The organism is Mesorhizobium sp. M1A.T.Ca.IN.004.03.1.1 (assembly GCF_003997555.1).
In the GTDB taxonomy this organism is placed as follows: Bacteria; Pseudomonadota; Alphaproteobacteria; order Rhizobiales; family Rhizobiaceae; genus Mesorhizobium.
Genome location: NZ_RZTV01000006.1, coordinates 1 through 56,998 on the forward strand (window position 1 = coordinate 1; position 56,998 = coordinate 56,998).

Consider the following 56,998-nt stretch of genomic DNA (forward strand, 5'->3'; position numbering starts at 1 on the left):
TTCACCATGAGCCTGTTCATCGGCCTGCTCGCCTTCGCCAATGACGCGGCCCTTCAGGACGCGGTAAAGGTCGGCATACTCGCCGGCTCGCTGATCGCCGCGCTGGTCGGCGCGGCGGTGCTGCTGATGGCGCCAGCGACGGGTGGGGCGGAAGAGGATGTGGAGTAGGCCAGACCGCAACGCCCCGTTCCTCTCCCCGCCTTCGGGGGGGGCGAGGACATGGGTGCTATTCACTCTCGCCATCCAGCGCCGGCACCGCCACGCCGGCAAGCTCCGCCGCCAAGAGCCGCGCCGCGCCGGCGCGGGCGATCCTGAGCATCAATGCCTTGCGCGTCGCGGCCGCGATGCGGTGCTCCGGCGCCTCGCGCAAGATCTCCGCGCCATAGCCGTCGGAGAGGATGAAGCCGCATTCCTCCGGAAAGATTTCCGCGGGCACGCCGGGATGGGTGGCGAAGAAGAAGCGGTCGGCATGCAGCCGGTAGTCCGGCCATTTGCGATCGACGCGAAAATCCTCGATCGAGGATTTGATCTCGATGATCCAGATGTCGCCCTGCCGGGTCAGCGCGACAAGATCGGCCCGCCGGCCGGTGGCCAGGGATAGCTCTGGCAGCACATGCGCGCCCATTTGGGTCAGCAGACGCTGCACGCCGCGCCGCACCAGCATGGCGCGCTCCGACTGGCGGCCGTCGATCAGCGGGTTGAGGGGAATCGCGGAAACGATAGGCATGGCAGGCACCATGCCAGATTTTGTTCACGGTTTGAACACGATTATTAAAGGGCGATTGTATATTTGACAGACCCAGACGCACAATTAATTCGGGAACCGAATTGGGTTCCGGTATGTTGACCACTATCGCCGGTAACGACCCAACGGACATCGGCGGCTGAGAGACAGCGATCTAGCGCTCCCGTCTGCATAAGACCGGAGCCACGCTATGTCTCCCAACAATCCCCATCGCGCGCTTTATTCCAATCAGGACAGCATTCTAATCGCCAGATCGAGAGAGTATATCGAACGCTCACGACGGCGGCTCATAGAAACCGAACCGTTGCTCGATCCTCACCGGATGCGTCACCCCACACAGGATCGGGATATCGCCAGCATCCTGCGCGGCACTTGGTGGAAGTCTTATGATGACGACCAAGGGGCTAGCGAGGCTTCTTTCCCGCTTTCTCGTCGTGCTTAGGCGGCGGCGGGGACTTTGCCACTTTCTTAATCGCCGCGTTCAACGGCTCTTCGGAATCGACGGTTTCAATCTCCCGCGCCAGTTCGCGGAACTTCTCAACTTGACTCTTTTCAGCGGGTTTGCCTGACATTGCGCACCTTTGCTTTATTGACGAGAGTGGTAGCCCGCCCAAACCCTGCCGCGTGGGCAATAGGCCCTATTTTGTCACAGCCGGTCTTATCATGCATGAGGCCCAATGGCATGGCATTGCAGACGAAGTGCGCAGGATAAAGACCAAATATGGCGTCACAGGCGAAATCAAATGGCGCTATTTCGGCCCAGATAACACGGACCCGGGCAACTCCGTCGCCCACCTAACGAGGGCGAAAGGCGCGGGCGGTTATATATTTCACAGACCACCGCAACACTTGAGAGTGTTGCTACCCTGCTGCATCCGCAGTATGAACCCCAAAAAAATCCTAAGCCGAACGCAATCAGCGTTACAGGCCAATCGGTGATCGCCCAAGTAATGCCGATGATTGACGCTTCATTGTAGAGCGCCTCATCCAGCCTCCCCCAGATCCCCTTCGAAGATGAGCAGCACGCGGTTCGACGCCTGCAGCGCAAACCGCTTCGCTTCCTCGTAAGCCGGGTCGTCATAGCAGGCCTTGGCAGCTTCCAATGACGGGAATTGGACGACGATCACCCGACCGGCATCGCGCGCCTCCACCAGCAGGGGCGGCACTTTCGAAGGATTGCTGCGTGCCTGATACTTCTCGCCGATGGGCTTCCAAAGCCTGGCGTATTCGGCTTGCGCTTCCTGATCCGAAATCTCGGTGCCGACGATGAGCCAGTATCCCTTCACGGGTGGAGCACTCCTGCCGAGGATTTGTTTCTGGCTCAAGAGCTAAGATAGAGATCGGATACTTGTCTAGCTCCGGTCGGCGACTTCACGCCGCCCCCGCCATGTCATCCAAAATCGGGCAGTCCGGCCGGTCGTCGCCGTGGCAGGCGTGGATCAGCTTCTGTAGCGTCGCGCGCATCGACTGCAGTTCGCGCACCTTTTCCTCGATCGCCCTGACATGGGCGCTGGCGATTTCGCGCACGTCATGGCTGGCGCGGTCGCGGTCCTGATAAAGCGCCATCAGCTGCCTGCAATCATCGATTGAAAAGCCGAGGTTGCGGGCGCGGCGCAAGAAGGCCAGCCGGTGCACGTCGTCGCGCGAGTAGTCGCGGTAGCCGTTTTCGGCCCGCGCCGGCAGGATCAGGCCGATCTCCTCATAGTAGCGGATGGTCTTGGCCGGCAGGCCGGAACGCTCGGCGGCATCACCGACATTCATGGCGCTCTCCTGTCTCCGGCAGCCTTTCCGGCTGCCCCGTTGATTTTACTTCACAATCCTGGGACCCCTGTTGCCGAAATGCCGCAGTTCGGCACTTACCAGCAGGGAAGGTCATGCATATAGGCAGTGCACGCTTGGCAAGCAAAAGAAATGCCAGCATGAATGATGGTGAGAAAGCGGCCGACTCGTGCCGCTGATAAAAGGCGGGGCGTCGGACCTATTCATGCGCTTGAAGTCGTTTGCAATCGTCGCCGCCCTTGCGCTGTCGACCGCGATCAGCGGGTGCAGCACCATTGGCGGGCAAATCTTCACCAACAACTATGGCGCGATGACCGATGCCGGCTATCAGCTGCCGCGCATCCCGATCGAGAAGGTTCCGGCCCGCTTCCGCCGGCAGGAAGTGCGCTACGACACTCCCGAGAAGCCCGGCACCATCATCGTCGACACCCAGAACAAGTTCCTCTACTTCGTCGAGGGTGACGGCATGGCCATGCGCTACGGCATCGGGGTCGGCCGCGAGGGCTTCGAGTGGCACGGCACCGCCCATATCGCGCTGAAGCGCGAATGGCCGACCTGGACGCCGCCGGCGCCGATGATCAAGCGCCAGCCCGAACTCGCCAAATTCGCGGGCGGCATGGAGCCGGGCCTGAAGAACCCGCTCGGCGCGCGCGCCATGTATCTGTTCAACAAGGGCGGCGACATGGGCTACCGCCTGCATGGCAGCCCGGAGTGGTTCTCCATCGGCAAGGCGATGTCGTCGGGCTGCATCCGCCTGATGAACCAGGACATTATCGATCTCTACGACCGCACTTCGGTCGGCGCCAAGGTCATCGTGATGTGATCACGATGGCCGCGGACAAAAGCTTGCGTGCGCGGACCGTCTAGGCAACAACAAGACGTCCAAAGACAGAAAACCGGGCTGTTGGGGCCCGGTTTTTTGTTTTTGCGGTTGGAGAAAATTCACTCCGCCGAGAAGCTCAGAAACCGCAACAGGCGGCCGGCGGAGCAGAATTATCAGGCGACCTGCTCGACCTGCTGCACTTCCGGAACAAAATGCCGAAGCAGGTTCTGAATGCCGTGCTTCAGCGTCGCCGTCGATGACGGGCAACCGGCACAGGCACCCTTCATGTGCAGGAACACGGTGCCGTTCTCGAAGCCGCGGAAGGTGATGTCGCCACCATCCTGCGCGACCGCCGGGCGCACCCGGGTGTCGAGCAGCTCCTTGATGGTCAGCACCAGCTCCTCATCCGCCTTGTCGTAGAACTCGCCGGCCTGGCCGGCATCGTTGGCCGGGGCCGCCGAAGCCATGACCGGCGCGCCGGACATGAAATGCTCCATGATGGCGCCGAGGATCGCCGGCTTCAGGTGCTGCCAGTCGGGACCGTCCTTGGTCACGGTGATGAAGTCGTAGCCGAAGAAGACGCCGGTGACGCCGGGGATCTCGAACAGCCGGCCGGCCAGCGGCGAAGCCTGCGCGGCGCCTTCGGCGTCGCGGAAGTCGGCGGTGCCGTCGCGCAGCACTTCCTTGCCGGGCAGGAATTTCAGCGTCGCCGGGTTCGGCGTCGATTCGGTCTGGATGAACATGGATATCTCCAGGCCCTTCCGGGCCGATAGTTTGGAATAGTTCTAAATAGGCTCTATCGGCTGGACATTCAAGCGAAACGCGTCGCCCGAACGGCTGGCTGGCGGAATGTTTTTGCCCCGGCGGAGCGCTTCGCCACGGCAAGCCTATCCTCCGACTTCCACGCTGAGTTGTCCACTCGTCTTCTGGATGTTCACCTCGGCGCCGTCCGCCGTGCGCATGAATTCGAGGTCGGCGCTTGCCTCGCCGACCCGCAGCCCGCGAAGCTCGATGCGGCTGACGAAATCGGGCAGTCGCGGCCGCACGATCCGCAGCCTGTTTGCGAAGGCGTCGGGCTCCAGGCCGAGGCAGGTGGTCACCAGGAACGGCACCGCGCCCGCTGCCCATGCCTGCGGGTGGCAGGCCACGGGATAGTGCACCGGCACCTGGAAATCGTTGCGCTGAAAGCCCGCCATCGCCTCCGGCAGCCGGTGATGGCGGAAGTGCATCGCCGCTTCGACAATGGCGGTGAAGGTCCTCAGCGCCGCGCCGTCCTCGCCATACCGCCGGCAGCCGGCCGCCAGCAGCGCATTGTCATGCGGCCAGACGGTGCCGAGATGATATCCGACGGGATTGTAGCGCCGCTCCGCGCTCGAGAGCGTGCGCACGCCCCAGCCGTTGAACATGTCGTCCTGCATCAGCCGCCGCACGGTTCGGCGGCCCTTGCCCCGATCCGCGATACCGGTCCACAGCGCATGGCCCGGGTTGGAGGAAACGACCGCGACCGGGCGGCCGCGCGCCTCGAGCGCCAGCGCGAAAGTGTCCAGGTCCTCGCACCAGAAGTCGCGGTTGAACCGTGTCCGAAGCTTTTCGGCCTCGCCGCGAACCTGCCTGGCGCTGTTGCGCTCGCCAATGCGTTCGTAGAGATCGGCGATGGCATGCTTGGCCGCAAACACATAGCCCTGCATCTCGACCAGCGCGATCGGCGGCCTGGCGATGCTGCCGTCGGTCCTGACGATCGCGTCGGCCGAATCCTTCCACCCCTGGTTGACGAGACCGCTTTCCGAGATGGTCCGGTATTTGACATAGCCTTCGCCATGCCCGTCTCCGGCCTTGGCGATCCAGCCCAAGGCCTTTTCCACCGGCTCCCGCAGTTCGCGGAAGAGCCCCACGTCGCCTGTCCACGCGGCATAGCGGCCGAGAAGCAGCAGGAAGAGCGGGGTCGCGTCGACCGTGCAGTAGAATCTGGCATGTGGGACATTGCCCGCGCGAGCGAGCTCGCCGACGCGCAGCTCATGCAGTATCTTGCCGGGCTGCTCCTCTCGCCATCGATCCGTTCGACGTCCCTGATAGCCGGCTAGAAGGCGCAGCGTCTGGGCGGCGATCTCCGGCTGGAAGGCGAGCATCTCGAGCGCGACGATCAGGCTGTCGCGTCCAAACAGCGCGACGTACCACGGCACGCCGGCTGCGAAATACTCCCTGTTGCCAAGATCCGACCTGAGCACCGCGAGATCGCGCAGCGAACGGTCCATGATGCTGTTGAGCAGCAGGCTGTCGCTGTCGAACTTCGTGTGTTGCTCCAGCCATTTTTCAGTATCCGCCTGAACCGTCCCGGCAAAGCCCTCGAGAGCAAACGCCGGGTGCTGGCTCATTTGCTCGGCCTCCGGCTCTTCCGACAGTTCCCTCAATTCTATGGTGATGGCGATGGTGCGCCTTTCTCCTGGCGAAACATCGAACTGGAACTCGGCCGCGGTTCTGTGCATGGCATCGGGTGCCGGCAAGAAACCGATTGTTGCCGTTCTGCGAACGTGGTCGGCGCCGTGATAGACAAAGTGGAGGCTGCCGTCGCGCCAGGCAGGCCGCTCGCACCTGCCGAGGTTCTTCGGCACCAGTCCGCGCACATTGAAAATGTCCTCGAAGCCGGCGCCGAAGTGCAGGGTCAGCGGAAAGCCATGCGGCTCGTTGCCGAAATTCTGGATGGTCAGAACCTCTCGCACACATGTTTGCTCCGCATCGAGAATGCGCTCCCAGCGGATGCCGAGCTCGTCCTTGGGGATCAGTCGCCCCCCATCGCAATGCAGGTCGGGATTGGCCAGTTCGAAAAGCGCGGCGTAACCTCTTTGCGCGGTCGAGGCCAACACGATCGGCGGCAAACCGCCCAGCGTCATCTCATAGCCGCCGAGGAAACGGCAGTCGTGGAAATAGAGCCCGAAGCCGTGCTCGCCTTTCACCGGTATCTGGGCGTCGGGAGCGAGGATATAGTAGAGATCGAGATTCTTGACCGTAATCGCGCCGGCGATGCTGTCCACCATGGCCGGGTGCCCCTTGGCGAGCACGCGGTGCCTGCGCTCCTGCTGCGCATCAGGCGTCTGCCGGGCTTTTTGCTGTGATCGCGCTGCCTGCGAGCGCGGCTGCACCGGTGATCCAGTCCCAGCGTTTCGCGGCTTTGACGTGCCGCTACGCCCTGCTTTCCGGGTTGATTCGTCCACCGGCGCTCCTTTGGAATGGCGTTTCCGTGACCATTCCAAATGGCGCGCCGCCGACACGGGCCAAGGGCTATGGGCTGGTTGATAACATCGATGTGTATCTGCGGATCGGCGACGTTCCAATCGGGCAGGAGGGGCCTTCCCAATTCAGGCCAGGCTCTCGATTTCCTCGTCGGAGAGGTTCTGCGGCACCACGGTAACCGGGATGGGGAAGGCGGCGCCCCGGCCGGCCACCGCACTCACCAGTGGCCCCGGACCTTCCTTGCCGGCGCCGGCCGCCAGCACCAGGATGGCGATGTCCTGGTCTTCCTCGATGAGCTTGTGGATTTCCTCGGTCGGCTTGCCTTCGCGCACCACCAGTTCCGGCTCGATGCCGACCTTCTGGCGCACCTTGCTGGCATAGGTGTCGAGCGCCGCGCGCGCGGTCGCGTTGGCTTCCTCGCGCATGATCTTCTCAACCCCCAGCCAATGCTGGAAATCGTCCGGCTCGATCACGTAGAGCAGGACCAGCACGCCGCTGGTGCTCTGTGCGCGCGTCGATGCGTAGGCGACCGCGCGCTCGCATTCCGGCGTATCGTCGATGATCGCCAGGAATTTGCGGCGATGTCCGGCTTCACGGCTGAGGCGTTTGGAAACCATGTCTGTCCGCTCGGTATCAATTCGGCCGCAATCTGCCACCGCCACGGACCGGCGGCAAGCCGCCGGCCGGTATGGCGATCCCAGTCAACCAGCGAGGACCGATCAGTCCTGCAACAGGCCGATGATGTCGCGCACCGTCTTCATCGTGCCTTCGGCGATCGCGCGGGCGCGCTCGCCGCCGTCCTTGAGCACGGCGTCGACATGGGCGCGGTCGCCCTCGATGCGGCGCATCTCCGAGGCGATCGGCGCGAGCTTTTCGACCGCAAGGTCGGCCAGCGCCGGCTTGAACACGGAAAACTGCTGGCCGCCATATTCCTTCAGCACGTCGGCTTTGGAAATTTCGGCGAGGCCGGCATAGATGCCGACCAGGTTTTCGGCTTCCGGCCGGCTTTCCAGCCCGCCGACTTCACTCGGCAAGGCCTCCGGATCGGTCTTGGCCTTGCGGATCTTCTTCGAGATTGTGTCGGCATCGTCGGTGAGGTTGATGCGCGACAGGTCCGACGGGTCCGACTTCGACATCTTCTTCGAGCCGTCGCGCAGGCTCATGATGCGCGCCGCAGGACCGCCGATCACCGGTTCGGTGATCGGGAAGTAGCCGTTCACCGTCTCTTCGCCGACCTGCATCTCGACGCCGACGCCGAGCGCCGCGATCTTTTCCGAGAAGTCGTTGTTGAATTTTTGCGCGATGTCGCGGGTCAATTCCAGATGCTGCTTCTGGTCCTCGCCCACGGGCACATGGGTGGCGCGGTAGAGCAGGATGTCGGCGGCCATCAGGCTCGGATAGGCGAGCAGGCCGAGCGAGGCGTTCTCGCGGTCCTTGCCGGCTTTGTCCTTGAACTGCGTCATCCGGTACATCCAGCCGATGCGCGCCACGCAGTTGAAGATCCAGGCCAACTCGGCGTGCTGGATGACTCGCGATTGGTTGAAGACGATGTGCTTCTTGGGGTCGATGCCCGATGCCAGGAAGGCGGCGGTGATCGAGCGCGTCTGGTCGCCAAGGTCCTGGTGCACGAGCTGCGCCGTCAGCGAATGCAGGTCGACGACGCAATAAATGCAGTCGGACTGTTCCTGGAGGGCGACGAATTTTTTGATGGCGCCGAGATAGTTGCCGAGATGCAAATTGCCGGTCGGCTGGACGCCCGAGAAGACGAGGGGCTTGAAGGCGGACATGATTTCCTCATGGCTTGTGGAGGGCCGTATACGCATGATTCCAAAAAGTTGCAGACTTTTTGGAGCCAATCATGCGGCTGGAAACCGCGCGCGGCGAAAGTCTTGCGACGGCGGGCTTATGGACGAAGGCGAATGCGGGATCAAGACCGGTGTTGCTGAAAGCCAGCTCGAGTTATTCATCCAAGCCGGTGTTCGATTTCCGCGGCGCAGATTTCCCCGTGCCGCGCTTCACGTTCCGACGGATCATGCCGAAATCGGCGCCGCCGGTGCCGAAGGCGGTGATGAAGTAGAGCGCCGCACCCCCGCCGACAAGCGCGAGCAGCGTCGTCGCCTTGATCACCAGCGGCGAGCCGGGTCCGAGCCTTGCCGCGAAATAGTGCTCGGCGAAATAGAGCGCGACCGCCATCACAACAGCCGACAGCACCAGCCGGGGAATGCGCTTCAAGAGCGGTATGTCACGACCCCAGTGGCCGCGCTTTATCAACATGCCGAGCAGCAAAGCCGCGTTGACCCAGCCGGCGACGGCCGAGGCGACGGCGATGCCCGGCGCGCCCATCGAAGGAAACAAGCTCAGCGCGGTGGCGACGTTCACGCCGACGGAGATGGCGGCGAAGATCATCGGCGTGCGCGTGTCCTCGCGCGCGAAATAGCCGGGCGTGAAGGCCTTGATCAGCACGAAGGCCGGCAGGCCGAGGCCGAAGATCGCCAGGATCGAGGCGACGATCGGCGTCGAATGGTTGGCGGCGAAGGCGCCGCGCTCATAGACCAGTCGCACGATCGGCTCCGACATCACCCAAAGCGCCGCGGCCGCCGGCAAGGTCATGAACAGCGTGAATTCGACCGAGCGGTTCTGCAAATTGGCCGCCTCGATCAGATTGCCCGATTTCAAAGCCCGCGACAGCTCCGGCAGCAGCACGATCGCCACCGCGACGCCGACGACGCCGAGCGGCAGCTGGTAGATGCGATCGGCATAGGCGAGCGATGACACGGCGCTGTTCTGCCCGGAGGCAATCGCCGTGCCGATCAGCTGGTTGATTTGGGTGATGCCACCGGTAATAGCGGCCGGCAGCGCCAGGATCAGGAGCCGCTTGACGTTCGGCGTCATCTTGGGCCGGCGGAAGCCGATCGAGATGCCGGCATGGCGCACCGCTACCCAGACGATGGCGAGCTGCACGATGCCCGCCGCCAGCACGCCCCAGGACAGGCCGAAGCCGACATCATGCGCGTCGAGCCCATGATACCAGGCATAGGCGAGCACGCTGATCAGGATGATGTTGAGGAAAGCGGGGGCGATCGCTGCGGCGAAATAGCGGCGCAGCGAGTTCAGCATGCCGGCCATCATGGCGCCGAGCGACATGCAGATCAGATAGGGGAACATGATCGTCGCCAGCCGGACGGTCGTCTCGAACTTGCCCGGAATGTCGGCAAAGCCCGGCGCCACCAGGTAGCGGACGATCAGCGGCATCGCCAGTTCCATGGCGATGGTGAGCGCCAGAAGCGCCGAGAACAGCACGCCGAACACTTCCTCCGAGAAGCGCTTTGCGCCGTCGGTGCCGTGCGTTTCGATCTCCTTGGCGAACAGCGGCACGAAGGCGGCGTTGAAGGCGCCTTCGGCGAACAGCCGGCGGAAGGTGTTGGGAAACTGGAAGGCGGCGTTGAAGGCGTCGGCGACCGGTCCGGTGCCGAGGGCCGCCGCCATCAGCATCTCGCGGCCGAAACCCAGCGCGCGGCTCATCAGCGTGCCGGAGGCGACGGTGGCGAATTTTTTGACAAGGCTCATGCGGAGGATGACTGCCTGCGGAATTGCGTCAAATGGATGGTGATGATCACTCGGCGGCCGCCGCCTTGGCCTTGCCGTTGCGTTCGGGCGCGTTGCCTTCGAGTGTGTCGATCAGCCGCTTGTGGATCGTGGCCGTGCGCGTCGGGCTGTCGATCTTCTGGCCGGTAAGGTCGGTGACATAGAAGGTGTCGATGACCTTTTCGCCGAAGGTGGTGATGTGGGCCGAGGCGATATCGAGCGATAGGTCCGACAGCGCGCCGGTGACCTCTGAGAGCAGGCCGGGCCGGTCCAGCCCCTCGATTTCGATCACGGAAAAACGGTTCGACAGCGTGTTGCGGATCTCGGCGCGCGGCGGAATGCGGAAGGCCTTGGCGCCGCGCTTCGGCTTGGCGCGCTTCTCGATCATCTCGGGCAGCCAGCTCTTGCCGGACAGCACGTCCTCGATCAGCTTGCCGACGCGTTCGGCCCGCCGCCGCTCGTCCTCGTCGCGATCGAATTCTCTGGAGATCAAAATGGTGTCCAGCGCCCGCCCGTCAGAGGTGGTGAAGATCTGCGCATCGACGATGTTGCCGCCGGCCGCGGCACAGGCGCCAGCGATCACCGACAGCAGGCGCGGATGGTCCGGCGCCAGCACGGTGATCTCGGTTACCGCTTCGAACTCATGCGTCTTCACAATGGTGGCGAGCTTCCTGCCGGCCACATCCGCCTCGCGGACGAATTCGGCGTGGCGCAACTGGTCGGGCAGGTCGACTGTCAGCAGATAGTTTTCGTAGTGCTGGGCGACATAGCGCTTGCGCTCCTTCGCCGGCCATGCGGAAAGCGCCTCGGCCAGCCGCTCGCGCGCGGCGGAGGTGCGCTCGGCGCGCGACACTTCGGAGAAGCCCCCGGTCAAGAGCAACTCGGTCTCGAAATAGAGCGTGCGCAGCAATTGTCCCTTCCAGCCGTTCCACACGCCGGGTCCGACGCCCCGAATGTCGCAGACGGTCAGGATCAGAAGCAGCTTCAGCCGCTCCACCGATTGCACGATCGAGGCAAAATCCTCGATCGTCTTGCGGTCGTTGAGGTCGCGCGTCTGCGCCGTCATCGACATCACGAGATGGTTTTCGACCAGCCAGGCGACGGTCTCGGTGTCGGCGGCCGACAGCCCCATATGCGGACAGATGCGCCGCGCGATCCTGGCGCCGGCCTCCGAATGGTCCTCCGGCCGGCCCTTGGCGATGTCGTGCAGGAGCACCGCGACATAGAGCGCCTCGCGGCTTTTCTTCAACCCCGGCATCAGCGAGTGCGACAGCGGATGCACCTTGGCGCCGTCGCCGCGCTCGATCTCGGCCAACACGCCAATGCAGCGGATGAGATGCTCGTCCACCGTATAATGGTGGTACATCGAGAACTGCATCATGGCGACGATCTTGCCGAAGTCGGGGATCAGCTTGCCGAGCAGCCCCGCCTCGTTCATGCGCCTGAGGTTGAGCTCGGCATTGCGGTCCGAGGTCAGGATATCGAGGAACAACCGGTTGGCCTCCTCGTCGCGCCTGAGCGACTTGTTGGCCAGGCCGAGCGACCGGGTAAGCAGCTTCAGCGCGTCGGGGTGGAACTCCAGCCCGTGCTTGTCGGCGAACCAGAACAGCCGAAGCAGGTTGACCGGATCGCGTTCGAACACGCTGTCGTCGGCAATGTTGATGCGGTGGTTGTCGACAATGAAATCGGACGTGCCGGCAAGCTTGCGCTTGCGCCGCGAGAAGGTGAGGAAGATGCGGTTGAAGCCGGGCACATGCTTGGCCTGCTCTTCCTCGAGCGCGGCGCAGAAGATGCGGGTGAGATCCCCGACATCCTTGGCGACCAGGAAGTAGTGCTTCATGAAGCGCTCGACAGCCGACAGCCCGGGATGCGTCGTATAGCCCAGCCGCTCGGCGATCTCGCGCTGGATGTCGAAATGCAGCCGCTCTTCCGCCTTGCCGGTGAGGAAATGCATATGGCAGCGCACCGCCCACAGGAAGTCCTCGGCCTTCTGGAATTCGCGATACTCGGCTTCGGTGAAGACGCCTTTCTCGACCAGTTCCTGGCCGGTACGCACGCGATAGAAGTATTTGCCGATCCAGAACAGCGTCTGCAGATCGCGCAGACCGCCCTTGCCGTCCTTGACATTGGGCTCGACGAGATAGCGGCTCTCGCCCGCCTTGGCGTGGCGCTCGTCGCGTTCGGCGAGCTTGGCCTGCACATATTCGGGTCCGGTGGTGCGCACCACTTCGTGGTCGAAGCGGGTAAGCAGTTCGTCGTAGAGCTTGCGTTCGCCCCACAGGAAGCGCGCTTCCAGTATCGAGGTGCGGATGGTGATGTCGGTGCGCGAGAGCCTCAGACACTCTTCGATGTTGCGGGTGGCGTGGCCGACCTTCAGCCCCATGTCCCACAGCATGTAGAGCATGTATTCGACGATCTGCTCGCCCCACGGCGTCTGCTTGTAAGGGAGCAGGAACAACAGGTCGATGTCGGAGCCCGGCGCCAGCGTGCCGCGGCCGTAGCCGCCGACCGCGACGACCGCCATGCGCTCGGCGGCGGAGCGGTTCTTGACCTGGTAAACGTGGGTGGCCGCGAAATCGTAAAGCGCCCGGATCAGCTCGTCCATCAGATGCGACAGCCGCTCGGCGCAGGCATGGCCGCCGCCATCCTGCTTCAGCATCGCCTCGGCGATCGTTCGCCCTTCCGCGAGCTTGCCCTTGAGCAGTTGGAGAACCGCTGTGCGGGCAGCCTTGCCGGAGCCGTCGCCTGCGCTCGGCGCCGTCAGCGCAGTCATGTCGCGGCGCAAAGCGTCGCCATTGATGATTTCGTCGAGTTTGAGGGAGATCTTGGCCATTCGGCGGCGTCTATAGCGCGTTTTCTTCGCGCTGTGTATGGGGCGTGCGACAGGCCGAATTCCATCACGCGGAAGGTGCGTTCGACGCTCAGCCGATCAACTTTATAGACTAAAAAATCGAAACTGACCCTTGACCTTCCAGTTACTGGAAGGACTACCTCCGCCTCAATCCGAGAGTTCCGAGGCATTTGCTTAATGACCCATTCCGACCATAACCATCATCATGCGCACGGCGCATCCTGCTGTTCGGGGAAGAATGCTCGGCCTGCGACCGAAGCGGTGATTCGCGACCCCGTCTGCGGCATGGCGGTCGACCCGGCGGCCGGCAAGCCGGCGGCCGAGCATGGCGGCAGGACCTTTCATTTCTGCAGCGAGCGCTGCCGCACGAAGTTCCAGGCCGAGCCGGACAAATATCTGACGGCCACCGATCCCGTCTGCGGCATGAATGTCGACCGCGCTAGCGCCAGGCATTTTGTCCGACACGAGGGGCAGGGTTTCTATTTCTGTTCGGCCGGATGCAAGGACAAGTTCGAAGCCGAGCCGGCAAAGTATCCTGCCGGCCGGCCTGCGCCGCAGCCGATGCCTAAGGGCACGCAATACACCTGTCCGATGCATCCCGAGATCATCCGCGACAGGCCCGGCTCCTGCCCGATCTGCGGCATGGCGCTGGAGCCGATGGGCGTGCCCTCCGGCGACGAAGGCCCGAATCCGGAGCTTGTCGATTTCACCCGCCGCTTCCGGGTCAGCGCCGTGCTTTCGCTGCCGCTTCTGATCATCGCAATGGCGCCGATGCTCGGCGTCAGCTTCGAAAGCTTCGTCGACGGCCGCACGAAGACATGGGCAGAGCTGGCGCTGGCGAGCCCGGTGGTGCTGTGGGCGGCGTTCCCGTTCTTCCATCGTGGCTGGGCATCGCTGCTCAACCGCAGTCCCAACATGTGGACGCTGATTTCGCTCGGCGTCGGCGCTGCCTATCTCTTCAGCCTTGTCGCGACGCTGTTCCCGGATGTCTTCCCGCACCAGTTTCGCGGCCATGATGGCAGCGTGCCGGTTTATTTCGAGGCGGCCGCGGTCATCGTCTCGCTGGTGTTCCTCGGCCAGGTGCTGGAACTACGCGCCCGCGAGCGCACGGGCTCGGCCATTCGCGCCTTGCTCGACCTTGCCCCAGAGACGGCGCGCCTGATCGGCGCCGACGGGTCCGAGAAGGACGTGCCGCTCGACAGCGTCAAGACCGGGGACAGGCTCCGTATCCGTCCCGGTGATGCCGTGCCGGTCGACGGCATTGTGCTCGAGGGGCGCTCGGCCATCGAGGAATCGATGATCACTGGCGAGCCGCTGCCGATCGAGAAGTCGGAGGGCGATTCGCTCACCGGCGGCACGCTCAACAAGAACGGCTCCCTCATCATGCGTGCCGAAAAGGTCGGCGCCGAGACCACGCTTTCGCGCATCGTCGAAATGGTCGCCAAGGCGCAGCGCTCGCGCGCGCCGATCCAGGGGCTGGCAGATCGAGTTTCCTTTTACTTCGTGCCGGCTGTCGTGCTGGTGGCGATCATCGCCTTCATTGTATGGTCGCTCTTCGGCCCCGAGCCCAGCCTGGCCTTCGCCATCGTGTCGGCGGTGTCGGTGCTGATCATCGCCTGTCCCTGCGCGCTCGGCTTGGCCACGCCGATGTCGATCATGACCGCGACCGGCCGCGGCGCGCATGCCGGCGTGCTGATCAAGGAAGCGGCGGCGTTGGAGCGCTTCGCCTCCGTCGACACACTGATCGTCGACAAGACCGGCACCTTGACCGAGGGCCGGCCGCGGCTGACCGATGTCGTCGCCGCCGAAGGCATTGCGGAGAATGAATTGCTGGCGCTCGCCGCGACGCTCGAAAAGGGCTCGGAACACCCGCTCGCCGAGGCGATCGTCGAGGGTGCCGCCGAACGCGGCGCCAAGCTTGCAGGTGCCGAGAACTTCGAGGCGATAACCGGCAAGGGCGTTGCCGGCACCGTGTCCGGCAGGAAGGTTGCGCTCGGCAATGCGGCGATGATGGCCGACCTCGGCGTCGACACCGCGCCCGTTTCCGCCAGCGCGGAAGCGCTGCAGGCCGAAGGCAAGACGGCGATGTTCGTTGCCGTCGGCGGCAAGCTTGCCGGCCTGGTTGCCGTCGCCGATCCGGTCAAGGCAACCACGGCCGAGGCGATCAAGGCGCTGCACGACAAGGGCTTGAGGATCATCATGGCGACCGGCGACAACGAGCGCACGGCAAAAGCGATCGCCGGCAGGCTCGGCATCGACGAGGTCCGCGCCGGGCTGCTGCCGGATCAGAAGGCGGCACTTGTCGACGAACTGCGCGCCAGGGGCGCCGGCATCGCCATGGCCGGCGACGGCGTCAACGATGCGCCGGCGCTTGCCGGAGCCGATGTCGGCATCGCCATGGGCACCGGCGCCGACGTCGCGGTCGAAAGCGCCGGCATCACGCTGGTCAAGGGCGATCTCAACGGCATCGTCAGAGCCCGCACACTGGCCCAGGCGACGATCCGCAACATTCGCCAGAACCTGTTCTTCGCCTTCCTCTACAACGTGCTCGGCGTGCCGGTCGCCGCCGGAGTGCTCTACCCACTCACCGGTATGCTTCTGTCGCCGATGATCGCGGCGGCGGCGATGAGCCTGTCGTCGGTCTCGGTGATCGGCAACGCGCTGCGGCTGAGAACGTTGAAACTCTGAGCGACGCCCCCAAATACGACATTCCATTCAACAGGAGATATTGGATGACCTTGGCCAAGAAGATTGTGCTGCTGCTGATGGCGGCGGGAATGCTGATCGCGGTGTTCCTCGAAAGCGTGCCCGCGCAATCGGACGAAATGAAGCACGACATGTCCGGGATGGCCATGGGCGCGGACAGCCCAGCAACCGCTGGCTACAAGGCGGCCATGGTCAAGATGCACAAGGACATGATGCTCAACTACACCGGCAATGCCGATGTCGACTTCGTCCGCGGCATGATCCCCCATCACCAGGGAGCCATCGACATGGCCAAGGTGGTGATCGCCAACGGCAAGGACCCGGAAATCCGCAAGCTCGCCGAGAACGTCGTCAAGGCGCAGGAAGCCGAGATCAAAAAAATGCAGGATTGGCTTGCCAAGCATCCGGTGAACTAGTTCCCCGCGCCGGAAATCCGGACGAAGGCGAGGACTTCGGCCTGGATTTTCGGCCATGCTTGTGCTGCGATCCAGCCTCACGCGGAGCGGGCCATGTCTTCTAAAATCAGAACCACTTTCCTGCCGTCAGGCGAAGCCGTTCCGGTGCTGGGTCAAGGCACGTGGAAGATGGGTGAGGACGGCCGGCGCCGCGCCGACGAGGCCGCGGCGCTAAGGCTTGGGCTGGATCTCGGCATCACGCTTATCGATACGGCGGAAATGTATGCCGGCGGCGGCGCCGAGGAGGTGGTGGCGGAAGCCATCGCCGGGCGCCGCGACGAGACTTTTCTGGTTTCCAAGGTGCTGCCGTCCAACGCCTCGCGCGCCGGCGTCAAGCGGGCCTGCGAGAACAGTCTGAAACGGCTCGCCACCGACCGCATCGACCTCTATCTGCTGCACTGGCCGGGCAGCGTGCCGCTGTCGGAAACGATCGAAGCCTTCGAGGCCTTGAAGGCGGCCGGCAAGATCCGCCATTGGGGCGTCAGCAATTTCGATACCGACGAGATGGAGGAACTGGTCGGCCTACCCTCCGGCGCCAACGTCCAGACCAACCAAGTCCTCTACAACCTCTCTCGGCGCGGTCCGGAATTCGACCTCGCGCCCTGGAGCCTTGAGCGCGGCATCCCGCTGATGGCCTATTCGCCGGTCGAGCAGGGCGCGCTGGCGCGCAACGCCAGGCTCGATGCCGTTGCCGCCCGCCACAACGCCACGGCGGCGCAGGTCGCGCTCGCCTGGGTAATGGCGCAAAAAGGCGTCGTTGCCATCCCGAAGGCCAGCCGGCAGGAGCATGTCCGCCAAAATGCTGCGGCGCTCGACATCGTCCTAACAGCGGAAGACCTTGCCGAACTTGACCGCGCCTTCCCGCCGCCGACGCGCAAGCGCGGGCTGGAGATGATCTAGGCGCGCTCGCAATGACGCTGGAAAGCCTTATTTCGCCGCCAGCCCCTTCAGCCTGTAGAGCGCCTCCAGCGCCTCCCTTGGCGTCATCTCGTCCGGATTGATCGCGCCCAGTGCTTCGCCCAGGACATCGTTCTTCGCCGGCTTCGGCGCTTCGCGCTTCACCGCCACCGAAAACAGCGGCAGATCGTCGACCAGCCGGTTGGTCTTGCCGGAAACTTCGCCTTCCTCGAGCTGGTGCAGCACTTCCTTGGCGCGCGCCACCACCGCTTCCGGCAGTCCGGCGAGCCGAGCTACCTGCACGCCGTAGGAACGGTCGGCGGCACCCTTGCCGACCTCGTGCAGGAAGACGACGTCGCCTTCCCATTCCTTGACCCGCATGGTGACGTTGGAGAGCCGCGAAAGCTTGCCGGCCAGCGCCGTCATCTCGTGGAAATGCGTGGCGAAGATCGCACGACAACGGTTTTTTTCATGCAGATATTCGACCGCCGCCCAGGCGATCGACAGACCGTCGAAGGTCGCGGTGCCGCGGCCGATCTCGTCAAGGATGACCAGCGCCCGCTCCCCGGCCTGGTTCAGGATCGCCGCGGTCTCGACCATCTCGACCATGAAGGTCGAGCGGCCGCGCGCCAGATCGTCCGAGGCGCCGACGCGCGAGAACAGCCGGTCGACGACGCCGATATGGGCGCTTTCGGCCGGCACGAAGGAGCCGGTCTGGGCAAGGATGGCGATCAGCGCGTTCTGCCTCAGGAAGGTCGACTTGCCGCCCATGTTGGGCCCGGTGAGCAGCCAGATGGCGCCGGCCTTTGCTCCGTTTTCAGGCGAAAGATTGCAGTCATTGGCGACGAACGGGCCTTCGCCTGACCGCCTGAGCGCCTGTTCGACTACCGGGTGGCGGCCGCCGGCAATCTCGAAGGCGAGGCTGGAATCCACGACCGGCCGGCACCAGCCCTCGCTCTCGGACAGTAGCGCCAAGGCCGACGACACGTCGAGGACTGCAAGTGCCTCGGCGCCGGCGCGGATGCTGTCGGCCTCGCTCACCACTTCCGCCGTCAGCCGATCGAAGGTGGCAAGCTCGATGCTCAGCGCCTTATCGGCGGCATTGGCGATCTTCGATTCCAGCTCCGCCAGTTCCGTCGTGGTGAAGCGCATGGCGTTGGCCATGGTCTGGCGATGAATGAAGCGCGCCTTCGCAACGTCGCTGCCGGTCATGATCGAATGATGGTTGGCCGTCACCTCGATGTAGTAGCCGAGCACATTGTTGTGCCGGATCTTCAGCGAGCGGATGCCGGTCTCCTCGATCAACGAGCGCTCCAGCCCGGCGATCACCTTTCGCGACTCATCGCGCAGCGCCCGCATCTCGTCGAGTTCGGCATTGTAGCCTGACCGCACGAAGCCGCCGTCGCGCCTGATGAGCGGCAATTCGTCGTCGAGCGCCTCGCCGAGATGGCGGGCGAGCGCCTCGGGCAAGCCATGGATCGCCGAGAGCGCCGCGGCGAGTTCGGCGGGGAGCGCCGTCGTCGCAAACAGTGCGGCGATCGCGCCCGCGGCCTCGAAGCCGGCGCTGAGCGCGCCAAGGTCGCGCGGGCCGCCGCGGTGGAGCGCCAGCCTGGAGAGCGCCCTCGGCATGTCGGCGACACTTTTCAGGCTCGTTCGCAATCCCTGGCAAAGCCGAGCTTCGGCGCGAAAGAACGACACCGAATCCAGCCTAGCGGAAATCAATGCCGGGTCGGTCAGCGGCGCCATCAGCCGGTCGGCGAGCAGTCTCGCCCCGCCCCCGGTCACGGTCCGGTCGATCGCCTTGAACAGCGAGCCCTCGCGGCTGCCGGATAGCGTGCGCAGGAGTTCCAGATTGGCGCGCGTCGCCGGGTCGATGAAAAGCGTCGAGCCGTTCTCCTCGCGCTCCGGCCGCGACAGCGGCGGCCGCTCGGCCTTCTGCGTCTTCTCTACATAGGCGATGGCGCCCGAGATCGCCGACAGCTCGGCACGCGAAAAAGTGCCGAAACTGCCCGGGGTCGCCACCTCGAAGAAGCGGGCGATGCGACCCGTGGCCGACGCCGAATCGAACAGCGACGGCGGCTGCGGGTTGGCGACCCGGCCGAGCACGTCGAAGACCGGCCGCAGCTCCGCGTCATGGAACACCGGCTCGGCGACGATCAGCTCGCGCGGATCGACGCGGAAAATGTCGGCAAGCAGCCGTTCGGCCGAGGTTTCAGCCACCCGAAACGCGCCCGTCGAGATGTCGATCCAGGCAAGCGCGAAACTGCCTTGGCTGGCTGCATTGCCGCCCTTCACTCGCCCCAGCGCCATCAGGAAGCTCGACTCCGAGGGTGCAAGCAGCTTGTCCTCGGTGATGGTGCCCGGCGTGACCAGCCGCACCACGTCGCGGCGCACCACCGATTTCGAGCCACGCTTCTTGGCTTCCGCCGGGTCCTCGATCTGCTCGCACACGGCAACGCGGAAGCCTTGCGCGATCAGCTTCTGCAGATAATCGTCCGCCGCATGCACCGGCACGCCGCACATCGGGATGTCGTGGCCCTGGTGCTTGCCGCGCCGCGTGAGCACGATGCCGAGCGCCTGGCTCGCCTTTTCGGCGTCGTCGAAGAACAGCTCGTAGAAATCGCCCATGCGGTAGAACAGAAGCGAATCCGGGTTCGCCGCCTTGATCTCGATATACTGCTCCATCATCGGTGTGACGCCGCCCATGGTGGGCGCCGGCGTCGTCGTTTCCTGGGCGTCGGTATCGGTCGGCATGTGCATGTTCATGCCCGAACGCTAGCAGATGTGGCAGGGCGGTTTAATGCCGGAGGCTCGAAAAGCAGGGGAAAGCGCGAGCCATGCTGCCAGCTCGCCGTCAATCGGTCCGCCGCATTGCCGGCCTTCTGCGTTGAAGCAGCTTCGCCCGGCTTGTCGGTTTACAGTCGCCGCGTGTAGCCTTAATCGGTGGGAACCATAAGCAAGCAGCCGTCCCAAGCGGTGCCGCACAGGCGAGGAAATCAAAAGCATCATGGCCAGGAAAACCGAAAGCAGCGGGCCCTCCGTCAGCGCGCAGGAGGCGCTCGAATTCCACGCCATGGGTCGGCCGGGCAAGCTGGAGATCGTCGCCACCAAGCCGATGGCCACGCAACGCGATCTGAGCCTCGCCTATTCTCCGGGCGTCGCCGTTCCTGTGCGCGCAATCGCGGAGGATCCAAGCCGCGCCTTCGACTATACGACGCGCGGCAACATGGTCGCCGTCATCTCCAATGGCACTGCAATCCTCGGTCTTGGCAATCTCGGCGCCCTGGCTTCGAAGCCGGTCATGGAAGGCAAGTCGGTGCTGTTCAAGCGCTTCGCCGATGTCGATTCGATCGACCTCGAAGTGGCGACCGAGGACGCCGACGAGTTCATCAACTGCGTGCGCTTCCTCGGACCTTCCTTCGGCGGCATCAATCTCGAGGACATCAAGGCGCCGGAATGCTTCATCATCGAGCAGCGGCTCCGCGAGCTGATGGACATCCCCGTCTTCCACGACGACCAGCACGGCACCGCCATCATCTCGGCTGCCGGGCTGATCAACGCGCTGGAGATCACCGGCCGAGACATGAAGACCACGAAAATGGTCTGCAACGGCGCGGGCGCAGCGGGCATCGCCTGTATCGAATTGATGAAGGCGATGGGTTTTTCGCCGGAAAATATCATCCTGTGCGATACCAAGGGCGTGGTCTTCCAGGGCCGCACCGAAGGCATGAACCAGTGGAAGTCGGCGCATGCGGTCAAGACCGAGGCGCGCTCGCTCGCCGAGGCGCTTGACGGCTGCGACGTCTTTCTCGGGCTTTCCGCCAAGGGCGCGCTGACCCCCGCCATGGTGCGGTCGATGGCCAAGAACCCGATCATCTTCGCCATGGCCAATCCGGATCCGGAGATCACGCCCGAGGAAGTCGGCGAGATCCGCACCGACGCCATTATGGCGACCGGCCGCTCGGATTACCCGAACCAGGTCAACAATGTGCTGGGCTTTCCCTACATCTTCCGCGGCGCGCTGGATGTCAGGGCCACCACCATCAATGACGAGATGAAAATCGCCGCCGCACGCGCCCTGGCCGAGCTGGCGCGCCAGGACGTGCCCGACGACGTCGCCGCCGCCTATCAGGGCAACCGGCCGAAATTCGGCCCCAACTACATCATCCCGGTGCCCTTCGATCCGCGCCTGATCTCGGCGATCCCGCTTGCCGTGGCCAGGGCCGCGATGGAGTCCGGCGTCGCCCGCAAGCCGATCCTCGATCTCGACCGCTACGCGCATGAGCTCTCCGCCCGCCGCGATCCGATCGCCTCGACCTTGCAGCGCATCTACGACCGCGTCCGCCGCCAGCCCAAGCGCATCGTCTTCGCCGAAGGCGAGGAGGAGCAGGTGATGCGCGCCGCCGTCTCCTATGTGAACCAGAGGCTGGGCACGGCGATCCTGCTCGGCCGCGACGACGTCATCAAGGAGAATGCCCGCAACGCCGGCATCGAGCTCAACAAGCAAGGCCTCGAGATCATCAATGCCAGGCTGTCGCGCCGCAATGGGATCTACACCGACTATCTCTACGAACGTATGCAGCGCAAGGGCTTCCTCTTCCGCGACTGTCAGCGCCTGATCAACAACGACCGCAACCATTTCGCCGCCTGCATGGTGGCGCTGGGCGACGCCGACGGCATCGTCACCGGCGTGACCCGCAACTATTCCACCGCGCTCGACGACGTGCGCCGCGTCATCGACGCCAAGCCGGGCCACCGCGTGATCGGCGTTTCGATCGTGCTGGCAAGGGGCCGCACCGTGCTGGTTGCCGACACCGCCGTGCACGACATGCCGAATGCCGAGCAGATCGCCGACATCGCCGAGGAGGCGGCCGGCTTTGCCCGCCGCATGGGCTACGAGCCGAGGATTGCCATGCTCGCCTACTCCACCTTCGGTCATCCGCAGGGCGAGCGCTCCGAGCGGGTGCAGGAGGCGGTGCGCATCCTCGACAAGCGCCGCGTCGACTTCGAATATGACGGCGAGATGGCCGCCGACGTGGCGCTGAACCCGCGCGCCATGGCGCAGTACCCGTTCATCAGGCTGACCGGTTCGGCCAATGTGCTGGTCATGCCCGCCTTCCACTCGGCCTCGATCTCGACCAAGATGCTGCAGGAACTCGGCGGCTCGACCGTCATCGGCCCGCTGCTGGTCGGTCTGAACAAGCCGGTGCAGATCGTCTCGCTCAACGCCAAGGACTCAGACATCGTCAACATGGCGGCGATCGCGGCCTATACGGCGGGAGCTTGAATAATATTTCTCTTAATACTATTTGCGATGTCGAACCGTCGACAGTCTATTTTTAGACATAATATGTTTTGCAAGTGAATTAGGAGTAGCGATGTCCGGCACCTATGACAAACTGTCCAAGGCTGGTAAAGGCGCATGGGTTGTACATCACGGACAAAAAGCGTCTGGCACGATGGGGGCTGGCGCACAATTTCCAGCATTGGAGGTCGCGGGAAAGGCGGCAGCGCTATTGTCGCAGTTTGCCGGTACGGATCAAGCGGTTCTGGAAAAAACGCGCGTAGATGCCTTGGCTGCGGCCGCTGGCATCAACCCAAAGATGGAACTTCCGACCCTTGTGGAAATGTTGAAACGGCGACGTGTTATTGACGTGGGCGCCACGGGGGATGTCGAAGTTATCGGCTTGACAAGCTCGGCCACAGTTCAGCATGCGTCCGATCTGTTTGAGGCCGAAAACCCGACTCGTGAAGAACGTGCCACAATTGCACTTGCAGAACTGACCTCAAAAGCTCCACTTGAACAAATATAACGCAACAGCTAATTTCTGACGAGTTCAAAATCACGTCTGATAGGACGATTGATTTTTTAAAGGTTTCGGAAAATATTGGATTTGTTGATGCGGAGGGCAGCGGAAGCTCAAAATTGTATTTCAACGGGAACCTATTCAGACGGGACAATCTGTCAAAGGTTAAAAAAGTTATAGATTCGCTATCGTCAACAGATCAGGCGAAGGTAATTGAGCTTGACGGTATAATAAACCGTATTGGCTGTATTTCTGTTGAAAAGGCGGAATATATTCTAGGGGACAGTCTGCTGGAGAAATTGAAGGCCGCTGGGATGTACGACATCAATCATGTCGCTAATGCTTCTGGTGAATATGGTTTTGTCACCAAGCCAGCCGCGTTCCACAAGTTCAACGATCCGATGGCAGATGATGCATTTGACCTCGCGAAAGCGCTTGTGGCCGCGCTTACATATGGCATGACCCAGAGTTCTTCTGGCCGGGGCAAAATCGAGTTTATTCGATTGCTCCTCAACAAGCTAAATTCCGGAAAGCCAGTTGGTCCAGCCACGGCGATCGGAGAAGATTATCGCATCTTGGAGATGAGGGGGGTTCTGAGGGTCCAGAAGGCTTCGGGCTACGGATACATTATGACGCTTCTCAAGCGAGACATCGGAGAAATGGCCTTGGCCGTACTGACGACGGGCGAGACCGCGTCAGTTAACTCGTTGAATCAGATTCTTCCAGGATCGATGACTGGGTATGTGGGGCCCGAGAAATCGCGTTCCGACTTTCGTAGAAAGCAGGCGGCGCCAAGTAAGCGCATGACTGAAGACGTACTCCAGGCGTTGCGACAGCAAGGAGGCTTCTAATGGCTGCTAGCCGTGGAGCGAAGGGACAAGAGCTGGAGGAGAGCCTAAAGGCTTACTTCTGGCAGGCCGGTTATTTTGTTGTCAGGGGTCTCCCTTACCAACTTGACGGGGAAGACGTGACGGACGTGGATTTGTGGCTCTACGAGCGTCCCGCTGCGTCAACTCGTAGACGCATCATCGTTGATATCAAGAACAAGAAATCGCCCAAAGCAGCCGAGCGGGTGGTTTGGACTAAAGGGCTTCAGGCGGCTCTGGGGGTCGATGGTGCGGTTGTGGCGACAACTGACAGCCGTCCCGCCGTTCGACGACTTGGAAAAGCGCTTGGCTTACAAATCTTGGATGGCGACGCGGTTTCAAAAATTGTGCAAAGCGACAAATTGAAGGTCGCAGATCAGCTTTCACTCGACGATCTAAATGCTTTGGTGCGACAGATTGATAATCAGAGGCGTTCTAGTGAGTGGCGCAACACCTTGCATAGTGCTCGAGCATCCATGATAACAGGTATCGGGGTCCAGTCTGCCAACAGGAATCTGGCTGCGAGCGCTTTTTTTGCCGAACAGACGGCGCTTGCCCAGCCGTCATCCGGGCAGGCCTTGGTTGGGTTAAGGCTTTTCTATCTAACCTCAGCGCTTGCTGCCATAAGTCTTGATTTTGTGTTGGCTGACCAAGCGTTTAGATCTCCGGAAGAAAGAAAAAGTATTATCGTAAATGCGATTAGATTTGGACAATCTGAGGCGGTAGCTTCGATGCCCATTGTAAGTGCGGCGATTAGCTTAGCTAGAAAGTATGCGGAAAACGGTCAGGCTACGGCAAAGCAAATAGAGTATGGATTCTACCAAGACGCAGATAGGATACCGGCAGAGTTCATCGCGGAGTACTTGGCGAAAATCGCTAGAGCCGACACGCTTTTTAACGTGGCTAGAGAAGTAGAGCGCGCATCGATTTCAGTGAACGTCCCGGGTTACGATGCTCTTAGCGTCGAGGCTCGTTCGGTTTTGGGGGTTTTTCTGGATTTTAATGGTATTTCCCGCGAAAGAATCGCATTGGCACTTCCATCGCGAAACGGCCAATCGAAGATCGCGGGACAACCAGACCTTGGTTTTTTTGAAGGTGCGCGGGAAGATATTGTTAAGGACACGGTAAATACGCCGAGCACGGAGCAGCAAAAGTGACTTCCGTGATTTGGCGATTAGCATAACGCGGAGCGATCTGCTTTCACCATCGCTGACAGCACAAAAGGCCCGTGGCGATGCCGCGGGCCTTTCTGTTTGGGTCGCAGCTTTCGATCAGCAATTGCGCTGGAAGCGGACGATGCCGCCGACGCTGTCCTTCTTGTCGGCCTTGGTCCAGTTGCCGAACGGAGTGCCGTCGTAGAAGTGGCCGAAGTGGTTCCAGTCGACTTCGGTCGTGATCGTGTAGCCCGGCACGATGGTGTAGGCGACGTTCGCCGCCAAAGCGTAGTTCTTGTCGTCGTCGGCCGAAGCCTGGAGATTGAACGCCGTCTTGTCGTTGAACTTGTAGGTGCCGCCGCCCCAGACGGCCCAATTGCCGCCCCACGGCTTGTAGAAGCCGCGGCCATGGCCGTCGATGGCGTTGCCGGCATCGTCGCTCAGGTTGTCGTCGGTGCCGTAGCCGGCCATGACGAACAGCGACAGTTCCTTGCTCACATTGACGTCGAGGCGAACCTTGCCGGCCACTTCCTCATAGTTGCTGTCATAGGCGACGACGCCGGTGATCGCACCCCAGTCGCCCTTGTACTTCAAGCCGCCGACGACGTGAGGAACGTAGCTGTCGATCGTGCCGGTCACGCCGGAGCCCTCTTCGAGCGAGATGACGCCCGAGAAGCCGCCGTCCACATCGAAGTAGTAGCTGACGACGTTGGTGTCCTTGACGCCGTACGGAATGATCGTGTCCTGGATGACATTGCCCGCGTAACCGATGAACTGGTCATAAGGCGTTTCGTCCTTACCGACGCGCAGGCCGCCGAGCTGGACCCAGGCGAAATGCAGGTCGGGCGCCTTGTTGGCAGCGGGGTTGGTGTCAACCTTACCGTTGGAGGTGACCAGGTTCTTGTCACCGAAGTTGAAGCGCGTTTCGGTGTAGGTCTTCAATGTGCCGAGCTCTCGCGCAGCATTTCGATGGGGATGCGGCCATCCAGCTCGGGGCAGGGATGAGCGAGCCAGAACCAGGCCAGTCTCGGATTGGTGATGGCCGCCAACACCTCGCTTATGCCGGGGGCCGGCCTGCCGTCGATGAACTGGGCGAGCGGGAAGACATGCTTGCGGCCGCCTTTGCGCAGCGCGACGACCTCACCGCGCCTTTGCCAGCGGTGCAGCGTCGAGCGAGGTATGCGGAACTTCTCTTCCAGATAGGTCGAACCTGCGACCTCGCCGGCCCAGTCTTCGATCAGCATCGACTGCAGCTCGGAGACCAGCTCGGCAAAGGGCCGGGCGATGGGCTTGCCGGCCCCGATCTTCGGATTTTCGTCCCTGCTGCCTGCGTCGCGCGGCTCGGCGCGCGCGATCTTCTCCGCCATCGCGCGGAAGAATTCGGAGGCGAGCCCGGTCCAACTGCCCTTGAAGGAGGTGATGGCAAGCCGCTGCGCCTGCGGCAGGAACGGAAGGGCGGCGGCAACACCGCCGGCCATCGCGGTGGCGCAGATCAGCGCCTCCGCCTCCATTAGGACGCCATGCTGCATCAGAGCCTGTCGCACAGCCTCGGCCACAAGTTCGGCCAAGGCGTCTTGCGAAGTTCCTTCAGGCGGATTCTGAAATCTGGTCATGCATCTGTCTTGCGCGTCGCGCTTCTCCCAAACTGTGCCGTCGTTGAACGGCTACAGCGGAAAGCGGCTATCGCAATGGCGACGGACGCAGCGACCGTGAAGGTTGCTGTCTTGCATTTTTGACACCCCAACTGCTGCGGCCGTCCTGAAATGTCAGTCGCAGAACGCCCAATGTGCCTCTAGGAGCGATCTATGACAGCGGCGCGACAGCCGGGTTCATTTGGCGCCCGACCGGGATGACGCGGCGGAACTAAAGCAGGCCCGCCTGTTCCGCTTCGCGGCGCAGATTCTGGCGCGGTCGCGGGCCGATCTGCTGGATAACCAGCCCGGCCGCCAGCGAGCCGAGGTCGCCGCAGTCTTGGAGGCTGCGTCCGGTCGTGTATCCATAGAGGAAACCGGCGGCATAGAGGTCGCCCGCGCCGGTCGTGTCGACCAGTTCCTTGATCGTGGTCGCGCGGATAGTGACGGTCTCGTCGCCCCGCACGATCACCGAGCCCTTTTCCGAGCGGGTGACGGCGGCGATCTTGCAATCCTTGCGTATCGCCACCAGCGCGTCCTCGAAGGAAGCGGTCTGGTAGAGCGACTTGATCTCGTGGCTGTTGGCGAAGACGATGTCGACCGTGCCGGAGCGCATCAGATCGAGGAACTCGTCGCGGTAGCGGTCGACACAGAAGGAATCCGACAGCGTCATCGACACTTCGCGCCCCGCCGCATGCGCCAGCCTCGCGGTCTGCCGGATCGCTTCCTTGGCGCGCGGCGGATCCCACAGATAACCCTCGAAATAGGTGACCTTGGCGCCGGCCGCCTTGTCGGCCTCGACGTCCTCCGGCCCCAGCTCGACGCAGGCGCCGAGATAGGTGTTCATCGAGCGCTCGCCGTCCGGCGTGACGAAGATCATCGAGCGAGCCGTCGGCGGCTCGCCTTGCAGTGGCTTAGTGTCGAAGGCCACGCCCTGGGCGCGGATATCATGGCTGTAGATGTCGCCGAGCGCATCGTTCGACACCTTGCCGAAAAAAGCGGCGCGGCCGCCGAAGCTCGCCACGCCCGCCGCCGTGTTGCCGGCGCTACCGCCTGAAGCTTCGATCGCCGGTCCCATGCGGCTGTAGAGCAGCTCGGCGCGCCTAGTGTCGATGAGGTTCATCGCGCCCTTGATGATGCCGTTGGTTTCCAGAAAGGCCTCGTCGCATTGCGCGATGATGTCGACAATGGCATTGCCGATGCAAAGCACGTCATATTCCGGCATCAATGTCTCCGCCAACGACTGTCCGGCTTTCTGCCACGCCGGCCGCGCGCGGGTCTAGCGGCTCGCAGCCGCTTTGCCTACCCCGAAAATCGGCACAGGTTTCCGCTTCGCCGACTTCCGGCCGGTTGCTGCGGCAGCCGTCGCGCCGAACTGGACCATATCGTTAGAGGCGACGGCGGCTATGGTTGGAGCGTCATCGAAACATCTAAGCCGCGGTGTGAGCTAGAACGGACCGTCGAAACAGGCTGAAGGCGCGAAATCCCATGTCCGATAAGACCGAGATGACGACCGAGCTGGCGCTGCTTGGCCTGCTGGCGGTGTTGTGGGGTGCCTCCTACACCTTCATCAAGATCGGCGTCGAGACGATCCCGCCGGTGACCTTCATCGCCGGGCGCACGCTGATCGCCGGCGGCATTCTGCTTGGCCTCATCCGCTGGCGCGGCCTTGTCATGCCGCGGGAGGTGGTCATGTGGCGCCGCTTCATGTTCCAGGCCTGCCTCAACAGCGTCATCCCGTTCACGCTGATCGCCGCCGCCGAACGTTCGATCGACGCCGGCCTTGTCACGATCCTCAACGCGACGTCGCCGATCTTCACCTTTCTGCTGACGGCGCTGATCACCCGCCACGAGCCGGTGACATTGCGCAAGCTGGTCGGCGTCGGCGCCGGCATCGCCGGCATTTGCCTCATCGTCGGCACCGAGGCGCTGGGCGGCATCGGCCATCAGCTCTGGGCGCAGCTTGCGGTCGTCGCCGCCACCGTCTGCTATGCGGCGCCGCCATTTTCGGCCGCAATTTCAGAGGGCTCGACCCGATGGTGCCGGCCGCCGGCTCGATGATCTGCGGCGCCGTGATCCTGATTCCCTTGAGCCTCGTCTTCGACCGGCCCTGGACGTTGACGCCGTCGACGGCGTCGATTCTGGCGCTCTTCGGGCTTTCGGTCTTCTCCACCGCGCTCGCCTTTTCGATCTTCTTCCGGCTCATCCACACGCTGGGCTCTGTCGGCACCACCTCGCAGGCCTATCTGCGCGTGCCGATCGGCGTCGGCATCGGCGCCGTCTTTCTGGGCGAAAGCCTCGGGCCGAGCGCCTGGTTCGGCATGGGCTTCGTCGTCGTTGGCGTCGCGGCCATGACCATCCCGGCCAGACTGGCCAGGCTTGCGCAATAATGCATGTCGCCCAAAAGTGCATGGCGGTTTTGGGAGGACGACATGCATCGAGACAAACCTAAGGCGCGTCGACGCGACGCGCTTTAGTTGCGCCGCTTAGCAAGCCGGCCTATCTCGGGATCGTCGCTCCTCTGTAAGGGCTTGGACCTGCCGTGATCCTCGATGCCGCGCGCGCTGCCGCCAGCCGGCTGTTCTCACCTGAATTCCGCTCCGTCTTCCTGAAGACGCTGGGCCTGACGCTGCTCGCCTTGGTGGCGCTGTGGTTCGGCATCGAGAGCCTGCTCGAATGGCTGGCATGGCCGTGGCTGCAGACATTTGTGCCCGGCCTGCCGTCCTGGGCAGGATGGCTGAGCGGCATCATCGCCGGCATCCTGTTGGCAATGGGCATGGCGCTGCTCGTGGCACCCGTGACGGCAATCGTCGCCGGGTTGTTCCTCGACGATATCGCCGAGGTGGTCGAGCGCACCGACTATCCCGGCGATCCGCCCGGCCGCGCCGTGCCGTTGCTGCAGTCGCTGGCGCTGGCGATAAAGTTCTTTGGCGTCGTGATCCTCGGCAACATCGTCGCCCTGCTGCTGCTCCTCGTGCCGGGCATCAACCTCGCCGCCTTCTTCATCGTCAACGGCTATCTGCTGGGCCGCGAATTCTTCGAGTTCGCCGCCATGCGCTTCCGCCCCGAGGCCGAAGCCAAGGCGCTGCGCCGGAAGTATGCGGGCACGGTATTCCTGGCCGGACTGCTGATCGCGGTCTTCCTTGCCGTGCCGCTGCTCAACCTTTTGACGCCGCTCTTTGCCGCCGCCATGATGGTGCATCTGCACAAGGCGGTTTCGGCGCGGGACCCGGTCCAGCGCAAAAGCGCGTAGCGGTTTTTCGTCCGGAAATGCGCAACAAGGGGATAGAGCGGTTCGGTGTTTCCGTGAAACGCTGAACGCTCTAATCCTGCTCGGTACCGCCCCCGCGGAACAGCGCCTGCAGCTTGCCGAACGGCATCGCCGAACGGGTGAAGCCGAAGGTGCCGTCCTGCTGGATTTCCCGCGCAGCGGTTTCCAGCATGCCAAAGGCGAAATTCGTCAGCCATGGCCCGAGCGAGACGCGTTTGACCCCGGCCGCGGCAAGGTCGGCCACGGTGAAGCCGGGCCGCGCCATGACATTGACCGGCTTGCTGACCGCGGAGCAGACCGTCCGCACGGTGTCGATGTCGCTCAGGCCCGGCGCGTAGAGCACGTCGGCGCCGGCTTTCTCGAAAGCCTGCAGACGCTTGATCGTGTCGTCGAGATCGGTCTTGCCCCAAAGGAAATTCTCGGCCCGCGCGGTGAAGACGAAATCGTGCTTCAAGGCGCGCGCCGCCTCGGCGGCCGCGGCGACGCGTTCGACTGCATGCGAGAACTCGTAGATTGGATACTCTAGATCGCCCGTATGGTCCTCGATCGAGCAGCCGGCAAGGCCCGCGGCTTCCGCCGCGAAGATGGTTTCTGCGGCCTGCTCGGCGCTGTCGCCCTTGCCGCGCTCGAGATCGGCCGAAACCGGCAGGTCGGTTGCCGCCGTCACTTCGCGGCAATGGTGGATCATGGCCTCGAACGTCACCGCGCCGTCGGGCAGGCCGCGCGAGAAGGCGAAGCCGGCGCTGGTCGTGGCCAGCGCCTTGAAGCCGAAGGAAGCCAGAAGCTTGGTTGTGCCGACATCCCAGGGATTGGGCATGACGAAGGTCGAGGCGTGCAGATCGCGAAAAATCTTGGCCTTGTCCATGGCGGGTCCTCAATCATGGGTCGTGGGGGGAATTTATCGCGGTCGCCCCGCTCGGGCAAACGAATGCGCTCGGCTTAGAAGCGTTTCTCGTTCTCTGCTGACAACCGTTTGAGGGCGTCTGAACCCGCCACGTAGCGCGACGTTTTCTTATCCCAATGATAGATGGCTGAAATGTCCTTCGAGGACGCCTCGGGCGCCTCATCGTCGCAGCTTTCGCCGCTTGGTATCGTGGCGTCGGTCACCGTCACCTTGACGGCTGCATGCGGCCGGCCGTCGGCAACGGCCTTAAAAGCGATGTCCTGCTTGCGGCTGTAGGTGCATAGCCTTTCATCGAACGTGTAGATCATGTCGATCAGTTCGAACTTGTCGTTGCGCACCATGATCAGCGGCGTGATCACATAGCCCTGGCTGGAATTGAAATGCGTGCTCATGGTGATGAGGATATCGTCACCGGCGCCGACCGACAGTTTGTTCGGTTCGCGAAAATAGGTGCTGCGATCGACGGCGACATTGACCGCGTCGAGCAGCGCCGGCTTGCCGCCGGTCAGATCGTAGAGCGCCAGCACCGCATAGCCCTCGGCGCTGTCGGGAGAGTCGCCGAGATCGAACAGCATGGTCAGCCGGTCCTTGCCGCCGGCCTTGATGGCAAGCACCGCAGCATTGGGCAGGCTTGACGTTTCAGGCGGCGAGCCACCGCTGTCCGGACCGGCGACGTGGCGCATTTCGATCGGCAAGCCGCCGCGGTAGAAGCCGTCGGCGTTCAACGCCAGATCGGGGATGACCATCCTGGCGAGGTCGAGATAGGTGACGTCCTTGTGGCCCGGGATGGCGCTGGCAAAGTCCGGAAAGCTGACATTCTCCGCGCTCGCCGGGCCCCAAAGCCATGACAGAAGCACAAGAGCGAGGGCGAGGCGAAGCAGGGTGAATTTCATGGGGTGGGAGCCGCCGGCTGTTTGACGGCTGCACGCTAGCACGGAAGATTTCGCCGAACAGCCCGGAGCAATTCCAGGAAGAATGTGAAACAGTTTTCCGTCCGGAATTGCGTAAAAACAAGTAGCTGGAGCGGGTCGGCAATTCGACGAAAGCGGAACCGCTCCAGTGTCCGATCAAAGGATCGGCACCAGTCCTGCGAGGTCGCGCATGTCGTCGAACAGGACGCCGCCGGCTTCCGCCAGCCCGTCGCGGTCCGAGAATGGATCGGCGTGATAGGAAAACACGCGCATGCCGGCGGCAATGCCGGCCTGGGTGCCGGCGACGCTGTCCTCGATGACGATGCAGTCGGCCGGCGCGAAGCCCATCGTCTTTGCCGCATGCAGGAAAAGGTCCGGGAACGGCTTGCCGCGCCCGACCATGGTCGAGGAAAACATGGCGTGCTCGAACAGCGGCAACAAGCCGGTCTGCCCGAGCGTGATATGCATCTTCGAAACCCGCGCCGACGAGGCGACGCAATAGGCAATACCGGCGGCGCGCACCTTTTCGATGAAATCGCGCACGTGAGGGATCGCCTCGACGCCATGCGCGAATAGATCCGGCAGGCCGGCGTTCCAGCGTTCGACGAAGTCGGCGCCGAGCCGGGCCTCGGTCGCCTCTTCGATCTCTTTCCACCGAGGCCATGCTGCGGCCCGAGAAGGTCTTGCGGCAATATGTGATTTGAAAGCCCGCTTCACAAAGCCAGTCGGCGAGGCGCCGATTGGCAAGGTTCTCGGTGTCGACCAGAACCCCGTCGCAATCGAAGATGACCAGTTTTGGGACGTGCATCTAGGCGGTGCCGGTCGATCCGAAACCGCCGGCGCCGCGCGCCGTGCCGCCGGCGAGCGCCCGTTCTTCGCTGGCCACCTGCGTGACTGCCGCAAACACGATCTGCGCGATCCGCATGCCGCGCGTCACCGCGAAGTCCTCATCGCCAAGATTGACGAGCAGCACTTTCACCTCGCCGCGGTAATCGCTGTCGATGGTGCCGGGCGTGTTGAGCACGGTCAGCCCATGTTTGAAGGCGAGGCCGGAGCGCGGCCGCACCTGGCCTTCCATGCCTTCCGGGATTTCCACGATCAGCCCGGTCGGCACCAGCGCGCGTTTTCCGGGCAGGATAAGCAGCGGCCGGTCTTCCGGCACCGCGGCTCGCAGGTCCATCCCGGCCGCGCCCGCGCTTTCATAGGTCGGCAGCGGCAAGCCCTCGCCATGCGGAAGCCTGACGAAACCGACGGTGGGGCCGATGACGGAGGAAGGATAGACAGCCGTGCGCATGAGCCCATTCCTATCGGCGCGGCTGCCGATTCGGTCAACCCGGCCGCGACGCTATCAACGCCTTTCTTTCAATGCGGTTCCGCGTCAGCGCAACTCCACCGGAACGACGGTCGTCTCCTTGATCTCCTCCATGACGAAGGAAGCGGAGACGTCCGACAGCGGCACCTTGGCGATCAGCCGCTGATAGAGCCTGTCATAGGCTTTCACGTCGGCGACGCGGGCTCTCAGCACATAGTCGAGGTCGCCCGACATACGGTAGACGCCGGTGATCTCGGCAAAGCCCGACACCGCCGCCCGGAATTTTTGCAGCCAGTCCGGGTCATGGTTCGACGTCCGGATCAGGATGAAAACAGAGAGGCCGAGTCCAAGCTTGTCGGCATCGACCAGCGCCACGCGCCCGGTAATGACGCCCTCCTCTTCCAGCCGCTTCACGCGCCGCCAGCAGGCGTTGCGGGACAAGGCCACGCGCTCCGACAACTGGTCGACGGAAAGCGTGCCGTCGCGCTGCAGCTCGGCCAGCAATCTCCGATCGGTTTCGTCGATATCAAACGCCATTCTTGGGATGAATGTCCCAAAATAGGGCTAGACACAAGGACAATTTGGGATCGATGAACCTTCGTCTCGTGGCAGGATACTCAATATCGGGGCTCATCCCAGCAGGAGGGATCACCATGACGACGCGGTTTTCGGCGCTCTTTACGTCTCACCCGGCCAAGGTTGGCGAGACCTATTTCGGCCATATGGCCTTCGCCGCCTGGTTCTGCTCTCGCCTGTCGATGGCCGCGGGCGCCGCCCTCGTTCACGCTTTCTTGCCATTTCTGTTCGAGACTACTGCCAGCCGAATCGTCCGTGAGCTCTATGAGCGCACGAACAACAGAGGCTCACACGCGGTGAAGGAGCCTCAGGCTCTGATGGATCGCGCCTGATAAATGGTGGAATGCGATGTGCCGGTGGGCGGCCTATCTCGGTGAAGCGGTCTTCCTCGAAGACATCGTCACCTCGCCCTGCCACTCGCTGATTGCCCAGAGCCACTGCGCCCAGGAGGCCAAGTCGCCGACCAATGGCGACGGTTTTGGCCTCGCCTGGTATGGCGACCGTCCCGAGCCCGGCCTTTACCGCGACATCCTGCCGGCCTGGTCGGACCCCAATCTGAAAAGCCTCTGCCGGCAGATCAAATCAGGCCTGTTCCTCGCTCATGTGCGCGCCTCCACCGGCGGCGCGACCAGCCGCATGAACTGCCATCCCTTCGTCTCCGGCCGCTGGTCGTTCATGCACAACGGCCAGATCGGCGGCTTCGAGAAGATCCGCCGCGCGCTTGAGAATTCGCTGTCGGATGCTGTCTTCGACCAGCGCGAAGGGACGACTGATTCCGAACTCTTCTTCCTGCTGATGCTCGACGAAGGCCTGTCCGCCGACCCGCAAGGCGCGGTAGCCCGCGCCACCAGCCGCGTTCTCGAGGCTTCGCGCCGCGCCGGTCTCGAACCCTCCCTGAAGCTGACAGCGGCATTTTCCGATGGCGAGGCGCTCTACGCCGTGCGCTACGCCACCGACGGCCAGGCGCCAACGCTCTATACCGGCGCATTCGCGAGCCGCGCCGGCCGCTGCATCGTCTCCGAACCGTTCGACCGCGACGGCGGCGAATGGCAGGCGATCCCGCCGTCGAGCTTTGTCACCATGACAAGGGACGGCACAAACATCCGGCCGTTCGCGCCGACCGTTGCTAAGTTCGCGTTGGCCGTCTAGCTCCAAACGTAGCGAAGGTCGCGGGACAGCGCCGCCCTGACCACAGGTGGGCGCAATTTCGATTAAGCACCGCTGTCCTAACAATGCTGAGTTCGGCTTGAAGCCGCGCTCTCATCCGCCATGTTCAAGGCGCAGCGCGGCAAGCAGCCGGAGTGCAGCATCATGGACATCGGATTTTCCTCGACTACCGAACTCGCGGCAGCAATTGCCCGCCGGAGAATCTCGGCCGTGGAGGCGCTGGACGCGCATCTGGCGCAGATCGACCGGCATAACGAAGCTCTGAACGCCGTCGTCCTCCTCGATCGGGAAGGCGCGCTTCAGCGTGCCCGAGAAGCCGATGCGGCACTGGCCCGCAGCGCCGCGCTCGGCCCGCTGCACGGCGTGCCGTTCACGCTGAAGGATGCGCACGAGACCGCTGGCATGAAGACGACGGTCGGCTTCCCGCCATTTGCCGACAACGTTCCCAAGCAGGACAGCCCTGTGGTTGCCAGGCTAAAGAGAGCCGGCGGCGTGCTGGTCGGCAAAACCAATGTCGCCACCATGCTGGGCGACTGGCAGTCTGACAATCCGCTGTTCGGCCGCACCGGCAACCCATGGGATCCGTCGCGCACAGCGGGCGGCTCCAGCGGCGGCGCTGCCGCTGCGGTTGCTGCGGGCATGACGCCCTTCGAGGTCGGCACCGACATGCAGAGTTCCATCCGCTTGCCCGCCGCCTTTTGCGGCGTCTACGGCCTGAAGCCGACCGAGCATCGCGTCTCGCTGGCCGGCGCTTTTCCCGACCCGGGCGGCATTCCGCGCAGCGTCCGCTTGATGTCCTGTGTCGGGCCGATTGCTCGCAATCTGGAGGACCTGGCGCTGATTTGCCGGATCATTGCCGGTCCGGACGGCGGCGATACCGATCTGGCGCCGGTGCCGGTTGATGCGATACCGACGCTCGAGCTGAAATCGCTGCGCATCGCCTTCGCCGGCACCTTCCGCAGCTTTCCGGTGGCCGCCGAGATCGGCGCGCCGCGGTCGAGAGATTGGCTGCTAGGCTGGCTTCCGCCGGCGCGCACGTCGAGGAAGCCAAACTGCCGAAGCTCGACCTGCATGATGATCTCACCGAGGGCGGCAAGTTGATCGGCATGATGCTGGAGGCAGCGCAACCGGAACCGCCGGAACAGCCTGCGCCGGTGTCGCGCTGGTTCGCGGCGCTCGCTCGCCGCGACCGGTCGATTCTTGCTTGGGAGCGGTTCTTCGAAAGCTGTGATGCCTTGCTTTGCCCGGTCGCCATGACAACGGCCTTTCCGCACTGCAAGCCAGGCAGCGCGCTGAAGGTCGACGGCAAGGACGAGAGCTATTGGATGCTGCCGGCCTATGGCGCGGTCTTCAATTATTCCGGCCATCCGGCGCTGGCGATACCAGGCGGGCAGGACAGCAACGGGTTGCCCATCGGCCTGCAACTGGTCGGCAAGCGCTGGTCGGAGGCGAGACTGCTCGGCGTCGCTGCGGCGATCGCGCCGCTGACCGACGGGTTTCGCCGGCCGCCGGGCTACTGAGCGAAGCGCGACAGCGCATAAGGCGCGAGCAATGGATCGCGCTCGCCATCGAGGATTTCGCGGGCCGCAAACAGGCCGATGGCGGGTGCCAGCGTGATGCCGGAATGGGTGACGGCGACATAGAGGCCGCCTACGCCGTCGGCGCGGCTGACAATTGGGAAACCATCGGTCGGAGTGGGACGATAGCCGACTGTGTGGAAATCGTACTCCAGCCCGTCGGCGCCGCGCAGCATCGCTTTCACCGCTTCGAAAAGCTCAAGCGCGGTTGCCTCCGGGTTCTCGCCCGGATCGCCGCCGCCAAAATCCGAGCCGGCGATGATCCGGCCATCGGCCGTCTGCCGCATATGCAGCCTCTCGGCCAGCACCAGGCCGTTGAGGAGCTTCCTATAGGGTCGCGAATGCACGATCAGACCGGGCGGCGTCTTGATCGGCAACTGGACGCCTGCCGTCGCGGCGATCGCCGGAGCGCCGGCGCCGGCGGCGATCACCACCTCGTCGGCGGCGATGGTTTCACCCGCAACGACGACGCCGCTCAGGCTGCCGCCGGATACAGTCAGTGTATCGACAGTCCCAGTAATAAGCCGCGCGCCGCGCCGTTCGGCGTCCGCCAGCAGCGCCGTTGCGGTCGCCACCGGCTCGGCCACGCCTTCCTCGGCGACATGAAGCGCGAAATCGGGAAGCTCGGTCAGGTTGGGCTCGATCCGCGCCGCCTGCTTGCGGCCGACCGGCTCGATGCCGTAGCCCCAGGACGCATGCTCGGCCGCATAGGCTTTGAGCTTGTCCGCCGGCAGGTCCCAGCACAGGCCGCCGCACCAGGCAAGCGGCAGGCCCGGCAGATCATTCGCCAAGCGTTTCCATTCGGCCATGGCCCGGATGCGCAGCCGGAAATAGGTCTCCGGATTGCCCCAGCTTGCGTTGATCCAGGCGAAGGAATTGGGCGTCGCGACGCCGCCGGCGCCGCTTGTCGAGACGACCGTCACCCGCGCGCCGGCCTGCGCCAGGTGCCAGGCGATGGAAGCGCCGACGATGCCGGCGCCGATGACGATGATTTGTTTCGCGCTGCTCATGTCATGACCTTCAGAGGAGATTTCCCCGTCATGCCATCGCGCCGGCCAGACCTCAAGCGAGAAGCGGCTACGCGCTCCCCACCGCTATCTTCTGCGTCCCGGCAAGCAGGCCCGTCAACTCTTCGCAGCGCCGCGTGAGCCGTGAAGAGTCGACCTTCTTCGCTAACGCCAACGCTGTGCCGAGCTCCAGCTCCGCGCCGGAACGATCGCCGAGCTGGATGAGCAGCGCCGCGAGCGCAAGCCTGGCATCGGCGACATTGACCGGCGAGCCGACCTCGCTCCAGCGCGAGCATGCGGTCTGCAGCTCCCGAACAGCCTCGGTGGGGCGGTCTTCCCGTATGAAAAGTTCAGCCTTGGCCTCGGCGGACAGCGCCCGGATGGAGGCCATCGGCCAGCGCTGCGGCTGGCTCTCCAGCTCGGTGATAACTTCTTTTGCGCGCTCGAGACGATTGGTGCGCGCCGCCACCTTGGCGAGAGTGGCAAGGACCATGCCTCGCCGCTGCAGCGTCGGCCAGCCGTTTCCGACCAGGGAGCGCTCGAGAGCGCTGAAGGCGGCCTCGGCCTGGCCTTGCTCCAGCTGCAGCAGCGCCAGGCCGGGCTGCGGATCCCAGCCGGCGGCATGGGACGCCCGATAGGCTGTTTCCGCCTCCGTGAGATCTCCGGCAGCCAGATGAATGTCACCCAAGACACGCAGCGCATCGCCCGTCGCCCAGGGGGCGTCGACGGCGAGCTGGTCGAGCGCGGCGCGTACCAGCGCCTCAGCCTCCTTCAGCGTGCCGTGAACGCCGAGCACTTCGGCGCGATGCAGCCGGCAGGAGCCCGACAGATCCTCAAGCCCATGTCCCCTGCACCAGTCCTCATAGCCGAGGGTCCATTGGTTGGCCCTCGCCCAGTCGCCAAAATTCCGGCAGGCCCAAAGTATGTTGCAGTAGAGAATGCCGCCGACGACCGGGTCCACGTCGCTGGAGAGGCCGAGCGCGGCGGCGAAATCCTGGTCCTCCTGGCCGGATTTGGTTTCACCGAGGCAGAGCTTGAAAAAGCCGCGATAGATCAGCCCGAGCGACTCCACGACCGGATCTTCGAGATCCCTGCCAACCGCGAAAGCCTGTTCGGCAAGCGCAAGCGCCTGCTCCGGCTCGGCTTCCGCGCCCATGATGCGCGCTCCCATCCAGCACCACAGGCCGTGCTCCCTGCTGTCGGTTGCGCCATCGATCAGCTGCGCCGCCCGCTTGTGCCAGCCCTTGGCGACGGCAAGTTCCCCTCTCTCCAGATGAACCCTGGCCAGGCCGATTGCCGGGGACGCCGCTCGCAAGCGCTCGCCGGCCACGCCGTAGGCAGTCACCGCGCGCGCCAGAAGCGGGATGGCTTCAGCCGGGCGCCCCATGCACTCCAGCGCAAGTGCCCATTCCTCGAGATCAGCCGTCAGCAGCTCGCCAGCGGCGTCCGCTTCGGTGAAGCAGGCTGCGGCCTCGTGCCATTTTCTGACAGCAACAGCTTCGCGTGCCGACAGAACCGGTGAACCGGGGCTCGAAAGCTTGCCGCCCGCGCCGGCCGGCCCGTTCGCCGAAATGGGCGGCAGGTCGAGGCAAATCCGGTAGCCGAAGCGGGGCAGGTTGCGCAGCGCCGTTTCCATGCCGCCCTGGCGAAGAACGCCGCGGGCAAGGCTAGCCACGCGCTGCAACGAAGCTTCCGTCACCGTCACGCCCGGCCATAGCGTTTCAAGCAATTCGTCTTTGCTCATGGCCCGGTCCCGGTGCCGCAGCAGGATGGCGAGGAAATCGAAGACCAGGGGCTGCACCTCGATCTCGCTTCCGGCGAGACGGAGGGCGCGAGCGTCCTCGTTAAGATCGAAGTCGCCGAAGCAATAAGTTCCCATCGGCAGCAATCCTGTAACGGCAGTAGGCAAAGGATCGGAAGAAGATAAGGACGGCGTAAGGACTGTCGGCCGCCTCTTGCGCAATTCTCCGTCTGCCCGGCGAGCCAAGCTGCAGTTTAGCTCAGCGGCCCCGGGAATGTCACCGGCACCGAATCTTTTCGAGCGTCGGGAGGCATTTGAACCTAAGATCAAGGAGATTGCGAAATGCAGAAATACATCATCGAACGTGAAATTCCCAAGGTCGGCACCTTCGAGCGCGAGCAACTTCGCGACGCCTCCAAGGCCTCGAATGCCGTTCTCGCCGAGCTCGGCCCGGACATTCAGTGGGTCGAATCCTTCGTCGCGGATGACAAGACCTTCTGCGTCTACCTCGCCAAGGACGAGGCGATCATTCAGCGCCACGCCAAGATGAGCGGCTTCCCGGCCACCAAGATCACGCAGGTGAAGCGCCTGTTCGATCCGACGACGGCATACGTTGGCGCCTGATGGAGAGATCGATCGTGAAGTGCCTTGCAGGCGAGTTGCGAGCACGATCGATCCTGATCTTCTGTCGGCCAAACCTTCGGGAGGGCCAGTCTGGCCCTCCCGATTTCATCATTCCAACAGAGGAGGATAAACTATGACCATCCTTGGACAGGAGCTTGCGGCCAACCACTCCGCGCTCGGACGGTTCCTCGTTGCGATCTTCGAAATCTGCCGTTCCGGCGGAGGCGTGCTTGCGCGCATCCTGCGAAATCGCAGGGGTCGGGCCACGCTGGACGAATTGCCGGACTATCTGCTGCGCGACATCGGCATCGAGGGGGCGGAGATACGTTTAGCTACCCGGTTGGGCCGCCAGGACCGTCATCGCGAGCGAACCTGAACGGCCTAAGGTTCCTGTCAGGCCACATCGACTACGCTGTTCGGCGGTGCCAGTCTGCCCGAAACTGTCGACACGCCCAAAATGCGCTGCTAGAAGCCCGCGCCACAGACAGGATTCCAAAAATTGGCAGAAGACATCGAACAGGCGGTATCGCGCCGCCGCACTTTCGCGATCATCGCCCACCCCGATGCCGGCAAGACCACGCTCACCGAAAAGCTGCTTCTGTTCGGCGGTGCCATCCAGCTTGCCGGCGAGGTCAAGGCCAAGAAAGATCGCATCCAGACCCGGTCCGACTGGATGAAGATCGAGCGCGAGCGCGGCATCTCGGTCGTCACCTCGGTGATGACCTTCGAATATGACGACAACGTCTTCAACCTGCTCGACACGCCCGGCCATGAGGATTTCGCCGACGACACCTACCGCACGCTCTCTGCGGTGGATTCGGCCGTCATGGTCATCGACGCCGCCAAGGGCATCGAGCCGCGCACGCTGAAACTGTTCGAGGTCTGCCGGCTGCGCGACATCCCGATCATCACCTTTGTCAACAAGATGGACCGCGAGAGCCGCGATCCGTTCGAAATCCTCGACGAGATCGAGCAGAAGCTGGCGCTGGACACAGCACCGGTTACCTGGCCGATCGGCCGCGGCAAGACCTTTTCGGGCACCTATCACCTGGCGCAGAACGCGGTGCGCCGGAGCGATGACGAGAAGGAGCGCACGCCCGTAAACGGCCCGGATTCCAACCGCGTCGCCGGGCTTTTGCCGGAAAACGAGCGCAACGACTTCATCGAGGAACTGGAGCTCGCTCGGGAAGCGTGCAGACCGCTCGACATCGACGCCTTCCGCGAAGGCCATCTGACGCCGGTCTATTTCGGCTCGGCGCTGCGCAATTATGGAGTGCGCGACCTGATCGAGGCGCTCGGCGCCTACGGGCCGCCGCCGCGGGCCCAGGCAGCCGATGAACGCACGGTCGAGGCGACGGAGGGGAAGATGACCTCCTTCGTCTTCAAGATCCAGGCCAACATGGACCCCAACCATCGCGACCGCATCGCGTTCGTCCGCGTCTGCTCCGGCAAGCTGGAGCGTGGCATGAAGGCCAAGCTGGTGCGCACCGGCAAACCGATGAGCCTCTCGGCGCCGCAATTCTTCTTCGCCCGCACCCGCGTCACCGCCGACGAGGCCTTCGCCGGCGACGTCGTCGGCATACCCAATCACGGCACGCTGCGCATCGGCGACACGCTGACCGAGGGCGAGGAGATCCTGTTCCGCGGCGTGCCGAACTTCGCGCCGGAAATCCTGCGCCGTGTCCGCCTCGGCGATGCGATGAAAGCCAAGAAGCTGAAGGAAGCGCTGCATCAGATGGCCGAGGAGGGCGTCGTGCAGCTGTTCTCGCCTGAGGACGGCTCGCCGGCCATCGTCGGCGTTGTCGGCGCGCTGCAGCTCGATGTGCTGAAGGAGCGGCTTAACATCGAATACACGCTGCCGGTGGATTTCGAGATGTCGCGCTTCTCCGTCTGCCGCTGGATCTCGGCCGACGACAGGGCGGATGTCCAGCGCTTTATCGAGGCGCATCGCGGCGACATCGCCCGCGACCTCGACAACGATCCGGTCTTCCTCGCCCAGCACGCCTTCTCGCTCAACTACGAGGCCGAGCGCTGGAAAGCGATCCGCTTCGCCGCGGTCAAGGACTATCAGGTCCGCGACAAGGCGGCGTGATTGTGGTGAATAGTGAATAGTGAATAGTAGTCGGGCACCCTCACCATTTACCATTCACTATTCACGCGTAATCACCCCTTCGCCGCTTTCTCGATCGTGGCGATGTCGATCTTGCCCATCTGCATCATCGCCGACATCACGCGCCCGGCCTTCGCTCTGTCGGGGTCCTGAAGCAGGCGCGGCAGTTGCTCCGGCACGACCTGCCAGGAAACGCCGAACTTGTCCTTCAGCCAGCTGCAGCGTCCCGGTTCGCCGCCGCCTTCGGTGAGTCTGGCCCAGAAATAATCGACTTCTTCCTGCGTTTTGCAGTCGATCGACAGCGACATCGCCTCGGTGAACTTGTATTGCGGCCCCCCGTTGAGGGCTTGGAACTGCACCCCGTCGAGCTCGAACGAGGCGACCAGAACCTGGCCTTCCTGGGGATGGCCCTTGGGCCAGCGCGTGACGCTAAGCACCTTCGAATTCTTGAAGATGGCGACATAGTGGTTCATGGCCTCCTCGGCCTGGCCGTCGAACCAAAGGAAGGTGGTGATCTTCTGCATATCTTGCTCCTCCGACTTGTTCAGGTTGGCTCATCATCAACGGCGCGCCGGCGATTTGGCGCGGCTTTCGTACCGTCTGCCTCAAGGACGGCTCGGCGCGGCGCGATCCGACAGCATTTTTCAAATTTCCTGAAGAATCGTGGCGCAGCGCAAAATTGTGGCAAGGCCGAACCTTGGCCGCTATAACCGCTGCCGACTGAAATACAGCGCCGCCGCGCCACGTTTGAGCGCCGCCAGCCAGCAAGGAATACCGATGCCCGCCTACCGTTCCCGCACCACCACCCATGGCCGCAACATGGCAGGCGCCCGTGGCCTGTGGCGTGCCACCGGCATGAAGGACAGTGATTTCGGCAAGCCGATCATTGCGGTGGTCAATTCCTTCACCCAGTTCGTCCCGGGCCATGTGCACCTGAAGGATCTCGGCCAGCTCGTCGCGCGCGAGATCGAGAAGGCCGGCGGCGTCGCCAAGGAGTTCAACACCATCGCCGTCGACGACGGCATCGCCATGGGTCACGACGGCATGCTCTATTCGTTGCCGTCGCGCGAGCTGATCGCCGATTCCGTCGAATACATGGTCAATGCGCACTGCGCCGACGCCATGGTCTGCATCTCCAACTGCGACAAGATAACGCCCGGCATGCTGATGGCCTCGCTGCGCCTCAACATCCCGACCGTTTTCGTCTCCGGCGGCCCGATGGAAGCCGGCAAGGTGGTGCTGGGCGGCAAGGCGCAGGCGCTCGACCTCGTCGACGCCATGGTGGCCGCGGCCGACGACCGAATTTCAGATGAGGACGTCAAGGTGATCGAGCGCTCGGCCTGCCCGACCTGCGGCTCCTGCTCGGGCATGTTCACGGCGAACTCGATGAACTGCCTGACCGAAGCGTTGGGTCTCTCGCTGCCCGGCAACGGCTCGACTTTGGCCACCCATGCCGATCGCAAGCGGCTGTTCGTCGAGGCAGGCCATCTGATCGTCGATCTTGCGCAGCGCTATTACGAACAGGAGGACGACAGCGCGCTGCCGCGCAGCATCGCCTCCAAGGGAGCCTTCGAGAATGCCATGGCCCTCGACATCGCCATGGGCGGCTCGACCAACACGGTGCTGCACATCCTGGCTGCCGCGCATGAGGCCGAGGTCGACTTCACCATGGAGGATATCGACCGGCTGTCGCGCCAAGTGCCGGTGCTTTGCAAGGTGGCGCCGGCCAAGTCCGACGTGCACATGGAGGATGTTCACCGCGCCGGCGGCATCATGGCGATCCTTGGCCAGCTCGACCAGGCCGGGCTGATCAACCGCGATCTGCCGACAGTCCACACCGCAACGCTGGGCGAAGCGCTCGACCATTGGGACATCGCCCGCACTTCCGCAGAGAATGTGCGCGAGTTCTTCCGCGCCGCGCCCGGCGGCGTGCCGACGCAGGTCGCCTTCAGCCAGGATCGCCGCTGGGAGGATCTCGACACGAACCGCGAGACGGGCGTCATTCGCTCGGCCAAGACGCCGTTCTCGAAGGATGGCGGCCTCGCCGTGTTGAAGGGCAATCTGGCGCTCGACGGCTGCATCGTGAAGACGGCCGGCGTCGACGAGTCGATCCTGAAATTCACCGGTCCGGCCCGCGTCTTCGAAAGCCAGGACGCTTCCGTCAAGGCGATCCTCGGCAACGAGATCAAGGCGGGCGACATCGTCGTCATCCGCTATGAGGGGCCGCGCGGCGGCCCCGGCATGCAGGAGATGCTCTACCCGACCAGCTATCTTAAGTCGAAGGGCCTCGGCAAGGCCTGCGCGCTGATCACCGACGGCCGCTTCTCCGGCGGCACGTCGGGTCTGTCGATCGGCCACGTCTCGCCGGAAGCCGCCGAGGGCGGGCTGATCGGCCTGGTTCAGGAAGGCGACACGATCGAGATCGACATCCCGAACCGCAAGATCCATCTCGCCGTCAGCGAAGCCGAGCTCGACGCCCGCCGCAAGGCTATGGCGGCCAAGGGCGCGGATGCCTGGAAGCCTGAGGAAAAGCGCAAGCGCAAGGTGACGACGGCGCTGCGCGCCTACGCCGCCTTCGCCACCAGCGCCGACAAAGGTGCTGTCAGGAAAGTGCCGGAATAAGTCGGGCAGCGCCCCCCTACCTCCCCCTTGTGGGCCCCTCTGTGGGGAGGTCGGACCGAAGGTCCGGGTCGGTCGGCGCCGCACCTCCACCCCGCTGCTGCGCAGCGACCCTCCCCATAACGGGGAGGGTAAGCGCCGGCGTCACGGCATCAGCTGATATTCATAAAGCTTCTGATAGAGTCCGCCCTGTTTGAGCAGGGACTTGTGCGGGCCGCTTTCCAGCACCTTGCCGTTTTCCAGCACCACGATCGTGTCGGCCTGATGCACCGTTGACAGCCGATGCGCGATGACGATGGTCGTGCGTCCGACCGTGAGTTGCTGCAGCGCGTCGCGGAACAGCGCTTCCGACTCGGCGTCCAGCGCGCTGGTCGCCTCGTCGAGCAGCAGGATCTCGGCATTGCGCAGCATGGCGCGCGCGATCGAGATGCGCTGGCGCTGGCCGCCGGACAGCAACGAGCCGTTCTCGCCCACCTCCGTCTCGTAGCCCTTGACCATGGCGCTGATGAAGTGATGCGCGTTGGCGGCCTTGGCCGCGGCGATCACCTCCTCGTCGGTCGCGTCCTGACGCCCGAGACGTATATTGTGCATGATGGTGCCGGCGAACAGGAACGTGTCCTGGCTGACATAGGCAATCTTCTGCCTGAGTGAATCGAGCGTGGCGAAGGAGATGTCCTGGCCGTCGAACATGACCTTGCCGCTTTGCGGGTCGTACATGCGCATGATCAGGTTGAGGATCGTTGACTTGCCGCCGCCGGAAGGTCCGACCAGCGCCGTCATCTTGCCGGCCGCCAGGGTCAGGTTGAGCTGTTCGAAAACCGGCGGGCTCTCGGGATAGGCGAAGCTGACATTGTCGAAGCGGATTTCGCCCGGGCCCGGCTGCAGCGGCTTGGCGCCGGGCTTTTCGGCCAGCGTCAGCGGCCGGTCGGCAAGCTGGAACATCATGCGTACGCCGACGATGCCGGTCTCCAGCGAGATGCGCACGCGCGCCAGCCGCTTTGCCGGCTCATAAGCGAGCAGCAGCGCCCCGATAAAGGCCATGATGTTGCCCGGCATCTGGCCGCCCTGCAGCACCAGGAAGCCGCTGATGAAGACTGCGCCGGCAATCGCCAGACCGGCAAGCGTTTCCATCACCGGGCTGGTGGCTGCCTCGAGCGTCGCGATGTTGTTGGCGCGGTTCTGGACGTCCGACACGGCCTTGTACATGCGCTTGCGCATCGCGCCTTCGAGATTGAAGGATTTGACGACGCGCACGCCGATTGCCGTTTCCTGCATCACATGCACGATCTGGCCGAGCGAGCGGAATTCCATCTTGGCGATCTGGCGCACGCGCTTGAGAATGCTGTTGACGCCGTAGATCGCCACCGGTCCGACGACGAAGCAGATCAGCGACAGCGCCGGCTGCTCCCAGACCATCACTGCGACCAGCACGATCAACGTCACCAGATCGCGCACATAGGACGTGACGACGAGGTCGAGCACGCTGCGCGCGGCTTGGGCGTTGTTGGTCATGCGGGTGATCAGGTCGGACGACGAGGTCGAATGGTAGAATTCGATGCCTTGCGCCAGGATCCGGTCATAGATCTTTCGCTGCCTATCGGCGATGATGGCATTGCCGACCCGGCTCATGAAATAGGCCTGAACGAAGGTCGCCAGGCCCTTGAGGACGAAGATAGCGGCGACCGCGGCCGCGATCAGGTTGATGCGATCCGCTCTCTTGTAGACCACGAATTCGTTGGTGATCTCCTTCAGGATCCATGCGCTTGCCCCCGTCATGGCGGCCACCACCAGCATCGACACAATGGCCGCGCCATAGCCGAATTTATGCTCCCGGAAAGATTCTCGTACCAGCCTTGCGACAAGGCGCTGGTTCTCCGTCGAGCGGAAGAAGCGAAACAAACGGCCGATCCTGTGTCTGGCTTATCAAATTTCGGATTCGCCACGGGGGCGAGAGGCGGCTTATAGAGCGAGTTGGCGCCGGAGGAAACGCCGGCAGGGAAGAAACGGCTGCGGCGGGCCGCCTTTCCGATCACGATACGCTGATTTCTACCAAAGGGATGACGACATGGATTTCGACCTCATCGTGCGCGGCGGCACGCTGCCGGACGGCAGGATCGCCGATATCGGCATCGCTGGCGAAACCATCGCCGCGATCGAGCCTCAGTTGCAAGGCGCAGCTCGGAGCGAGGTCGATGCGCGCGGCAATCTCGTCTCGCCGCCCTTCGTCGATCCGCATTTCCATATGGACGCCACGCTCTCCTATGGCATTCCGCGCATCAACGCTTCGGGCACGCTGCTCGAAGGCATTGCGCTCTGGGGCGAGTTGAAGCCGCTCCTGACGCATGAGGCGGTGCGCGACCGCGCGCTCGCCTATTGCGACTGGGCGGTGTCGATGGGCCTGCTTGCCATCCGCACCCATGTCGATGTCTGCGACGACCGGCTGCTTGCCGTGGAAGCTCTGCTGGACGTGAAGAAAACGGTCGCCCCCTATCTCGACCTGCAGCTTGTCGCCTTTCCGCAGGACGGGTTTTATCGCTCGCCGACGGCCCGCGAAAACACAATCCGGGCGCTGGATATGGGCGTCGACATCGTCGGCGGCATCCCGCATTTCGAGCGCAGCATGGCCGATGGCACGCGCTCGGTGACGGAGCTCTGCGAGATCGCGGCGAAGCGCGGCCTGATGGTCGACATGCATTGCGACGAGACAGACGACCCGCTTTCGCGCCACATCGAGCAGCTTGCCTATGAAACGCAGCGCCTCGGCTTGCAGGGCAGGGTGGCGGGCTCGCACCTCACCTCGATGCATTCCATGGACAATTACTACGTCTCGAAGCTGTTGCCGCTGATCGCCGAGGCCGGCGTCTCTGCGATCCCCAATCCGCTGATCAACATCATGCTGCAGGGGCGCCACGATACTTTCCCCAAGCGGCGCGGCCTGACCCGCGTGAAGGAGATGCTGGCGCTCGGCATCCGCGTCGGCTGGGGCCAGGACTGCGTGCTCGACCCATGGTATTCGCTGGGCACGGCGGACATGCTCGACGTGGCCTTCATGGGCCTGCATGTCGCGCAGATGTCGAGCCCGGCCGACATGACGCGCTGCTTCGACATGGTCACCAGCGTCAACGCCGCCATCATGGGGCTTGATCATCTCGGTCTGGCCGTCGGCAAGCGGGCGAGCCTTGTCGTGCTCGACGCCGGCAATCCGATCGAGGCCGTCCGCCTGCGCCCCGAGCGCCTCTGTGTCATCGCCAAGGGCAAGGTGGTAGCCGAACGGACCCGACAGGAGACGCGGCTGTCGATTGCCGGTCGGCCGGAGAGCGTCAACCGCAGGCACAAATCCGCGTAGCGCCAGCCGATTTCCGCCGCTGGTCTTACGGATCGTTCGAATTTTCCTCCTCAAAGCGACAGATTGCGAGTAGGGAGCCGGGCATGGCCCAGTTCCTCGCCCGCAATCTCACGATCAAGAATGTCCTGCTCGCCGGCATTCTCTTGATGCTGGCCGGCGACTTCATGTTCGCGCTGAACGACGCGATGGGCAAATGGCTGGTCGCTTCCTTCTCGGTCGGCCAAGTGGTGCTGGTTCGCTCCATCGGCGCCTTCTTGGTGCTCGGGCCGATGATCGCCAACCAGGGCGCGGGCAAGCTTTTTCAGGTGGAAAGGCCGGTGCTGCAGGTCCTGCGCGTCGCGGCGACCACGCTTGACACCGGGCTGTTCTATGCCGCGGTCGTCTATCTGCCGCTCGCGGACGTGATGAGCTTTTACATGGCCGGACCGATCTATGTCGCCGCGCTCTCGCATCTCCTGCTCGGCGAGAAGGTCGGCTGGCGGCGCTGGCTGGCGATCCTGGTCGGCTTCTGCGGTGTGGTGATCATCCTGAAGCCATCGTCGGCCGCGTTTTCGCTGTCATCGGCCTATGCGCTGATCGGCAGCATTGCCTTCGGCTTCGCCATCATTCTCGGCCGGCGTTTGCGCGGAACGAGTGACACGACGCTGGTCACCTGGCAGACCATCGGCACGTTGATTGTCGGCGGCGTTCTGACCATCGGCGCCTGGCGTACGCCGTCGGCGCTCGATTTCGGCGCCATGCTTTTGCTCGGCATTGTCTCCTGCGCCGCCCATCTGATGATCACCCGCGCGCTGAAGCTGGCGCCGGCGTCAACGCTGGCGCCGCTGCATTACAGCCTGCTCCTGTGGGCCATTGTCTTCGGCCTGGTCTTCTTCGGCGATGTGCCGAGCCCGCGGATACTCGCCGGCTCGGCCATCGTTGTGCTCGCCGGCATCTTCATTTTCCATCGCCAGAAGGTGGTCGAGACCGTCGTGCCGCCCGAGAATGTGGCGAAGGGCGTCAATTAGCCCTCTCGCACAGCAGCGAGGTGGCGTGAAAACTCGGGCGTCTCCATCAGCGCCTTGCAGCGGGCGAAGCGTCCGTCCGCATAGGCGCGGAAATCGTCGACCGGGTTGTTGTTGGCGAGCTGGATCAGCCCCCACAGCGTCCAGAGCAGGTCGCACATGGCCTTGTAGATGACGACGCGGCCGCGCTCGGCCGGCCTTGCTTCGCCGCCGAAATAGGCGCGCATCAGCTCTTCATCTTGGCCGGCGTCGAACTTGCCTTCGACCGAGAGGTCGCCGAGATCCCACAACGGATCGTTCATGCCGGAGTACTCCCAGTCGACGATCCACATCCGCTCCCCGGTATCGAGAAAGTTTTCGCAGAGCGGATCGCAGTGGCAGGCAGCAAGCTGGATCGGGTGCGTGACCAATGCTTCGCGCACGCTGCCCGCCTCGCGCACCACGTCGTGGTAGCCGGGCGGCAGGACCACATCCTTGGTCGACAGCACGTTCAGATAGTCGTCGATCATCGCAAACAGCTCGAAGCGGAAGGGGAAGACCGCGCCGGACGAATGCAGCTTTCGGAAGGCTGCGCCCGCGCGCGCCGGACTGCCCTGCCTGGCCTTGAACTTTTCCGGCGACATGGTCTCGGCGTCGGCGACGAAGCGCGTTGCCATCAAGCCGGATGCGGGGTCGGCAAAAAGCACCTCCGGGCTGACGCCGGCCTTGGCCGCCTCGCGCGCCGCCACTGCCTCGTTGGCGCGGTTGATATATTCCTCAGTGCCCTTGCCGGGAATGCGCAGGCAGACCTCGCCGGCCTTGTAGACACGGTTGGTAAGGCCGCCCAGCCGCTCCAGCGGCCCCTTGTATCCGGCAAGCGCCGGAATGGCGGCCAGCGCCGCGCGCGCCTCTTCCATCGTCACCCCCTTAACCATCACGCCATGTTTATGGCGGAACGGTTCCACAGTTTTTGCCGCTTGGCTACCATGGCCGACACGAATCGGCGGCGGGAGCGGCAATGGCGGACGGCAAGCACAACAGCGCGCTAAGCGCGGCCTATGCCGCAACACGGCCGGACGAGGTGGCCGCAATCTACGACAGCTGGGCCGAAACTTACGACGCCGATATGTCGGCGGCCGGCTATCGCCATCCGGCCATCTGCCTGGCGCTGCTGGCCCGCCATCTGCCGCGCGGCGCGGAACCTGTGCTCGACGCAGGCGCCGGCACCGGGCTGATCGGCGAATGGCTCGCAATCACCGGCTATCCTCGTGTCGAGGCGCTCGACATCTCGCAAGGCATGCTGGACAAGGCCGGCGCCAAGGGCGTCTACACGGCGCTGCATCGTCTGGCGCTGGGCGGCGCCCTGCCTTTCGCGGACGGCGCCTATGCCGGCATCGTTTCGGCGGGCGTCTTCACCTCCGGCCATGTCGGCATCGAGGGGCTGGACGAACTGATCCGCATCTGCCGTCCAGGCGGCATCATCGTGCTGACGATCAAGAACACGCTCTGGCAGGCCGGCTTTGCCGAGCGGATCGCCGTGCTCGAAGCGGAGGACGTCATAACCCGGCTTGAAGAGACACGGCCTTACGCGTCGATGCCCGGCGAGGGCGATGCGGTGCCAAGCAGAGGCCTCGTGCTGCGCGTCGGCTGACCGCTTTCCTCGCTTAAGCCTTTATCTTCTCTCCGGCCGGATCGTACATCGGCTCGAGATGGATCTTTGCCGGCGTGCGCTCCATCGCCACCACCAGTTCATAGGCGCCGGAGGCCAGGAAGTCGTCGCTGACGCCATCGGCGTTGCGCACATAGCCATAGCCGATGTTCTTCTCCACCGTATAGCCATAGCCGCCGCTGGTGAGATAGCCGACCGGTTGGCCGTTGCGCAGGATCGTCTCGCGTCCGGCCAGGACGACGTCCGGATCGTCGACCGTGAAGCCGGCAAAACGTTTTGCCAGCGGCTGGCCGGCCGCCTTCTCCAGCGCCCGCCGCCCGATGAAGTCGTTGTTCTTCCTGAGCTTCACCGCCCAGCCGAGGCCCGCTTCCTGCGGCGTGTCGTTCGGCGTGATGTCCGCCCCCCAGGCGCGATAGCCCTTTTCCAGCCGCAGCGATTCCAGCGCCCTGTAGCCGACCGGGCGGATGCCATGCTGTTTCCCGGCTGCCATCAGGGCATCAAAAATCTCGCCCGTCGCGGCGATCGGCACATGCAACTCCCAGCCGAGCTCGCCGACATAGGTCACCCGCAGCGCCCGCACGGTGTGGCCGGCGATGTCGATCTCGCGCGCGTGGCCGAAGGGGAAGGCGGCGTTGGAGACATCCGCACCCGTTACCGCCGACAGCACGTCGCGGGCACGTGGCCCCATCAGCGACAGCGTGCCGAAATCCTCGGTCACGTCTTTGAGCGCCGCGTCGAGTCCCTGGCCGAGATGGTCGCCGATCCACGAAAAATCATGCGTGCGGAAACCGGTGCCGGTGACGATGTAGAACCTGTCCTCGCCGAGCCGTGCCACCGTGAGGTCTGCTTCGATGCCGCCGCGCGTGTTGAGAAGCTGCGTATAGGTCAGCCGGCCGACCGGCTTGTTGATGTCGTTGGCGCAGATCCAGTCGAGCGCCCTCAGCGCATCGGCCCCGGTCATCTCATATTTGGCAAAGGAGGATTGGTCGAAGATGCCGACTTTCTCGCGCACATGCCGATGTTCCTCGCCGACCGCCTCGAACCAGTTCTGCCGGCCCATTGAATAGACGTCTTCCGGCTCTACGCCGTCGGGCGCGAACCAGTTCGGCCGCTCCCAGCCGAGCTTCGAGCCGAACACGGCGCGGTGCTCTCTCAGCCGCTCATAGAGCGGCGAGACGATGCGCGGCCGGCCCGAGAGATATTCCTCATGCGGGAAGCCGATGGTGTAGTGCTTGCCATAGGCCTCGAGCGTGCGGTCGCAGACCCATTGCCGGTCGCGGTGCAGGTTGGAAAAACGCCTGATGTCGACCACCCAGAGGTCGAGCGGCGCCTCGCCGTCGACCACCCATTGCGCCAGCACCCAGCCGGCGCCGCCGCCGGACGCGATGCCGAAGGCGTTGAAGCCGGCGCCGACGAACATGTTGGCGCATTCGGGCGCGACACCAAGGATGAAATTGCCGTCCGGGGTAAAGCTCTCCGGCCCGTTGATCATTTGCTTCACGCCGACATTGGCCAGCGCCGGCACCCGCTCGATCGCCTGCGCCATATGCTGCTCGAAGTGGTCGTAATCATCATCGAACAGGCGGAACTCCCAGTCGTTGGGCACGTCGCCCCCGGGGAGCTCAGTCGTCCAGGCCTGCGGGTTCGGCTCATAGCCGCCCATCACCAGCCCGCCGACCTCTTCCTTGAAATAGGTGCGGCGGTCGGGGTCGCGGATTGTCGGCGCGTCGTTGGCCAGCCCTTCGATCTTCTCGGTGATGATGTACTGGTGCTTGACCGGCTGCAGCGGCACGTTGATGCCGGCCATCGCGCCGACCTGCCTTGCCCATTGCCCAGCGCAGTTCACCACTCTGTCGCAGGCAATGTCGCCCTTTTCGGTCTTCACCGCGGTGATGCGTCCGCCCGTCATCTCGAATCCGGTGACGCGCGCGTCCTCGAACAGTTTTGCGCCATGCATGCGCGCGCCCTTGGCGAGCGATTGCGTGATATCGGAGGGGCTGGCCTGACCGTCGGTCGGCAGCCAGGAGGCGCCGACGAGGTCGCCGGTTTCCATCAGCGGCCACATGCGCTTCACCTCGGCGGGCGACAGCAGGTGCATGTCCATGCCGAAGCTTTTTGCCGTCGTCGCCAATCGCTTGAACTCGGTCCAGCGATCGGCGTTGGTGGCGAGCCTGAGGCACCCGGTCATTTTCCAGCCGGTCGCCAGTCCCGTTTCGGCCTCGAGCCCCGTATAGAGCTCGACGGAATATTTGAGCACGCGGGTTATCGAGGCCGACGAGCGCAGCTGCCCGACCAGTCCGGCCGCGTGCCAGGTCGAGCCCGAGGTCAGCTTGCCTTGCTCCAGCAGCACCACGTCGGCCTTGTGGTCGCGCGCCAAATGATAGGCGGTCGAGCAGCCGATGATGCCGCCGCCGATGACCACGATCCCGGCATGGCTGGGCAAAGTCATGATCTTGTCCCGTATCTCGTCCGGTAGTTTTCCAGTGCAGCGTCGAGCCGCACCAGGTTTTCTTCGGTATAGGCGACGTAGTCGATGCCGGGCGCGTCGAGATAAAGCTCGGAGACCATGCTCCACATTGCCTCGCGCAGCAGCGAGGCGCATTGCATGGCCGCGTGCGAGCGGCGGATCTCGCTGTCCGGCTCCTTCATGAAATAGGCGGTCAGGAAGGCGAAGGATTCCTCGTCGCTCATGCCCGCATTCGAGGCGGCGCCGGCCAGATCGAACATGGCCGTGTTGAAGCCGGCATATTCGAAATCGATCAGCCACAGCCGCTTGCCGTCGTCGAGGATGTTGGCCGGCAAAAGATCATTGTGGCCGAAGACGATCGGCAAAAGCTTCTGCGCCCGTTCGAGCTCGTCGGCTAAAGCGAGATAGCGCGGCAGCTCGTCCTTCTTGCGGCTGCCACCTTCCTCGAGCGTGCGCGCATAGTCACGGATGACATGAAAGACCCAGAACATGAAACCGGCGCCGGAGACGTGGTTCGGCATCTCGCGGTGAAAGCGCCGCAGCAGCGCCGCCACGCGGCCGAGATCGGCGCGCACATCCTCGGCAAGGAAGGTCCTGGCGCCGAGAAACTGGGTCACCAGAATTCCGGGCTCGGCGTAGTGCACGGCCGGCGCGAAGCCGGCCGCATGCGCCGCGCGCGCCGTCATCACCTCGCGCTCGCGAAAGACATGGTGGAACGGGAAGTCCTGGCCGAAGCGCACCACGTGCCGGCCGGCGGCGTCGGTAACGACATAGTTGGCGTTGCTGAGGCCGCCCGGCAGCGGCTCGATCTCGATGCCGCCGCTCCAGCAGGGCAGAGCGCGGATGCGGTCTTCGGTGGTTACGGCGGCGCTCACGGGTTCGGTCCTGCTTCGGCCGGCTTTCGACAAAGCGCCGGTCTCTCACAAAGCGATGAGAGAAAAAAGAAAGGCCTCGTCGGTGCGGGATGCCGGGACTGATATCCCTCACCACACCGACGAGCCCCTTGGCCAGGCTTAGGATCCCGGCATCCGCCCCCGCGGATTCGAAAAAAGCTCGCGTCAGGCACGTTCCAGAAAATCTGGTCAGTCGATTGCGGCTCTGCCATCACCCTCCTGTGGCAGTTCCGAGCCTGTCACGACAACAATCTCACGCCAGCGTGATGTTGCTGTCAATAAAAAGCTGTGACCTTTTTTGGGTGTTTTGCCCGAAAATATGAGCAATTCCTTTAAAAGCGTTAGGAATGCCGTAGAATCGGTCAAAATCCCGGACATCCACATGATCCACTCGAAACGGCACGGCGAGATCCTGCGGCTCCTCGGTGAGGAGGGCACGATCACCATCGCCAGCCTGGCCGAGCGCCTGGGCGTGTCGCTGGAGACGGTCAGGCGCGACGTGAAACCGCTGACGGATGACGGAGCATTGCTCAAGATGCATGGCGCCGTCAGCCTGCGCTCTATGACAGGCGAGGCGCCGTTCGAGCGCCGCATGCGCGAGAATGCCGAAGCAAAGCGTCTGATTGCCCGCATGGTCGCGGCCACCATCCGCGACAGCGAGTCGATCATGCTCGACACCGGCACCACCACGTCCTTCCTGGCGCGCGAACTGCTCGGCCATCGCCGCCTGACGGTGGTCACCAATTCGTCCGACATCGCCCGTACGCTGGCGACGGTGAACGGCAACAAGGTCTATATGGCCGGCGGCGAGCTGCGCAGCGATTCAGGCGCGGCCCTCGGAGTCGCGGCGATCGAATTCGTAAGCCGCTTCTCGGTCAGCCACGCGGTGATCTCCATCGGCGCGGTCGACGCCGTCGCCGGCCTGACCGACTACGATCTGGAGGAGGCGGAATTCGCCCGCATGGTGTTGTCGCGCGGGCAACGCTCGCTGGTCGTCACCGACCATACCAAGTTCGGCCGGCAGGGCCTGGTTCAGGTCTGCGGCTTCGACGGTTTCTCCGAGCTCGCCACCGACCAGCCGCCGCCGCGCGACATCGCCGCCGCGCTCAGCCAGGCCGGCGCGCGTCTCAGCATTGCGATGGCCTAGCGCCGGATGCGCCAACGGCTTTCCTTCCCGGCCGCGCCGGTGTTTAGTCGGGTCATGGCCTTCACCATCCGCCAGCTCCAGTTCTTCGTCGCCGTCGCCGAGCAGGGCACGGTCTCGGGCGCCGCGCAGAACCTCTCCATCTCGCAATCCTCGGTCACCGAGGCGATCAAGGAGCTGGAGAGCGATCTCGGCGTCGAGCTGTTCGACCGCCACCCGCGCGGCCTCAACATCACCCATAAGGGGCACCAGTTCCTGCGCCACGCGACGAAAATCCTGGCCGACGTCTCCGATGCGCGCCGCGCCTTCCTAGGCGATCAACTCACCGCGGGCGGGCGGCTGCAGCTCGGGGTCACCTCGCTTGTTGCCGGCTACGTGCTCTCCGATCTGCTGGCTCGCTACCGCCGCGCCTATCCAAGCGTCGAAGTCTCGGCGATCGAGGACAATGGCGACTATCTCGAGCATCTGCTGGTCGGCGGCAAGCTCGACATCGCCGTCATGGTCACGTCGAATTTGCGCGATCGCACCGCGCTGCAGTCGGAAATCCTCGAAGTCTCGGCCTATCGGCTCTGGCTGCCGCTCAGCCACAAGCTCGCCAGCGCCGACATTATCTCGATCGGCGACATCGCTTCCGAACCGCTGATCATGCTGACCGTCGACGAGATCGAGGAGAACACCGGCAAGCTGCTGTCGGCGCTCGGTGCGAGACCGCATGTCGCCTTCCGCACCCGCTCCGTCGAGGCCGTGCGCAGCCTCGTCGCCACCGGCGCCGGCGTGGCGCTGCTGCCAGATCTCGTCTATCGTCCCTGGTCGCTGGAAGGCGACCGCATCGAATCCCGCGATATCTCCGGCTCGCTTCCGGTCGTCCAGGTCGGCATGGTTTGGCGCCGCGGTTCCAGCCTGCCGCAGGCCGCCCGCGACTTTATCGGACTTGCCCAGTCGCAGCGCATGGTCCGGCAGCGGCTCTGATCAGAGCGATTCCAGCAAAGTGTGAACGGTTGGGCTCGGCCACTTCGCCGGAACCTTCCGTCCGGAATGGCGTCGGAAAGAGTATCGGTAAATCCGATATCGGCTTTCTGATAAATGGATTTGCGAAACCGGAATTTTCACAGCACTTTTCGCTCAGGGAACAAAGCCGCTCGGGAGCGCGGCTGCCGGGGTGATGGGAACTCTGGCGTTCAGGTTTGCGTGTGATCCTTGTTGAAAACCGGATCGGTTTCGGGGTCATGCGCCAAAATGGGAGATCGATGATGAATGCATTCCTGAAGTCATGCACGGCGTTGACGGTTGCGCTGACCTTCTCGGGTCAGGCGATCGCCCAGGTCAAGGAAGTCGGCAAGGGCGAGGGCGAGCTGAATATCGTCGCCTGGCCAGGCTATATCGAGCGGGGCGAGACCGACAAGAACTACGACTGGGTGACCGCCTTCGAGAAGGAGACCGGCTGCAAGGTCAACGTCAAGACCGCCAATACGTCGGACGAGATGGTCTCGCTGATGAACGAGGGCGGCTTCGACCTGGTGACGGCTTCTGGTGATGCTTCCCTGCGTCTCGTCGCCGGCAAGCGCGTGCAGCCGATCAACACCGACCTCATCAAGAGCTGGAAGACGGTCGACGACCGTCTCAAGGACGCGCCCTGGTTCACGGTCGACAAGGTGCATTACGGTGTCCCCTACCAGTGGGGCCCGAACATCCTGATGTACAACACCACCGTCTTCAAGGAAGCGCCCAAGAGCTGGAACGTCGTTTTCGAGGAGATGAAGCTGCCCGACGGCAAGTCGAACAAGGGTCGTGTCCAGGCCTATGACGGCCCGATCCATATTGCCGATGCCGCCAACTACCTGATGTTCCACAAGCCGGAACTGGGCATCAAGGATCCGTACGAGCTCAGCGAAGACCAGTACAAGGCGGCGCTCGATCTGCTGCGCACCCAGCGCACCCTGGTCGGCCGCTACTGGCATGACGCCGCGATTCAGGTCGACGATTTCCAGAACGAAGGCGTCGTCGCCTCCGGCTCGTGGCCGTATCAGGTGAACACGCTGGTCGCCGCCAAGAAGCCGGTCGCCTCGACCGTGCCGGAGGAGGGCGTCACCGGCTGGGCCGACACCACCATGATGGAAGCCGACGCCGCCCATCCGAACTGCGCCTATATG

49 protein-coding genes and 3 pseudogenes (1 of these 52 cut by a window edge) are annotated in these 56,998 nt (G+C 63.7%); 25 read left to right on the forward strand and 27 right to left on the reverse strand.

What is annotated here, in order from left to right:
* Positions 1 to 168 (forward strand): Na+/H+ antiporter NhaA (locus EOD29_RS19805; RefSeq protein ID WP_206520479.1); only part of this gene is annotated, 168 nt, incomplete at its 5' end.
* A 58-nt stretch (positions 169 to 226) separates the two neighbouring features.
* Here the strand turns inward: EOD29_RS19805 and EOD29_RS19810 are convergent.
* From EOD29_RS19810 to cueR, 4 genes are all read right to left on the reverse strand, one after another.
* Positions 227 to 727 (reverse strand): MmcB family DNA repair protein, encoded by a 501-nt coding sequence (locus EOD29_RS19810; protein WP_164746772.1) that lies wholly within the window; start codon positions 725 to 727, stop codon positions 227 to 229.
* Positions 728 to 1,149: 422 nt separating this feature from the next.
* Positions 1,150 to 1,317: a hypothetical protein gene (locus tag EOD29_RS35980; RefSeq protein ID WP_156751061.1), complete on the reverse strand. Its 168-nt coding sequence runs from the start codon at positions 1,315 to 1,317 to the stop codon at positions 1,150 to 1,152.
* A gap of 411 nt (positions 1,318 to 1,728) precedes the next feature.
* A complete protein-coding gene (locus tag EOD29_RS19820) occupies positions 1,729 to 2,031 on the reverse strand; it encodes a DUF1330 domain-containing protein (RefSeq protein ID WP_067324300.1) in 303 nt (100 codons plus the stop codon).
* A gap of 85 nt (positions 2,032 to 2,116) precedes the next feature.
* Positions 2,117 to 2,506, reverse strand: coding sequence for a Cu(I)-responsive transcriptional regulator (gene cueR / locus EOD29_RS19825; protein ID WP_067003523.1), 390 nt, complete (start codon positions 2,504 to 2,506; stop codon positions 2,117 to 2,119).
* 223 nt (positions 2,507 to 2,729) lie between these two features.
* On the opposite strand from cueR, the gene EOD29_RS19830 reads away from it, so the two are divergent.
* On the forward strand, positions 2,730 to 3,347 hold the full coding sequence (locus EOD29_RS19830) for a L,D-transpeptidase (protein WP_067003525.1): 618 nt from the start codon (positions 2,730 to 2,732) through the stop codon (positions 3,345 to 3,347).
* A 173-nt stretch (positions 3,348 to 3,520) separates the two neighbouring features.
* Here EOD29_RS19830 and EOD29_RS19835 read toward each other — a convergent pair whose 3' ends face one another.
* The 6 genes from EOD29_RS19835 to EOD29_RS19860 all read right to left on the reverse strand — a co-directional run bounded on the left by EOD29_RS19835 (position 3,521) and on the right by EOD29_RS19860 (position 12,993).
* Positions 3,521 to 4,090 carry a NifU family protein gene (locus EOD29_RS19835; RefSeq protein WP_067003527.1) on the reverse strand — a complete coding sequence of 190 codons (570 nt, stop codon included), beginning with the start codon at positions 4,088 to 4,090 and terminating at the stop codon, positions 3,521 to 3,523.
* Between the two features lie 144 nt (positions 4,091 to 4,234).
* A complete protein-coding gene (locus EOD29_RS19840; protein WP_127247544.1) occupies positions 4,235 to 6,484 on the reverse strand; it encodes a glycogen debranching N-terminal domain-containing protein in 2,250 nt (749 codons plus the stop codon).
* A 216-nt stretch (positions 6,485 to 6,700) separates the two neighbouring features.
* Positions 6,701 to 7,192 carry a universal stress protein gene (locus EOD29_RS19845; RefSeq protein ID WP_067003529.1) on the reverse strand — a complete coding sequence of 164 codons (492 nt, stop codon included), beginning with the start codon at positions 7,190 to 7,192 and terminating at the stop codon, positions 6,701 to 6,703.
* A gap of 102 nt (positions 7,193 to 7,294) precedes the next feature.
* On the reverse strand, positions 7,295 to 8,362 hold the full coding sequence (gene trpS, locus EOD29_RS19850) for a tryptophan--tRNA ligase (protein WP_127247545.1): 1,068 nt from the start codon (positions 8,360 to 8,362) through the stop codon (positions 7,295 to 7,297).
* 172 nt (positions 8,363 to 8,534) lie between these two features.
* Positions 8,535 to 10,142, reverse strand: a complete 1,608-nt coding sequence (gene murJ, locus EOD29_RS19855) for a murein biosynthesis integral membrane protein MurJ (protein ID WP_095799240.1) — start codon at positions 10,140 to 10,142, stop codon at positions 8,535 to 8,537.
* Positions 10,143 to 10,188: 46 nt separating this feature from the next.
* On the reverse strand, positions 10,189 to 12,993 hold the full coding sequence (locus tag EOD29_RS19860) for a [protein-PII] uridylyltransferase (RefSeq protein ID WP_127247546.1): 2,805 nt from the start codon (positions 12,991 to 12,993) through the stop codon (positions 10,189 to 10,191).
* Between the two features lie 195 nt (positions 12,994 to 13,188).
* Here EOD29_RS19860 and EOD29_RS19865 point away from each other — a divergent pair, with 195 nt between their 5' ends.
* From EOD29_RS19865 to EOD29_RS19875, 3 genes are all read left to right on the forward strand, one after another.
* A complete protein-coding gene (locus EOD29_RS19865) occupies positions 13,189 to 15,699 on the forward strand; it encodes a heavy metal translocating P-type ATPase (RefSeq protein WP_127247547.1) in 2,511 nt (836 codons plus the stop codon).
* 44 nt (positions 15,700 to 15,743) lie between these two features.
* A complete protein-coding gene (locus tag EOD29_RS19870; RefSeq protein ID WP_095799243.1) occupies positions 15,744 to 16,133 on the forward strand; it encodes a DUF305 domain-containing protein in 390 nt (129 codons plus the stop codon).
* 93 nt (positions 16,134 to 16,226) lie between these two features.
* Positions 16,227 to 17,072 carry an aldo/keto reductase gene (locus EOD29_RS19875; protein ID WP_095799244.1) on the forward strand — a complete coding sequence of 282 codons (846 nt, stop codon included), beginning with the start codon at positions 16,227 to 16,229 and terminating at the stop codon, positions 17,070 to 17,072.
* 27 nt (positions 17,073 to 17,099) lie between these two features.
* On the opposite strand, the gene mutS is transcribed toward EOD29_RS19875, so the two are convergent.
* Positions 17,100 to 19,823 carry a DNA mismatch repair protein MutS gene (gene mutS, locus EOD29_RS19880; RefSeq protein ID WP_245475371.1) on the reverse strand — a complete coding sequence of 908 codons (2,724 nt, stop codon included), beginning with the start codon at positions 19,821 to 19,823 and terminating at the stop codon, positions 17,100 to 17,102.
* A 253-nt stretch (positions 19,824 to 20,076) separates the two neighbouring features.
* On the opposite strand from mutS, the gene EOD29_RS19885 reads away from it, so the two are divergent.
* The 4 genes from EOD29_RS19885 (at position 20,077) to EOD29_RS19900 (ending at position 24,899) form a co-directional block, all read left to right on the forward strand.
* Positions 20,077 to 22,356, forward strand: a complete 2,280-nt coding sequence (locus EOD29_RS19885) for an NADP-dependent malic enzyme (protein ID WP_127247549.1) — start codon at positions 20,077 to 20,079, stop codon at positions 22,354 to 22,356.
* Positions 22,357 to 22,447: 91 nt separating this feature from the next.
* A complete protein-coding gene (locus tag EOD29_RS19890) occupies positions 22,448 to 22,882 on the forward strand; it encodes a hypothetical protein (RefSeq protein WP_127247550.1) in 435 nt (144 codons plus the stop codon).
* 113 nt (positions 22,883 to 22,995) lie between these two features.
* Complete coding sequence (locus EOD29_RS19895) at positions 22,996 to 23,727, forward strand: hypothetical protein (RefSeq protein ID WP_127247551.1); 732 nt, start codon at positions 22,996 to 22,998, stop codon at positions 23,725 to 23,727.
* On the forward strand, positions 23,727 to 24,899 hold the full coding sequence (locus tag EOD29_RS19900; protein WP_127247552.1) for a hypothetical protein: 1,173 nt from the start codon (positions 23,727 to 23,729) through the stop codon (positions 24,897 to 24,899). Before EOD29_RS19895 ends, EOD29_RS19900 begins: the two co-directional genes overlap by 1 nt.
* 114 nt (positions 24,900 to 25,013) lie before the next feature.
* On the opposite strand, the pseudogene EOD29_RS19905 reads toward EOD29_RS19900, so the two are convergent.
* The 3 genes and pseudogenes from EOD29_RS19905 to EOD29_RS19915 form a co-directional block, all read right to left on the reverse strand.
* Positions 25,014 to 25,850, reverse strand: a pseudogene (locus EOD29_RS19905) (porin); the annotation flags it as partial.
* Complete coding sequence (locus tag EOD29_RS19910; protein ID WP_127247553.1) at positions 25,835 to 26,509, reverse strand: hypothetical protein; 675 nt, start codon at positions 26,507 to 26,509, stop codon at positions 25,835 to 25,837. The pseudogene EOD29_RS19905 and the gene EOD29_RS19910, both read right to left, overlap by 16 nt.
* A gap of 250 nt (positions 26,510 to 26,759) precedes the next feature.
* A complete protein-coding gene (locus EOD29_RS19915) occupies positions 26,760 to 27,752 on the reverse strand; it encodes an adenosine kinase (RefSeq protein WP_127217391.1) in 993 nt (330 codons plus the stop codon).
* Positions 27,753 to 28,015: 263 nt separating this feature from the next.
* Between EOD29_RS19915 and EOD29_RS19920 the strand changes: the two are divergent.
* Both EOD29_RS19920 and EOD29_RS19925 read left to right on the forward strand, forming a co-directional pair.
* Positions 28,016 to 28,917: pseudogene (locus EOD29_RS19920) on the forward strand (EamA family transporter).
* A 152-nt stretch (positions 28,918 to 29,069) separates the two neighbouring features.
* Positions 29,070 to 29,780, forward strand: coding sequence for a sulfate transporter family protein (locus tag EOD29_RS19925; RefSeq protein WP_127247554.1), 711 nt, complete (start codon positions 29,070 to 29,072; stop codon positions 29,778 to 29,780).
* 70 nt (positions 29,781 to 29,850) lie between these two features.
* Here the strand turns inward: EOD29_RS19925 and EOD29_RS19930 are convergent, their stop codons facing one another.
* From EOD29_RS19930 to EOD29_RS19950, 5 genes and pseudogenes are all read right to left on the reverse strand, one after another.
* Entirely contained in the window at positions 29,851 to 30,663 is an 813-nt protein-coding gene (locus tag EOD29_RS19930; RefSeq protein WP_127247555.1) for an oxaloacetate decarboxylase, read from the reverse strand.
* A 74-nt stretch (positions 30,664 to 30,737) separates the two neighbouring features.
* A complete protein-coding gene (locus EOD29_RS19935; RefSeq protein WP_127247556.1) occupies positions 30,738 to 31,595 on the reverse strand; it encodes a hypothetical protein in 858 nt (285 codons plus the stop codon).
* Between the two features lie 174 nt (positions 31,596 to 31,769).
* Positions 31,770 to 32,421, reverse strand: a pseudogene (locus tag EOD29_RS19940) (HAD family phosphatase).
* Positions 32,422 to 32,907, reverse strand: a complete 486-nt coding sequence (gene dut / locus EOD29_RS19945) for a dUTP diphosphatase (protein WP_067324332.1) — start codon at positions 32,905 to 32,907, stop codon at positions 32,422 to 32,424.
* An 84-nt stretch (positions 32,908 to 32,991) separates the two neighbouring features.
* Positions 32,992 to 33,462 carry an Lrp/AsnC family transcriptional regulator gene (locus tag EOD29_RS19950; protein WP_127247557.1) on the reverse strand — a complete coding sequence of 157 codons (471 nt, stop codon included), beginning with the start codon at positions 33,460 to 33,462 and terminating at the stop codon, positions 32,992 to 32,994.
* Between the two features lie 116 nt (positions 33,463 to 33,578).
* On the opposite strand from EOD29_RS19950, the gene EOD29_RS19955 reads away from it, so the two are divergent.
* The 4 genes from EOD29_RS19955 to EOD29_RS37175 all read left to right on the forward strand — a co-directional run bounded on the left by EOD29_RS19955 (position 33,579) and on the right by EOD29_RS37175 (position 36,188).
* On the forward strand, positions 33,579 to 33,833 hold the full coding sequence (locus EOD29_RS19955; protein ID WP_067003741.1) for a DUF6356 family protein: 255 nt from the start codon (positions 33,579 to 33,581) through the stop codon (positions 33,831 to 33,833).
* A 16-nt stretch (positions 33,834 to 33,849) separates the two neighbouring features.
* Positions 33,850 to 34,650, forward strand: coding sequence for a class II glutamine amidotransferase (locus EOD29_RS19960; RefSeq protein ID WP_127247558.1), 801 nt, complete (start codon positions 33,850 to 33,852; stop codon positions 34,648 to 34,650).
* A 162-nt stretch (positions 34,651 to 34,812) separates the two neighbouring features.
* Positions 34,813 to 35,769, forward strand: a complete 957-nt coding sequence (locus tag EOD29_RS19965; RefSeq protein WP_245475372.1) for an amidase family protein — start codon at positions 34,813 to 34,815, stop codon at positions 35,767 to 35,769.
* Positions 35,770 to 35,774: 5 nt separating this feature from the next.
* Positions 35,775 to 36,188 (forward strand): amidase family protein, encoded by a 414-nt coding sequence (locus EOD29_RS37175; protein WP_245475379.1) that lies wholly within the window; start codon positions 35,775 to 35,777, stop codon positions 36,186 to 36,188.
* On the opposite strand, the gene EOD29_RS19970 is transcribed toward EOD29_RS37175, so the two are convergent.
* Positions 36,182 to 37,255 (reverse strand): FAD-binding oxidoreductase, encoded by a 1,074-nt coding sequence (locus EOD29_RS19970; RefSeq protein WP_127247559.1) that lies wholly within the window; start codon positions 37,253 to 37,255, stop codon positions 36,182 to 36,184. The two genes, EOD29_RS37175 and EOD29_RS19970, sit on opposite strands and share 7 nt — an antisense overlap.
* A 67-nt stretch (positions 37,256 to 37,322) precedes the next feature.
* Entirely contained in the window at positions 37,323 to 39,131 is a 1,809-nt protein-coding gene (locus tag EOD29_RS19975) for a winged helix-turn-helix domain-containing protein (RefSeq protein WP_127247560.1), read from the reverse strand.
* A gap of 204 nt (positions 39,132 to 39,335) precedes the next feature.
* Between EOD29_RS19975 and EOD29_RS19980 the strand changes: the two genes are divergently transcribed.
* The 3 genes from EOD29_RS19980 to EOD29_RS19990 all read left to right on the forward strand — a co-directional run bounded on the left by EOD29_RS19980 (position 39,336) and on the right by EOD29_RS19990 (position 41,709).
* Complete coding sequence (locus tag EOD29_RS19980; protein ID WP_127247561.1) at positions 39,336 to 39,617, forward strand: DUF4242 domain-containing protein; 282 nt, start codon at positions 39,336 to 39,338, stop codon at positions 39,615 to 39,617.
* Between the two features lie 133 nt (positions 39,618 to 39,750).
* Entirely contained in the window at positions 39,751 to 39,993 is a 243-nt protein-coding gene (locus EOD29_RS19985) for a DUF1127 domain-containing protein (RefSeq protein WP_095824295.1), read from the forward strand.
* 123 nt (positions 39,994 to 40,116) lie between these two features.
* A complete protein-coding gene (locus tag EOD29_RS19990; RefSeq protein WP_095780207.1) occupies positions 40,117 to 41,709 on the forward strand; it encodes a peptide chain release factor 3 in 1,593 nt (530 codons plus the stop codon).
* A gap of 71 nt (positions 41,710 to 41,780) precedes the next feature.
* On the opposite strand, the gene EOD29_RS19995 is transcribed toward EOD29_RS19990, so the two are convergent.
* Positions 41,781 to 42,251 carry a VOC family protein gene (locus tag EOD29_RS19995; RefSeq protein ID WP_127247562.1) on the reverse strand — a complete coding sequence of 157 codons (471 nt, stop codon included), beginning with the start codon at positions 42,249 to 42,251 and terminating at the stop codon, positions 41,781 to 41,783.
* 253 nt (positions 42,252 to 42,504) lie between these two features.
* Here EOD29_RS19995 and ilvD point away from each other — a divergent pair, with 253 nt between their 5' ends.
* Positions 42,505 to 44,349: a dihydroxy-acid dehydratase gene (ilvD, locus tag EOD29_RS20000; RefSeq protein ID WP_127247563.1), complete on the forward strand. Its 1,845-nt coding sequence runs from the start codon at positions 42,505 to 42,507 to the stop codon at positions 44,347 to 44,349.
* Positions 44,350 to 44,490: 141 nt separating this feature from the next.
* Here the strand turns inward: ilvD and EOD29_RS20005 are convergent, their stop codons facing one another.
* Positions 44,491 to 46,245, reverse strand: a complete 1,755-nt coding sequence (locus EOD29_RS20005; protein WP_127247564.1) for an ABC transporter ATP-binding protein — start codon at positions 46,243 to 46,245, stop codon at positions 44,491 to 44,493.
* A gap of 166 nt (positions 46,246 to 46,411) precedes the next feature.
* Between EOD29_RS20005 and EOD29_RS20010 the strand changes: the two genes are divergently transcribed.
* Positions 46,412 to 47,692 (forward strand): amidohydrolase family protein, encoded by a 1,281-nt coding sequence (locus EOD29_RS20010; protein WP_127247565.1) that lies wholly within the window; start codon positions 46,412 to 46,414, stop codon positions 47,690 to 47,692.
* A gap of 83 nt (positions 47,693 to 47,775) precedes the next feature.
* Positions 47,776 to 48,699: a DMT family transporter gene (locus tag EOD29_RS20015; protein ID WP_127247566.1), complete on the forward strand. Its 924-nt coding sequence runs from the start codon at positions 47,776 to 47,778 to the stop codon at positions 48,697 to 48,699.
* Here the strand turns inward: EOD29_RS20015 and EOD29_RS20020 are convergent.
* Complete coding sequence (locus EOD29_RS20020; protein WP_127247691.1) at positions 48,696 to 49,598, reverse strand: phosphotransferase family protein; 903 nt, start codon at positions 49,596 to 49,598, stop codon at positions 48,696 to 48,698. The two genes, EOD29_RS20015 and EOD29_RS20020, sit on opposite strands and share 4 nt — an antisense overlap.
* Before the next feature lie 95 nt (positions 49,599 to 49,693).
* Between EOD29_RS20020 and EOD29_RS20025 the strand changes: the two genes are divergently transcribed.
* Complete coding sequence (locus EOD29_RS20025; protein WP_127247567.1) at positions 49,694 to 50,326, forward strand: class I SAM-dependent methyltransferase; 633 nt, start codon at positions 49,694 to 49,696, stop codon at positions 50,324 to 50,326.
* 13 nt (positions 50,327 to 50,339) lie between these two features.
* Here the strand turns inward: EOD29_RS20025 and EOD29_RS20030 are convergent, their stop codons facing one another.
* The 3 genes from EOD29_RS20030 to EOD29_RS20040 all read right to left on the reverse strand — a co-directional run bounded on the left by EOD29_RS20030 (position 50,340) and on the right by EOD29_RS20040 (position 54,082).
* The gene (locus EOD29_RS20030; RefSeq protein ID WP_127247568.1) at positions 50,340 to 52,793 is read right to left on the reverse strand and encodes an FAD-dependent oxidoreductase; all 2,454 of its coding nucleotides are present in this window, start codon (positions 52,791 to 52,793) and stop codon (positions 50,340 to 50,342) included.
* Positions 52,790 to 53,686 (reverse strand): phosphotransferase family protein, encoded by an 897-nt coding sequence (locus EOD29_RS20035; RefSeq protein ID WP_095799263.1) that lies wholly within the window; start codon positions 53,684 to 53,686, stop codon positions 52,790 to 52,792. Before EOD29_RS20035 ends, EOD29_RS20030 begins: the two co-directional genes overlap by 4 nt.
* A gap of 207 nt (positions 53,687 to 53,893) precedes the next feature.
* On the reverse strand, positions 53,894 to 54,082 hold the full coding sequence (locus EOD29_RS20040) for a hypothetical protein (protein ID WP_127214944.1): 189 nt from the start codon (positions 54,080 to 54,082) through the stop codon (positions 53,894 to 53,896).
* Positions 54,083 to 54,086: 4 nt separating this feature from the next.
* On the opposite strand from EOD29_RS20040, the gene EOD29_RS20045 reads away from it, so the two are divergent.
* The 3 genes from EOD29_RS20045 to EOD29_RS20055 all read left to right on the forward strand — a co-directional run.
* The gene (locus EOD29_RS20045) at positions 54,087 to 54,851 is read left to right on the forward strand and encodes a DeoR/GlpR family DNA-binding transcription regulator (RefSeq protein WP_127247569.1); all 765 of its coding nucleotides are present in this window, start codon (positions 54,087 to 54,089) and stop codon (positions 54,849 to 54,851) included.
* 54 nt (positions 54,852 to 54,905) lie between these two features.
* Complete coding sequence (locus EOD29_RS20050; protein WP_067003593.1) at positions 54,906 to 55,817, forward strand: LysR substrate-binding domain-containing protein; 912 nt, start codon at positions 54,906 to 54,908, stop codon at positions 55,815 to 55,817.
* A gap of 281 nt (positions 55,818 to 56,098) precedes the next feature.
* Positions 56,099 to 56,998, forward strand: the 5' portion of a protein-coding gene (locus EOD29_RS20055) for an ABC transporter substrate-binding protein (protein ID WP_095777615.1). 255 nt of this gene lie beyond the right edge of the window; only the first 900 of its 1,155 coding nucleotides appear in the window; the start codon lies at positions 56,099 to 56,101; the stop codon falls past the right edge of the window.

Bases quoted from the DNA above. Each gene is read 5' to 3' on its own strand.
- EOD29_RS19810 (WP_164746772.1), bottom strand. From the start codon at position 727: ATGCCTATCGTTTCCGCGATTCCCCTCAACCCGCTGATCGACGGCCGC.
- EOD29_RS35980 (WP_156751061.1), bottom strand. From the start codon at position 1,317: ATGTCAGGCAAACCCGCTGAAAAGAGTCAAGTTGAGAAGTTCCGCGAA.
- cueR (WP_067003523.1), bottom strand. From the start codon at position 2,506: ATGAATGTCGGTGATGCCGCCGAGCGTTCCGGCCTGCCGGCCAAGACC.
- EOD29_RS19830 (WP_067003525.1), top strand. From the start codon at position 2,730: ATGCGCTTGAAGTCGTTTGCAATCGTCGCCGCCCTTGCGCTGTCGACC.
- EOD29_RS19835 (WP_067003527.1), bottom strand. From the start codon at position 4,090: ATGTTCATCCAGACCGAATCGACGCCGAACCCGGCGACGCTGAAATTC.
- EOD29_RS19845 (WP_067003529.1), bottom strand. From the start codon at position 7,192: ATGGTTTCCAAACGCCTCAGCCGTGAAGCCGGACATCGCCGCAAATTC.
- trpS (WP_127247545.1), bottom strand. From the start codon at position 8,362: ATGTCCGCCTTCAAGCCCCTCGTCTTCTCGGGCGTCCAGCCGACCGGC.
- murJ (WP_095799240.1), bottom strand. From the start codon at position 10,142: ATGAGCCTTGTCAAAAAATTCGCCACCGTCGCCTCCGGCACGCTGATG.
- EOD29_RS19860 (WP_127247546.1), bottom strand. From the start codon at position 12,993: ATGGCCAAGATCTCCCTCAAACTCGACGAAATCATCAATGGCGACGCT.
- EOD29_RS19865 (WP_127247547.1), top strand. From the start codon at position 13,189: ATGACCCATTCCGACCATAACCATCATCATGCGCACGGCGCATCCTGC.
- EOD29_RS19870 (WP_095799243.1), top strand. From the start codon at position 15,744: ATGACCTTGGCCAAGAAGATTGTGCTGCTGCTGATGGCGGCGGGAATG.
- EOD29_RS19875 (WP_095799244.1), top strand. From the start codon at position 16,227: ATGTCTTCTAAAATCAGAACCACTTTCCTGCCGTCAGGCGAAGCCGTT.
- mutS (WP_245475371.1), bottom strand. From the start codon at position 19,823: ATGCCGACCGATACCGACGCCCAGGAAACGACGACGCCGGCGCCCACC.
- EOD29_RS19885 (WP_127247549.1), top strand. From the start codon at position 20,077: ATGGCCAGGAAAACCGAAAGCAGCGGGCCCTCCGTCAGCGCGCAGGAG.
- EOD29_RS19890 (WP_127247550.1), top strand. From the start codon at position 22,448: ATGTCCGGCACCTATGACAAACTGTCCAAGGCTGGTAAAGGCGCATGG.
- EOD29_RS19900 (WP_127247552.1), top strand. From the start codon at position 23,727: ATGGCTGCTAGCCGTGGAGCGAAGGGACAAGAGCTGGAGGAGAGCCTA.
- EOD29_RS19910 (WP_127247553.1), bottom strand. From the start codon at position 26,509: ATGACCAGATTTCAGAATCCGCCTGAAGGAACTTCGCAAGACGCCTTG.
- EOD29_RS19915 (WP_127217391.1), bottom strand. From the start codon at position 27,752: ATGCCGGAATATGACGTGCTTTGCATCGGCAATGCCATTGTCGACATC.
- EOD29_RS19930 (WP_127247555.1), bottom strand. From the start codon at position 30,663: ATGGACAAGGCCAAGATTTTTCGCGATCTGCACGCCTCGACCTTCGTC.
- EOD29_RS19935 (WP_127247556.1), bottom strand. From the start codon at position 31,595: ATGAAATTCACCCTGCTTCGCCTCGCCCTCGCTCTTGTGCTTCTGTCA.
- dut (WP_067324332.1), bottom strand. From the start codon at position 32,907: ATGCGCACGGCTGTCTATCCTTCCTCCGTCATCGGCCCCACCGTCGGT.
- EOD29_RS19950 (WP_127247557.1), bottom strand. From the start codon at position 33,462: ATGGCGTTTGATATCGACGAAACCGATCGGAGATTGCTGGCCGAGCTG.
- EOD29_RS19955 (WP_067003741.1), top strand. From the start codon at position 33,579: ATGACGACGCGGTTTTCGGCGCTCTTTACGTCTCACCCGGCCAAGGTT.
- EOD29_RS19960 (WP_127247558.1), top strand. From the start codon at position 33,850: ATGTGCCGGTGGGCGGCCTATCTCGGTGAAGCGGTCTTCCTCGAAGAC.
- EOD29_RS19965 (WP_245475372.1), top strand. From the start codon at position 34,813: ATGGACATCGGATTTTCCTCGACTACCGAACTCGCGGCAGCAATTGCC.
- EOD29_RS37175 (WP_245475379.1), top strand. From the start codon at position 35,775: ATGATGCTGGAGGCAGCGCAACCGGAACCGCCGGAACAGCCTGCGCCG.
- EOD29_RS19970 (WP_127247559.1), bottom strand. From the start codon at position 37,255: ATGAGCAGCGCGAAACAAATCATCGTCATCGGCGCCGGCATCGTCGGC.
- EOD29_RS19975 (WP_127247560.1), bottom strand. From the start codon at position 39,131: ATGGGAACTTATTGCTTCGGCGACTTCGATCTTAACGAGGACGCTCGC.
- EOD29_RS19980 (WP_127247561.1), top strand. From the start codon at position 39,336: ATGCAGAAATACATCATCGAACGTGAAATTCCCAAGGTCGGCACCTTC.
- EOD29_RS19985 (WP_095824295.1), top strand. From the start codon at position 39,751: ATGACCATCCTTGGACAGGAGCTTGCGGCCAACCACTCCGCGCTCGGA.
- EOD29_RS19995 (WP_127247562.1), bottom strand. From the start codon at position 42,251: ATGCAGAAGATCACCACCTTCCTTTGGTTCGACGGCCAGGCCGAGGAG.
- ilvD (WP_127247563.1), top strand. From the start codon at position 42,505: ATGCCCGCCTACCGTTCCCGCACCACCACCCATGGCCGCAACATGGCA.
- EOD29_RS20010 (WP_127247565.1), top strand. From the start codon at position 46,412: ATGGATTTCGACCTCATCGTGCGCGGCGGCACGCTGCCGGACGGCAGG.
- EOD29_RS20015 (WP_127247566.1), top strand. From the start codon at position 47,776: ATGGCCCAGTTCCTCGCCCGCAATCTCACGATCAAGAATGTCCTGCTC.
- EOD29_RS20025 (WP_127247567.1), top strand. From the start codon at position 49,694: ATGGCGGACGGCAAGCACAACAGCGCGCTAAGCGCGGCCTATGCCGCA.
- EOD29_RS20030 (WP_127247568.1), bottom strand. From the start codon at position 52,793: ATGACTTTGCCCAGCCATGCCGGGATCGTGGTCATCGGCGGCGGCATC.
- EOD29_RS20040 (WP_127214944.1), bottom strand. From the start codon at position 54,082: ATGTCCGGGATTTTGACCGATTCTACGGCATTCCTAACGCTTTTAAAG.
- EOD29_RS20045 (WP_127247569.1), top strand. From the start codon at position 54,087: ATGATCCACTCGAAACGGCACGGCGAGATCCTGCGGCTCCTCGGTGAG.
- EOD29_RS20050 (WP_067003593.1), top strand. From the start codon at position 54,906: ATGGCCTTCACCATCCGCCAGCTCCAGTTCTTCGTCGCCGTCGCCGAG.